The sequence below is a fragment of the Amycolatopsis sp. CFH S0740 genome, assembly GCF_004522315.1.
Classification (GTDB): Bacteria; Actinomycetota; Actinomycetes; order Mycobacteriales; family Pseudonocardiaceae; genus Amycolatopsis; species Amycolatopsis nivea.
The window spans coordinates 1-55644 of record NZ_SDLS01000043.1 but is presented as its reverse complement, the minus strand read 5'-3'; the positions used below and the strand labels follow the sequence as shown (position 1 = coordinate 55644).

At 70.4% G+C, this 55644-nt stretch carries 55 protein-coding genes and 4 tRNA genes (1 of these 59 only partly in view); 31 read left to right on the top strand and 28 right to left on the bottom strand.

The annotated features are described in order from the left end of the window. From secF to ruvC, 6 genes are all read right to left on the bottom strand, one after another. Positions 1 to 842, bottom strand: the 5' portion of a protein-coding gene (secF, locus tag EIZ45_RS42195; protein WP_037811296.1) for a protein translocase subunit SecF. 394 nt of this gene lie to the left of the window's left edge; 842 of the gene's 1236 nt are visible here — the first part of the coding sequence; the start codon lies at positions 840 to 842; its stop codon lies off the left edge, out of view. A gap of 1 nt (position 843) precedes the next feature. Beyond that, positions 844 to 2565, bottom strand: a complete 1722-nt coding sequence (gene secD / locus EIZ45_RS42190; RefSeq protein WP_037811294.1) for a protein translocase subunit SecD — start codon at positions 2563 to 2565, stop codon at positions 844 to 846. Between the two features lie 218 nt (positions 2566 to 2783). Beyond that, positions 2784 to 3218 (bottom strand): preprotein translocase subunit YajC, encoded by a 435-nt coding sequence (gene yajC / locus EIZ45_RS42185; RefSeq protein ID WP_167756704.1) that lies wholly within the window; start codon positions 3216 to 3218, stop codon positions 2784 to 2786. 118 nt (positions 3219 to 3336) lie between these two features. After that, positions 3337 to 4425 (bottom strand): Holliday junction branch migration DNA helicase RuvB, encoded by a 1089-nt coding sequence (gene ruvB, locus EIZ45_RS42180; protein ID WP_134661807.1) that lies wholly within the window; start codon positions 4423 to 4425, stop codon positions 3337 to 3339. A 6-nt stretch (positions 4426 to 4431) separates the two neighbouring features. Next, positions 4432 to 5028, bottom strand: coding sequence for a Holliday junction branch migration protein RuvA (ruvA, locus tag EIZ45_RS42175; RefSeq protein WP_037811291.1), 597 nt, complete (start codon positions 5026 to 5028; stop codon positions 4432 to 4434). After that, positions 5025 to 5627: a crossover junction endodeoxyribonuclease RuvC gene (ruvC, locus tag EIZ45_RS42170; protein WP_134661808.1), complete on the bottom strand. Its 603-nt coding sequence runs from the start codon at positions 5625 to 5627 to the stop codon at positions 5025 to 5027. Before ruvC ends, ruvA begins: the two co-directional genes overlap by 4 nt. 133 nt (positions 5628 to 5760) lie before the next feature. Between ruvC and EIZ45_RS42165 the strand changes: the two genes are divergently transcribed. Beyond that, positions 5761 to 6204 (top strand): cupin domain-containing protein, encoded by a 444-nt coding sequence (locus tag EIZ45_RS42165; protein WP_134661809.1) that lies wholly within the window; start codon positions 5761 to 5763, stop codon positions 6202 to 6204. 13 nt (positions 6205 to 6217) lie between these two features. Here the strand turns inward: EIZ45_RS42165 and EIZ45_RS42160 are convergent, their stop codons facing one another. The 3 genes from EIZ45_RS42160 to pdxT all read right to left on the bottom strand — a co-directional run bounded on the left by EIZ45_RS42160 (position 6218) and on the right by pdxT (position 8429). Beyond that, on the bottom strand, positions 6218 to 6739 hold the full coding sequence (locus EIZ45_RS42160) for a DUF4262 domain-containing protein (protein WP_037811286.1): 522 nt from the start codon (positions 6737 to 6739) through the stop codon (positions 6218 to 6220). A 239-nt stretch (positions 6740 to 6978) separates the two neighbouring features. Continuing rightward, a complete protein-coding gene (locus EIZ45_RS42155) occupies positions 6979 to 7734 on the bottom strand; it encodes a YebC/PmpR family DNA-binding transcriptional regulator (RefSeq protein ID WP_037811285.1) in 756 nt (251 codons plus the stop codon). A 59-nt stretch (positions 7735 to 7793) separates the two neighbouring features. Beyond that, a complete protein-coding gene (gene pdxT / locus EIZ45_RS42150) occupies positions 7794 to 8429 on the bottom strand; it encodes a pyridoxal 5'-phosphate synthase glutaminase subunit PdxT (protein ID WP_134661810.1) in 636 nt (211 codons plus the stop codon). A gap of 413 nt (positions 8430 to 8842) precedes the next feature. Between pdxT and pdxS the strand changes: the two genes are divergently transcribed. The 8 genes from pdxS to EIZ45_RS42110 all read left to right on the top strand — a co-directional run bounded on the left by pdxS (position 8843) and on the right by EIZ45_RS42110 (position 17391). Further along, positions 8843 to 9754, top strand: coding sequence for a pyridoxal 5'-phosphate synthase lyase subunit PdxS (gene pdxS, locus EIZ45_RS42145; protein ID WP_037811282.1), 912 nt, complete (start codon positions 8843 to 8845; stop codon positions 9752 to 9754). Positions 9755 to 10113: 359 nt separating this feature from the next. Then, positions 10114 to 10947: an SIS domain-containing protein gene (locus tag EIZ45_RS42140; RefSeq protein ID WP_134661865.1), complete on the top strand. Its 834-nt coding sequence runs from the start codon at positions 10114 to 10116 to the stop codon at positions 10945 to 10947. Then, the gene (locus EIZ45_RS42135) at positions 10947 to 11768 is read left to right on the top strand and encodes an ROK family protein (RefSeq protein WP_134661811.1); all 822 of its coding nucleotides are present in this window, start codon (positions 10947 to 10949) and stop codon (positions 11766 to 11768) included. The genes EIZ45_RS42140 and EIZ45_RS42135 overlap by 1 nt, the downstream gene beginning before the upstream one ends. Further along, positions 11765 to 11950: a hypothetical protein gene (locus EIZ45_RS42130; RefSeq protein ID WP_037811278.1), complete on the top strand. Its 186-nt coding sequence runs from the start codon at positions 11765 to 11767 to the stop codon at positions 11948 to 11950. Before EIZ45_RS42135 ends, EIZ45_RS42130 begins: the two co-directional genes overlap by 4 nt. Continuing rightward, positions 11947 to 12327, top strand: a complete 381-nt coding sequence (locus EIZ45_RS42125; protein ID WP_134661812.1) for a hypothetical protein — start codon at positions 11947 to 11949, stop codon at positions 12325 to 12327. The genes EIZ45_RS42130 and EIZ45_RS42125 overlap by 4 nt, the downstream gene beginning before the upstream one ends. Beyond that, positions 12324 to 13211, top strand: a complete 888-nt coding sequence (locus EIZ45_RS42120) for a 1-phosphofructokinase family hexose kinase (RefSeq protein WP_134661813.1) — start codon at positions 12324 to 12326, stop codon at positions 13209 to 13211. Before EIZ45_RS42125 ends, EIZ45_RS42120 begins: the two co-directional genes overlap by 4 nt. Beyond that, positions 13208 to 14044: a class II fructose-bisphosphate aldolase gene (locus EIZ45_RS42115; protein ID WP_134661814.1), complete on the top strand. Its 837-nt coding sequence runs from the start codon at positions 13208 to 13210 to the stop codon at positions 14042 to 14044. The genes EIZ45_RS42120 and EIZ45_RS42115 overlap by 4 nt, the downstream gene beginning before the upstream one ends. A 209-nt stretch (positions 14045 to 14253) precedes the next feature. Beyond that, complete coding sequence (locus EIZ45_RS42110; RefSeq protein WP_240690539.1) at positions 14254 to 17391, top strand: TIM-barrel domain-containing protein; 3138 nt, start codon at positions 14254 to 14256, stop codon at positions 17389 to 17391. A 69-nt stretch (positions 17392 to 17460) separates the two neighbouring features. On the opposite strand, the gene EIZ45_RS42105 is transcribed toward EIZ45_RS42110, so the two are convergent. Then, the gene (locus EIZ45_RS42105) at positions 17461 to 19203 is read right to left on the bottom strand and encodes an RICIN domain-containing protein (protein ID WP_134661815.1); all 1743 of its coding nucleotides are present in this window, start codon (positions 19201 to 19203) and stop codon (positions 17461 to 17463) included. 252 nt (positions 19204 to 19455) lie between these two features. Between EIZ45_RS42105 and EIZ45_RS42100 the strand changes: the two genes are divergently transcribed. The 8 genes from EIZ45_RS42100 to EIZ45_RS42065 all read left to right on the top strand — a co-directional run bounded on the left by EIZ45_RS42100 (position 19456) and on the right by EIZ45_RS42065 (position 29273). Next, complete coding sequence (locus EIZ45_RS42100; protein WP_134661816.1) at positions 19456 to 20850, top strand: ABC transporter substrate-binding protein; 1395 nt, start codon at positions 19456 to 19458, stop codon at positions 20848 to 20850. After that, positions 20850 to 21797 (top strand): carbohydrate ABC transporter permease, encoded by a 948-nt coding sequence (locus EIZ45_RS42095; protein WP_037811270.1) that lies wholly within the window; start codon positions 20850 to 20852, stop codon positions 21795 to 21797. Before EIZ45_RS42100 ends, EIZ45_RS42095 begins: the two co-directional genes overlap by 1 nt. A 10-nt stretch (positions 21798 to 21807) precedes the next feature. Further along, positions 21808 to 22737, top strand: coding sequence for a carbohydrate ABC transporter permease (locus EIZ45_RS42090; RefSeq protein ID WP_037811268.1), 930 nt, complete (start codon positions 21808 to 21810; stop codon positions 22735 to 22737). Positions 22738 to 22744: 7 nt separating this feature from the next. Then, positions 22745 to 23812, top strand: a complete 1068-nt coding sequence (locus EIZ45_RS42085; protein WP_134661817.1) for an ABC transporter ATP-binding protein — start codon at positions 22745 to 22747, stop codon at positions 23810 to 23812. After that, positions 23809 to 25689, top strand: coding sequence for a DUF5107 domain-containing protein (locus EIZ45_RS42080; RefSeq protein ID WP_134661818.1), 1881 nt, complete (start codon positions 23809 to 23811; stop codon positions 25687 to 25689). Before EIZ45_RS42085 ends, EIZ45_RS42080 begins: the two co-directional genes overlap by 4 nt. Positions 25690 to 25764: 75 nt before the next feature. Continuing rightward, positions 25765 to 26541 (top strand): DeoR/GlpR family DNA-binding transcription regulator, encoded by a 777-nt coding sequence (locus EIZ45_RS42075; RefSeq protein ID WP_043835871.1) that lies wholly within the window; start codon positions 25765 to 25767, stop codon positions 26539 to 26541. Between the two features lie 193 nt (positions 26542 to 26734). After that, positions 26735 to 28702 carry a TIM-barrel domain-containing protein gene (locus EIZ45_RS42070; protein ID WP_240690540.1) on the top strand — a complete coding sequence of 656 codons (1968 nt, stop codon included), beginning with the start codon at positions 26735 to 26737 and terminating at the stop codon, positions 28700 to 28702. Positions 28703 to 28757: 55 nt separating this feature from the next. Further along, the gene (locus EIZ45_RS42065; RefSeq protein WP_134661819.1) at positions 28758 to 29273 is read left to right on the top strand and encodes a hypothetical protein; all 516 of its coding nucleotides are present in this window, start codon (positions 28758 to 28760) and stop codon (positions 29271 to 29273) included. A gap of 4 nt (positions 29274 to 29277) precedes the next feature. Here EIZ45_RS42065 and EIZ45_RS42060 read toward each other — a convergent pair whose 3' ends face one another. Next, positions 29278 to 30168, bottom strand: a complete 891-nt coding sequence (locus EIZ45_RS42060) for an aminoglycoside phosphotransferase family protein (protein ID WP_134661820.1) — start codon at positions 30166 to 30168, stop codon at positions 29278 to 29280. A gap of 163 nt (positions 30169 to 30331) precedes the next feature. On the opposite strand from EIZ45_RS42060, the gene EIZ45_RS42055 reads away from it, so the two are divergent. Beyond that, entirely contained in the window at positions 30332 to 30598 is a 267-nt protein-coding gene (locus tag EIZ45_RS42055; RefSeq protein WP_134661821.1) for a hypothetical protein, read from the top strand. 265 nt (positions 30599 to 30863) lie between these two features. Beyond that, complete coding sequence (locus EIZ45_RS42050; protein WP_037811573.1) at positions 30864 to 31295, top strand: Hsp20/alpha crystallin family protein; 432 nt, start codon at positions 30864 to 30866, stop codon at positions 31293 to 31295. Between the two features lie 173 nt (positions 31296 to 31468). Here EIZ45_RS42050 and EIZ45_RS42045 read toward each other — a convergent pair whose 3' ends face one another. Next, positions 31469 to 31966, bottom strand: coding sequence for a hypothetical protein (locus tag EIZ45_RS42045; protein WP_134661822.1), 498 nt, complete (start codon positions 31964 to 31966; stop codon positions 31469 to 31471). Position 31967: 1 nt separating this feature from the next. Here EIZ45_RS42045 and EIZ45_RS42040 point away from each other — a divergent pair, with 1 nt between their 5' ends. Continuing rightward, a complete protein-coding gene (locus EIZ45_RS42040) occupies positions 31968 to 32162 on the top strand; it encodes a hypothetical protein (protein WP_134661823.1) in 195 nt (64 codons plus the stop codon). A gap of 118 nt (positions 32163 to 32280) precedes the next feature. Next, complete coding sequence (locus EIZ45_RS42035; RefSeq protein WP_134661824.1) at positions 32281 to 33522, top strand: flavin-dependent oxidoreductase; 1242 nt, start codon at positions 32281 to 32283, stop codon at positions 33520 to 33522. A 2-nt stretch (positions 33523 to 33524) separates the two neighbouring features. Here EIZ45_RS42035 and EIZ45_RS42030 read toward each other — a convergent pair whose 3' ends face one another. Both EIZ45_RS42030 and EIZ45_RS42025 read right to left on the bottom strand, forming a co-directional pair. Further along, positions 33525 to 34001, bottom strand: coding sequence for a cupin domain-containing protein (locus EIZ45_RS42030; RefSeq protein WP_037811256.1), 477 nt, complete (start codon positions 33999 to 34001; stop codon positions 33525 to 33527). 389 nt (positions 34002 to 34390) lie between these two features. Continuing rightward, positions 34391 to 34954 (bottom strand): helix-turn-helix domain-containing protein, encoded by a 564-nt coding sequence (locus tag EIZ45_RS42025; protein ID WP_043835882.1) that lies wholly within the window; start codon positions 34952 to 34954, stop codon positions 34391 to 34393. Positions 34955 to 35024: 70 nt separating this feature from the next. On the opposite strand from EIZ45_RS42025, the gene EIZ45_RS42020 reads away from it, so the two are divergent. Beyond that, positions 35025 to 35720 carry an AzlC family ABC transporter permease gene (locus tag EIZ45_RS42020; protein WP_134661825.1) on the top strand — a complete coding sequence of 232 codons (696 nt, stop codon included), beginning with the start codon at positions 35025 to 35027 and terminating at the stop codon, positions 35718 to 35720. Further along, positions 35720 to 36040, top strand: coding sequence for an AzlD domain-containing protein (locus tag EIZ45_RS42015; RefSeq protein WP_134661826.1), 321 nt, complete (start codon positions 35720 to 35722; stop codon positions 36038 to 36040). Before EIZ45_RS42020 ends, EIZ45_RS42015 begins: the two co-directional genes overlap by 1 nt. Positions 36041 to 36174: 134 nt before the next feature. Here EIZ45_RS42015 and EIZ45_RS42010 read toward each other — a convergent pair whose 3' ends face one another. Then, positions 36175 to 37767: a M4 family metallopeptidase gene (locus EIZ45_RS42010; RefSeq protein ID WP_134661827.1), complete on the bottom strand. Its 1593-nt coding sequence runs from the start codon at positions 37765 to 37767 to the stop codon at positions 36175 to 36177. Between the two features lie 444 nt (positions 37768 to 38211). On the opposite strand from EIZ45_RS42010, the gene EIZ45_RS42005 reads away from it, so the two are divergent. Beyond that, on the top strand, positions 38212 to 40323 hold the full coding sequence (locus EIZ45_RS42005; RefSeq protein ID WP_134661828.1) for an elongation factor G-like protein EF-G2: 2112 nt from the start codon (positions 38212 to 38214) through the stop codon (positions 40321 to 40323). Between the two features lie 158 nt (positions 40324 to 40481). Here the strand turns inward: EIZ45_RS42005 and EIZ45_RS42000 are convergent, their stop codons facing one another. From EIZ45_RS42000 to EIZ45_RS41950, 11 genes are all read right to left on the bottom strand, one after another. After that, positions 40482 to 40994: an XdhC family protein gene (locus EIZ45_RS42000; RefSeq protein WP_043835890.1), complete on the bottom strand. Its 513-nt coding sequence runs from the start codon at positions 40992 to 40994 to the stop codon at positions 40482 to 40484. A 15-nt stretch (positions 40995 to 41009) separates the two neighbouring features. Then, on the bottom strand, positions 41010 to 41495 hold the full coding sequence (locus tag EIZ45_RS41995) for a hypothetical protein (RefSeq protein ID WP_043835892.1): 486 nt from the start codon (positions 41493 to 41495) through the stop codon (positions 41010 to 41012). Then, positions 41492 to 42634 (bottom strand): glycosyltransferase family 4 protein, encoded by a 1143-nt coding sequence (locus tag EIZ45_RS41990; protein WP_134661869.1) that lies wholly within the window; start codon positions 42632 to 42634, stop codon positions 41492 to 41494. Before EIZ45_RS41990 ends, EIZ45_RS41995 begins: the two co-directional genes overlap by 4 nt. Positions 42635 to 42651: 17 nt before the next feature. Beyond that, positions 42652 to 43563 (bottom strand): phosphatidylinositol mannoside acyltransferase, encoded by a 912-nt coding sequence (locus tag EIZ45_RS41985; protein WP_043835893.1) that lies wholly within the window; start codon positions 43561 to 43563, stop codon positions 42652 to 42654. Then, complete coding sequence (pgsA, locus tag EIZ45_RS41980) at positions 43560 to 44207, bottom strand: phosphatidylinositol phosphate synthase (RefSeq protein ID WP_037815631.1); 648 nt, start codon at positions 44205 to 44207, stop codon at positions 43560 to 43562. The genes EIZ45_RS41985 and pgsA overlap by 4 nt, the downstream gene beginning before the upstream one ends. 100 nt (positions 44208 to 44307) lie before the next feature. After that, entirely contained in the window at positions 44308 to 44838 is a 531-nt protein-coding gene (locus EIZ45_RS41975; protein ID WP_043835895.1) for a MarR family winged helix-turn-helix transcriptional regulator, read from the bottom strand. A gap of 50 nt (positions 44839 to 44888) precedes the next feature. Then, a complete protein-coding gene (locus tag EIZ45_RS41970; RefSeq protein ID WP_037815627.1) occupies positions 44889 to 45431 on the bottom strand; it encodes an HIT domain-containing protein in 543 nt (180 codons plus the stop codon). Continuing rightward, positions 45428 to 47455 carry a threonine--tRNA ligase gene (gene thrS, locus EIZ45_RS41965; protein ID WP_134661829.1) on the bottom strand — a complete coding sequence of 676 codons (2028 nt, stop codon included), beginning with the start codon at positions 47453 to 47455 and terminating at the stop codon, positions 45428 to 45430. Before thrS ends, EIZ45_RS41970 begins: the two co-directional genes overlap by 4 nt. A gap of 155 nt (positions 47456 to 47610) precedes the next feature. Then, the gene (locus EIZ45_RS41960; protein WP_043835898.1) at positions 47611 to 48222 is read right to left on the bottom strand and encodes a malonic semialdehyde reductase; all 612 of its coding nucleotides are present in this window, start codon (positions 48220 to 48222) and stop codon (positions 47611 to 47613) included. A 155-nt stretch (positions 48223 to 48377) separates the two neighbouring features. Further along, positions 48378 to 50003, bottom strand: a complete 1626-nt coding sequence (locus EIZ45_RS41955) for a sugar transferase (RefSeq protein WP_240690541.1) — start codon at positions 50001 to 50003, stop codon at positions 48378 to 48380. A gap of 646 nt (positions 50004 to 50649) precedes the next feature. After that, the gene (locus tag EIZ45_RS41950; protein WP_255443833.1) at positions 50650 to 51531 is read right to left on the bottom strand and encodes a nitroreductase/quinone reductase family protein; all 882 of its coding nucleotides are present in this window, start codon (positions 51529 to 51531) and stop codon (positions 50650 to 50652) included. A gap of 390 nt (positions 51532 to 51921) precedes the next feature. Between EIZ45_RS41950 and EIZ45_RS41945 the strand changes: the two genes are divergently transcribed. Together EIZ45_RS41945 and EIZ45_RS41940 are read left to right on the top strand one after the other, a co-directional pair. After that, the gene (locus EIZ45_RS41945) at positions 51922 to 52461 is read left to right on the top strand and encodes an RNA polymerase sigma factor (protein ID WP_134661830.1); all 540 of its coding nucleotides are present in this window, start codon (positions 51922 to 51924) and stop codon (positions 52459 to 52461) included. Continuing rightward, positions 52458 to 52721 carry a hypothetical protein gene (locus EIZ45_RS41940; RefSeq protein WP_134661831.1) on the top strand — a complete coding sequence of 88 codons (264 nt, stop codon included), beginning with the start codon at positions 52458 to 52460 and terminating at the stop codon, positions 52719 to 52721. Before EIZ45_RS41945 ends, EIZ45_RS41940 begins: the two co-directional genes overlap by 4 nt. Before the next feature lie 128 nt (positions 52722 to 52849). Here EIZ45_RS41940 and EIZ45_RS41935 read toward each other — a convergent pair. Next, positions 52850 to 52924, bottom strand: a tRNA-Val gene (locus EIZ45_RS41935). Positions 52925 to 53315: 391 nt separating this feature from the next. Here EIZ45_RS41935 and EIZ45_RS41930 point away from each other — a divergent pair. The 5 genes from EIZ45_RS41930 to EIZ45_RS41910 all read left to right on the top strand — a co-directional run bounded on the left by EIZ45_RS41930 (position 53316) and on the right by EIZ45_RS41910 (position 54421). After that, positions 53316 to 53741, top strand: coding sequence for an SsgA family sporulation/cell division regulator (locus EIZ45_RS41930; RefSeq protein ID WP_005159130.1), 426 nt, complete (start codon positions 53316 to 53318; stop codon positions 53739 to 53741). Positions 53742 to 53870: 129 nt separating this feature from the next. Then, positions 53871 to 53943 (top strand) — tRNA-Gly (locus EIZ45_RS41925). 21 nt (positions 53944 to 53964) lie between these two features. Then, positions 53965 to 54035: transfer RNA gene (locus EIZ45_RS41920), tRNA-Cys, on the top strand. A gap of 1 nt (position 54036) precedes the next feature. Continuing rightward, a tRNA-Val gene (locus tag EIZ45_RS41915) sits at positions 54037 to 54111 on the top strand. A gap of 88 nt (positions 54112 to 54199) precedes the next feature. Further along, positions 54200 to 54421 carry a hypothetical protein gene (locus EIZ45_RS41910; protein WP_134670438.1) on the top strand — a complete coding sequence of 74 codons (222 nt, stop codon included), beginning with the start codon at positions 54200 to 54202 and terminating at the stop codon, positions 54419 to 54421. Between the two features lie 73 nt (positions 54422 to 54494). Here EIZ45_RS41910 and fgd read toward each other — a convergent pair whose 3' ends face one another. After that, positions 54495 to 55499: a glucose-6-phosphate dehydrogenase (coenzyme-F420) gene (fgd, locus tag EIZ45_RS41905; protein ID WP_134670440.1), complete on the bottom strand. Its 1005-nt coding sequence runs from the start codon at positions 55497 to 55499 to the stop codon at positions 54495 to 54497. Between the last annotated feature and the right edge of the window lie 145 nt (positions 55500 to 55644).

Below are 55644 nucleotides of genomic sequence, written 5' to 3'. Positions count from 1 at the left end.
GTCTGGTTCAGCGCCAGGTTCGCCGCCTCCGCGTACGTGCGCCGCGACAGGCCGAGCAGGCCGCGGGTGTTCTCCCGGACCTTGTCGAACACCACCACGGTGTCGTACAGCGAGAACCCGAGGATCGTCAGCAGGCCGATCACCGTCGCGGGCGTGACCTCGAAGCCCACCAGCGAGTACACGCCCGCGGTGACCACGATGTCGTGCAGCAGCGAGATGAGCGCCGCGAACGCCATCCTGGTGTCGAAGTAGATCGCCAGGAAGATCACGACGGCGACCAGGAACACGGCGAGCGCGATCAGGGCCTGGCGCGAGATCTCGTCGCCCCACGACGCGCTCACCGCGCTGTCGCTGATCGCCTGCTCGCTCGACTTGCCGTTGCTGCCGATCGGGCCGAGGTCCTCGAAGATCTGCTTCTTGACCTTCGCGACCTGGTCCGCGGTCAGCGTCTCGGAGCGGGTCTGGATGGTCGACGCGTTGCCGGTGCCGACCGTCTGGGTCTCCGCCGGCGCCTCGCCCAGCGCGGTGTTGAACGACTTGATCACCTGGTCCTGGGTGATCTGGCCGTGCGAACCGTGCGCGGGCAGCTGGATCTGCGTGCCGCCCTCGAACTCGATGCCGACGTTGAAGCCGCGGAAGATCATCGAGCCGATGCACACCAGGAGCAGCAGCGCGAAGAACATGTACCAGCGCTTGCGCGAGCCGACGATGTCGACCGCGCCGGTGCCGACGTAGAGCCGGTGGAAGAAGCTTTCCTTCTTGGCGGGCTTGGCCGCCGTGCTGCCCTGGCCGGTCGGGCCGTCGGGGCTGTCCGAGGTGACGCCCGCGGTTTCGTCGCTCACGTCAGGCCTCCTTCACGTTCGCGCGGCGGCCGGGAGCGGGGCGCGTGGACTTGCGCTGCGCGCCGAGCTTCTGGACGGCGCCGAGGCCGAGATTCCGGGGGTTGGACAGGAACTTCGACTTCGAGGTCGACACCATCGCCACGAGCGGATGCGTGACCAGGTAGACGACCACCAGGTCGAGCACCGTCGACATGCCGAGGGTGAACGCGAAGCCCTGCACGTCGCCGACCGCGATGATGTACAGGATCGCGGCGGCGAGGAAGCTGACCGCGTCCGAGGCCAGGATCGTGCGCCGCGCCCTCGCCCAGCCGCGCGGCACCGCGGACCGGAACGTCCGGCCCTCCCGGATCTCGTCTTTCAGGCGTTCGAAGTAGATGACGAACGAGTCCGCCGTGATGCCGATCGCGATGATCAGGCCGGCGACGCCCGCGAGGTCGAGCGTGTACCCGATCCACCGCCCGAGCAGCACCAGCACCGCGTAGACGAGCAGGCCGGACAGCACCAGCGACCAGATCGTGAGGATGCCGAGCAGCCGGTAGTAGAACAGGCAGTAGACGAACACGACCGCGAGGCCGATGGCGCCGGCGATCAGGCCCGCCTGCAGCGAGGCGTAGCCCAGCGTCGCGGACACCGTGGTGGCGTCGGACGAGTCGAACGACAGCGGCAGCGAACCGTACTTGAGGATGTCCGCCAGGTTCTTCGCGTCGGTCTGGGTGAACTTGCCGGTGATCTGCGTGTTGCCGCCGAGGATGGCGTTCTGCACGGTCGGCGCGGACACCACGTCCGTGTCGAGCACGAACGCCGCCTGCTTGCCGATGTTGGCCGACGTGAAGTCGCCCCAGGTCTTGCCGCCCGCGCTCTTGAAGCTCAGGTCGACGATCCACTGGCCGCGCTGCTGGTCGTAGCCGGAGTTGGCGTTGGCGATCTCGGTGCCGGGGATGATCTCCGGGCCGAGCACGTACTTGGTGGCGTCCTTGTCCCCGCAGGTGACCAGCGGCTGGTTCGGCAGGTCGTTGCCCTCCAGCGGGTCCGCGGCGTTCGGCGCGCAGGTGAGCGCGGCGAGCGCCTTCTGCTGCGCGGCCTGCGCGGCGGCGGCCTCCTGCTGGTTCTTCGGGTCCTTCGGCATCAGGGCGGGAGCCTGGCGCACGGCGCGGGCCTGCTCGATCGGGTTCTTGCCCGCGTCCTGGCCGCCTGCTCCCGAGGCCGGGGCCGACGGCGTCGTGCTCGGCGGCTGCTGCGCCGGGGCGCCTTCCGCTCCCCCGCCGCCGGCGGGCTTGCTCGGCGCGGTCGCCGGGGCGCTCGGGGCGCCGGAGGCGGGAGCCGAGGGCGGCGCGGCCGGGGTGTTCGGGACCGAGGTGATCACCTCGCGGATCCCGAGCTTGGCGGTCCGGCCCAGGTTCTTCGCCTCGTCGCCCTGCTCGCCCGGCACGGTGATCACGATGTTGTTGCCGTCGAGCACCACCTCGGTGCCGCCGACGCCGATCCCGTTGACGCGGGTCTCGATGATCTGGCGCGCCTGGTTCAGCGAGTCGCGGGTGGGCTGGCCGCCGTCGGGCGTGCGCGCGGTGAGCGTGACCCGGGTGCCGCCCTGGAGGTCGATGCCGAGTTTCGGCGTCGCTTTGCCGCTGCCGGTGAAGAACACCAAGGCGTACAGCACGACCACGATCAGGGCGAAGAAGGCGAGATAGCGTCCCGGGCGGAGATGCCCGGCCGATGGTGCCACTGTGCTTCGGTCTCCTCGAACTGGCACGGACTGGATGGACCCCAAGTGGTTCGGGTGCGCGAGCCGGAAGGGGGTCCCCCGGACGCGGCTGGGCGTGAACTATGACGGCGGACACGCACGCAGCACCGAGACAGTACTCGGTGCTGCGTGAGCCCGGCGTTCGCCCGTACCGACTTTCGTAGGCTGTGGGCGGATCACTGCCCGGTGAAGCCCGGGGGCTACTTCTTCCCGTGCTCGAGCGGGGGCGCCACCTGCGCACCGGAGGTCTGCTTCTCCTCGGCGGAGATCGACTCCTGGGCCGGGGCCTCCGAAGACGACGCGGCAGGCGCGGCCGACTCGATGCCCGCGGTCTCGGTCTCGGCCGAGTCCTCGTTCTCCTCGGTCTCGACGACCGGCTCGACCTTCTCGCGCACCGCGAGCCGCAGCCAGGTGGTGACGACGCCCGGCGCGATCTCGATGTCGATCGTGGTTTCGCTGCTCGTGTCGGCGACCGTGCCGTACAGGCCCGACGTGGTCATCACGCGGTCGCCCGGGGCGATGCTGTTCTGCATCTCCTGCTGAGCCGCCTGCTGCTTCTTCTGCTTGCGGGTGCCCATGACGAGCGGCACGGCCACCACGAGCAGCAGCAGCAACGGCAGCAGTAACTGGTTCATGACTCTCCTCGACGGACGCCTTTCTCGGCTGCCCGCGTCCGGTTTCGACGGATGTGCTGTGTTCGAGTGTGCCAGGTACCGGCGGAAACGCCACCACCCGGGCCGCTGTCCGCCCTTGTCAGGCCTGGTCGAACAGCGTCGGACCGCCCGCCTCGGGACGTCCCGCTTCCGGCGGCGGCACGAGCCCGAGGTGGTGCCACGCGGCCGCGGTCGCGACCCGGCCGCGCGGAGTGCGGGCGAGCATACCGGCCCGGACCAGGTAAGGCTCGCACACCTCCTCGACGGTGCCGGCCTCCTCGCCGACGGCGACCGCGAGCGTCGAAATGCCCACCGGCCCCCCGCCGAACGAGCGGGTCAGCGCGCCGAGCACGGCCCGGTCCAGCCGGTCCAGGCCCAGCTCGTCGACGTCGTAGACCTTCAGCGCGGCCTGCGCGACCTCGAGGGTCACCTTGCCGTCGGCGCGCACCTCGGCGTAGTCGCGGACCCGGCGCAGCAGCCGGTTGGCGATCCGGGGCGTGCCTCGCGAACGGCCGGCGATCTCGGCGCAGCCGTCGCTGTCGATCTCGATGCCGAGGATCTTCGCGGCGCGGCGGACGACCAGTTCCAGCTCGGCCGCGGAGTAGAACTCCATCTGGCCGGTGAAGCCGAACCGGTCGCGCAGCGGCCCGGTCAGCGATCCGGACCGGGTGGTGGCCCCGACCAGCGTGAACGGCGCGATCTCCAGCGGGATGCTGGTCGCCCCGGGTCCCTTGCCGACGACGACGTCGACCCGGAAGTCCTCCATCGCGAGGTACAGCATCTCCTCGGCGGGCCGGGCGATGCGGTGGATCTCGTCGATGAACAGGACGTCGCCGGGCGCGAGGTTGGACAGCATCGCGGCCAGGTCGCCCGCGCGTTCCAGGGCGGGCCCGGAGGTGATCCGGATGGCCGCGCCCAGTTCGGCGGCGACGATCATCGCCATGCTCGTCTTGCCGAGGCCGGGCGGACCGGACAGCAGCACGTGGTCGGGCGGGACGTCGCGCCGCCGGGCGCTCTCCAGCACCAGTTCCAGCTGCTCGCGGACGCGTTCCTGGCCGACGAACTCGTCCAGTTTGCGCGGCCGGAGCGAGGTTTCCAGGTCGCGTTCGCCGGTCTGGGCGAGCGCGGACAGGGTTTCGTCGTCCGCCTCGTACCCGCCGGTGTCGAACTCGGTGATTTCGCGGTTCATCGGCGGCTACCGCTTGCGGCCCAGCGCGGCCAGCGCCGCGCGCAGCACCGACGACGTGGTGTGCCCGTCGCCCTCGGACAGCACCTTGTCCACCGCCTGCTCGGCTTGTTTGGCCGGGAACCCGAGCCCGGCCAGTGCCTCGACCACCTCGCCGCGCAGCGCGCCGGGCGCGGTCACCACCGGGGCGTCGGCGGCGCCGCCGAGCGCGGTGACCTTGTCCCGCAGTTCGAGGCTGAGCCGTTCGGCCCCCTTGCGGCCGATGCCGGGGACCTGGGTGAGCACGGTGATGTTGCCTTCGACGAGCGCCGCGCGCAGCTTGTCCGGCTCCAGCACGGCCAGCGTCGCCAGCGCGAGCCGCGGCCCGATCCCGGACACCGTCTGGAGCAGGCCGAACAGCTCGCGCGCGTCCTCCTCGGCGAACCCGAAGAGGGTCAGCGAGTCCTCGCGCACGACCAGCGCGGTGTGCAGCCGCGTCTGCTCGCCGCGGCGCAGCGTGGCCAGCGTCGCCGGGGTGGCCTGCACGGCGAGGCCGACGCCGCCGACCTCGACCACCACGTGGTCGAGCCCGACGGACAGCACTTCGCCGCGTACCGAGGAGATCATCGTCGTGCTCCTGTTTCGTTCCGCTTCGTGGTGGTTCCGGCCGCCTTGGCCGCGGCCGCGAGCCGGGCCTTGTGCGCGCGGACCAGCTCGGCCGCGCGGGTCTCGGCCTCGGCGAGCCGGACCCGCATCGGCTCGCGCCAGAGGTGACAGATGGCGAGCGCGAGCGCGTCGGCCGCGTCCGCGGGCTGCGGTTTGACCTCGAGCCCGAGCAGCCGCATCACCATGGTGGTGACCTGTGCTTTGTCCGCGCGGCCGGACCCGGTGACGGCCGCCTTGACCTCGCTCGGCGTGTGGAAGACGACCGGCAGCCCGCGCCGCGCCGCCGACAGCGCCACGACCCCGCCCGCCTGCGCGGTGCCCATCGCGGTGCGGACGTTGTGCTGCGCGAACACCCGCTCGACGGCGACCGCTTCGGGCCGGTACTTGTCGAGCCAGCGCTCCACCTCGTCGGCCACGCCGAGCAGCCGCTGCGCGAGATCCTGGTCGGCGGGCGTGCGCACGACCCCGACCGCGACCGGGCGCACCGAACGGCCCTTGCCGCCGTCGACCACGCCGAGGCCGCACCTGGTCAGACCGGGGTCGACCCCGAGCACCCGCACCGTTTCTCCTTCGCCCGCGCGAACATTAGTTCGAGATGCAGGCTAACGGTCGCCGAGCGCGGCCCGGCGGACGGACACGCGAAAACGGCGGCCGAGGTGGACGCCGGATCCGCTCCGCGAGCACGATGGGGACATGCCGGGACCGGAGGACTACGTCAAGCACCTGGGGCTGGAACCGTTGCCGGTGGAGGGCGGCCGGTTCGCGGAGAGCTGGCGCGCCCCCGAAGGTTCGGCGATCTACTACCTGCTCACCGCGCCCGAGATCTCCGCGCCGCACCGGCTCGACCGGGTCGAGGTGTTCGTGCACCACGCCGGTTCGCCCGCGCGGATGCTCCTGCTCCATCCCGACGGCGAGGTGACGCGCCCGGTGCTGGGCAGCGACGTGGCCGCCGGGGAGCGCCCGCAGGTGGTGGTGCCCGCGGGGACGTGGCAGGCCACGGTGTCGCTGGGCGCGTGGAGCCTGCTGGGCACCGTGGTGGTGCCGCCTTACACCGACGACTGCGTGGAGTTCGCGGATCCGGCGACGCTGGCCGAGCGCTTTCCGGACGCCGCCGACGACCTAGCCGCGCTGGGCTAGCCGGGAGCCGCGGTCAGGGGCCGTCGACGCCGGGCGTCCAGCTCTCCGGGTCGCCGCTCTCGGTGAGCACCGGCTGCCATTCGGCGAAGCCCTCGGGCGCGTCGGCGTGCCACGGGAAGTGCCCGTCCGGCGTCGCGACGATCATCTGCAGCGCCGGGAAGTCGCCGTCCGGGTAGACGAGGAACGCGGACCCGAAGTACTCCGGGTAGTGGCCTTTCGCGACGCGCTCGAAGATCACCGGCGCGCCCTCGAAGAAATCGTCGTAGCGTTTGCCGACCTCGAAGATCTCGCCGTTGGCGGAGCGGTCGACGTACGCGTCGAGCAGCACCGGGGCCATGTGGTCGGGCAGTCCGATCACGACGGCTTCGGGCACGTTGTGCAACGCCCACGCGCACGCGGTGAAGCAGTAGCCGGCCCCTTGGTCGTCGGCGGGCACGGCGATGACCGCGTTGCCCCGTTCCCTTGCCTGGGTCTCGATCCAGGCGATGAGGCTCTGCTCTTGCTCGGTGAGGGCGGAGGTCGTCACGGCGGACATTCTGCCCCACCCGCGCGCCCGAGCCCAGTCCCCGCGCCGGTCATTTTCCGCCTGCGCCAAGGATTTTCGCGGTTTCCGTTGCGCGGCAAGGGAAACCTTGCACGAAAACGGCCGCGCCCCCGGAGTGCCGGGAGCGCGGCCGTGTCGCGTGCGATTGGATCAGTCCACCTCGGCCATGACCTCGTCGGACACGTGGAATCCGGCACAGTGCGTAGACGTTGCCCGTCCCACCGCCGAGATCAGTCCACCTCGGCCATGACCTCGTCGGACACGTCGAAGTTGGCATAGACGTTCTGCACGTCGTCGCAGTCCTCGAGCGCGTCGATCAGCTTGAAGACCTTCTTCGCGCCGTCGACGTCGAGCGGCACGCTCACCGACGGCAGGAAGGTCAGCTCGGCCGATTCGTACTCGAACCCGGCTTCCTGCAGCGCCTTGCGGACCGGGACGAGGTCGGTGCCCTCGGAGACGATCTCGAAGCTCTCGTCGAGGTCGTTGACCTCCTCGGCGCCCGCGTCGAGGACCGCCATGAGGACGTCGTCCTCGGTCGCGTCCGCCTTGGGCATGATCACGACGCCCTTGCGGTTGAACATGTAGGCGACCGAACCCGGGTCGGCGAGCGAGCCGTTGTTGCGCGTGAGCGCGGTACGGACCTCCATCGCGGCGCGGTTCTTGTTGTCGGTGAGGCACTCGATCAGCACCGCCACGCCGTTCGGGCCGTAGCCCTCGTACGTGATGTTCTGCCAGTCGGCGCCGCCCGCCTCCTCGCCGGCGCCGCGCTTGCGCGCGCGCTCGATGTTGTCCTGCGGGACGGAGTTCTTCTTCGCCTTCTGGATGGCGTCGTACAGCGTGGGGTTGCCGTCCGGGTCCCCTCCCCCGGTCCCGGTGCGGGCGGCGACCTCGATGTTCTTGATCAGCCGCGCGAAGAGCTTGCCCCGCTTGGCGTCGAGGTTCGCCTTCTTGTGCTTCGTCGTGGCCCACTTGGAGTGGCCGCTCATCTTTCCTCCATCTGTTCCCGCGGCCGCGTGCCTCCCGGCGCGGCCGCCGCAATCCTTGCTCAGGCTTTCCGCACGAGCTCGACGAACAGCCGGTGCACGCGCTCGTCCCGGGTGATCTCCGGGTGGAACGCCGTGGCCACCACCGCCCCCTGCCGGACGGCGACGATCCTATCCGCCCTCGGCCCGTCCGGCGGGTCCTCCGGGTCCGGCACGGTGGCCAGCACCTCGACCCCGGCTCCCGCCTTCTCGACCCACGGGGCCCGGATGAACACCGCGTGCAGCGGCCCGCCGGGCAGCCCGGCGAACGGGAGGTCGGCCTCGAAGGAGTCGACCTGCCTGCCGAACGCGTTGCGGCGCACGACGACGTCGAGCCCGCCGAGCTGCTGCTGGTCCGGGCGCCCGTCGAGCACCTGGCGGGCCAGCAGGATCATCCCGGCGCACGAGCCGAACGCGGGCAGGCCGCCGGCGATCCGCTCGCGCAGCGGTTCGAGCAGCTCGAAGGTCTCGAGCAGCCGCGACATCGTGGTGGACTCCCCGCCCGGCAGCACCAGGCCGTCCACTCGGGACAGCTCGGACGGGCGGCGCACCGGAACCGCGCGCGCCCCCGCGCTCTCCAGCATCGCGACGTGCTCGCGCACGGCGCCTTGCAGGGCGAGCACGCCGACCGCCGGCCGTGCTCCCGTAGCTGTCGCCACCCGACCTCCCGTGAGACGTTCGCATCAGCTTAGGGGGGCCGCCCGGAACGCAACCGGGCAGGTCAGGCGGGCAGCACCGGGGCCGCCGCCCACTCGCGGAGCGCTCCGGCGGCCGGTCCCGGGCCGACGTGAAGTGGACTGCTGAAATCTGTCGCCAGTGGCCACCTCGAAGGTGGTCTCCCCTGACATCGAGGCAGCCCTTCTCCTGCGGGCCGGCCTCGTCTCCCATGGTAGGCCGTTCCGGAAGCCCCAGGTCAACGCTTCCCGGCGGAAAAGTGACCGAGCCCAAGTGGATCTTTCGGCGCGGAAAGTGGCCTTCCGAGATAGCCGCGCAATGGCCTGCCTCAGCGGTCCACCGTCGTCTTACGCTGGAGGAGAAGACCCATTCAGCTCCCCCGAGAAAGGCCCGCAAGGTGTCGCAGCAGCAGAACGCCGAACCCCAGACCGTCACCGGCACCGCGAAGGTCAAGCGCGGCATGGCGGAGATGCTCAAGGGCGGCGTGATCATGGACGTCGTGACCGCCGACCAGGCCAAGATCGCCGAGGACGCGGGCGCGGTCGCCGTCATGGCGCTGGAGCGCGTCCCCGCGGACATCCGCGCCCAGGGCGGCGTCGCCCGGATGAGCGACCCGGACCTCATCGACGGCATCATCGAAGCGGTGTCGATCCCGGTCATGGCGAAGGCGCGGATCGGGCACTTCGTCGAGGCGCAGGTGCTGCAGTCGCTCGGCGTCGACTACATCGACGAGTCCGAGGTGCTCACCCCCGCCGACTACGCGAACCACATCGACAAGTGGGCGTTCACCGTGCCCTTCGTCTGCGGCGCGACCAACCTCGGCGAAGCGCTCCGCCGCATCACCGAGGGCGCGGCGATGATCCGCTCGAAGGGCGAGGCCGGCACCGGCGACGTCTCGAACGCGACCACGCACATGCGCAAGATCCGCGGCGAGATCCGCCGCCTGCAGTCCCTGCCCGAGGACGAGCTGTTCGTCGCGGCCAAGGAACTGCAGGCGCCGTACGAGCTGGTCCGCGAGGTGGCTGAGGCGGGCAAGCTCCCGGTCGTGCTGTTCACCGCGGGCGGCATCGCCACCCCGGCCGACGCCGCGATGATGATGCAGCTCGGCGCGGAGGGCGTGTTCGTGGGTTCGGGCATCTTCAAGTCCGGCAACCCGGCGCAGCGCGCGGAAGCGATCGTGAAGGCCACGACGTTCCACGACGACCCGGACGTGCTGGCGAAGGTTTCGCGCGGGCTCGGCGAAGCCATGGTCGGCATTAACGTCGAGGACGTGCCGGAGCCGCACCGCCTCGCCGAGCGCGGCTGGTGACGTAGCCGCTCCACCTGAACTGACTGCGCGAGCGGTGAGGGACACCCGTCCTTCACCGCTCGCGCTTTTTACGTTCTGCACCTGTTATGGCCGAACCAGGCAGCGCTCGTAGCCGCGTTGCCGCTCCGCGACGTTCGGACGCTCACAACAGCCCATCCGTGATGATTGAAGATGATGCAAATCGCTCACTTCAAGCAGAAACGATCGTCTACACTGAGGGCCGCGCTCAGTTCACGGACCGAAGGGCCTTCATGTCAGAGCCGTCCTCCCCCGAGTCGTTCTCGACCGAGTCCTCCGAGTCCGATGCGCTTTCCGCGCCGGGTTCCTTTGTTGCCGCCGAACTGGCCTCCCAGCCGCAGATGTGGCGCGCCGCCGCGGACTGCGCCGGGCCGGCCGCCGGAGTGCTGCCGCGGCCTGGCGAGCGGGTGGCCGTCGTCGGGTGCGGCACCAGCTGGTTCGTCGCGATGAGCTACGCCGCCATGCGAGAGCAGCGGGGCCTCGGCGTCACCGACGCGTTCGCCGGGTCCGAGTACCCGGCCGGCCGCGAATACGACCGGGTGGTCGCGATCTCCCGGTCCGGCACCACCACCGAAATCATCGAACTGCTGTCCGCGCTGGCCGGTCAGCGCACCACGCTGATCACCGCGGTGGGCGACGGGCCCGCGGCCTCGGTCGCGGCGGAAGTGGTCGAGCTGCCGTTCGCCGACGAACGTTCGGTGGTGCAGACCCGCTTCGCCACGAGCACGCTCGCGCTGCTGCGCGCTGGCCTCGGCGACGACATCGACGAGCTGGCGCGGCAGGCTGAACGCGCGCTGCTGGAACCGGTCGACGATCTGCTCGACGCCGAACAGGTCACCTTCATCGGGCGCGGCGCCGCGGTCGGCATCAGTTGCGAGGCCGCGCTGAAGACCCGGGAAGCGGCGCAGTTCTGGGCCGAGGCCTATCCCGCGATGGACTACCGGCACGGCCCGATCGCCATCGCGCAGTCCGGCAGGCTCGTGTGGTCGTTCGGCGAAACCCCGGACGGGCTGGCCGACGAGATCGCCCGCACCGGGGCCCGGTTCGTGCACCACGATCTCGACCCGCTCGCCGGGCTGGTCGTGGCGCAACGGTTCGCGGTGGCGCTCGCGCGGCGGCGCGGGCTCGATCCCGATCGGCCGCGGTCGCTGACCCGTTCGGTCATCCTCGCCTGATGGCCGTCCTCGGCGTCGACGTCGGCGGCACGACCGTGAAGATGCGCGTGACCGACGGCCGCTCCGTGTCCGCAGAATGGCGCGAACCGACCCCGTTCGGCGACCCCGCGGCGCTCGCCGACCTGGTGGCCCGGGCCGCCGCGCGCTACCCGGTCGAGGCGGTGGGCCTGGTGGTCCCGGGGATCGTGGACGAGCGCGCCGGACGGTGCGTGAAGGCGGTCAACCTCGGCTGGGACGACGTTCCGGTCCACGACTTCGTCTCCGCTCGCCTCGACGTCCCGCTCGCGTTCGGGCAGGACGTCCGCGCGGGCGCGCTCGCCGAAGCCCGCACCGGAGCGGCGGCTGGCGACTCAGGCCCGGTGCTGTTCGCCCCGGTCGGCACCGGCTTCGCGACCGCGCTGGTGGTGCGCGGCGAGGTGCTCGACGCGGGCCCGTGGGCAGGCGAAGTCGGGCAGATCCGGCTGCCCGACGGCCGCCGCGTCGAGGAAGTCGCGTCGGCGTCAGGACTCGCACGCCGAGCCGGAGCCCCGGACGCGGCCGCTGTCGCCGCACGGGTTCGCGACGGAGACCCGGCGGCGGTCGAGGCGTGGGACGAGTGCGTCCGCGCGCTCGCGGAGCCGATCGCCTGGGCGACCGCCGTGGCCGGCTGCACCACCGTGGTCGTCGGCGGCGGCCTCGCCGAGGCGGGTGCCCTGCTGCTCGACCCGCTCGCCCGCGAGGTCGCGCATCGGCTCGGGGCGCTGCGTGCGCCTGCGATTGTCCAGGCGCAGCACGGGGATCGGGCTGCTGTGGTGGGCGCGACGTTGTTGGCGTTGCGATGATCGCCGTCGCCACGCCCAACGCTGCGGCCCGCCGCACCACCGGCAGCGGCCTCGCCGAAGCGGGCACCATCCTGCTCGACCCACTCACCCGCGAGATTGCGCATCGTCTCGGAGCCCGCGACTGTCCAAGCGCACCACGGCGATCGGGCGTGGTGGGCGCGACGCTGCTGGCGCTGCCATGATCGCCGTCGCCACACCCAACTCTGCGGCCCGCCGCACCACCGGCGGCGGACTCGCCGAAGAGGGCACCATCCTGCTCGACCCCCTCGCCCGCGAGATCGCGCATCGACTCGGGGCCCGCAATTGTCGAAGCGCACCAAGGGGATCGGGCCGCTATGGTGGGCGCGACGCTGTTGACGCTGCGATGATCGTCATCGCAACACCTAACTCTGCGGCCCGCTGTACCACTGCGGTCGCCGAGGCGGGCGCTCTGCTGCTCGACCCACTCGCCCGAGAAGTCGCGCATCGACTCGGGTCGCTGCGCGCGCCTGCGATTGCCCAAGCGCACCACGGGGATCGGGCCGCTGTGGTGGGTGCGACGTTGTTGGCACTGCCATGATCATCGTCGCCACGCCCAACCCCGCGGTCGACATCACCTACCGGGTCGGCGCCCACATCCTCGGCGGCACGAACCGGGTGCTCGACGTGCAGCGGCGCGCTGGCGGCAAAGGCGTGAATGTCGCCCATGTCCTTGCGGCACTGGACATTCCCGTGCACGCAGTGCTCCCGCTCGACGGCGACGCGGGACGCTGGCTCGGCTCGGCGCTGGCGGTTCCGTTCGACGCGATTGCGTGCGAAGCCGAGACCCGGTCGACGGTCACGGTCATCGGCGACGGACATCCCACGGTGTACGCCGAGCCGGGGCCTCAACTGTCCGCCGCCGAATGGGAACGGTTCGCGGCGTTACTCGCCACCCGGCTGCGGGACGCGGAGCTGCTCGTGATTTCCGGTTCCCTGCCCCGGAACGCCGCGCCGGAACTGGTCGGCGACTGGGTTCGGCTGGCCCGGGAAGCCGGGGTCCGGGCACTGGTCGATTCGTCCGGGCCCGCGTTGCTGGCCGCCGCGCGGGCCGGGGCCGATGTTAAGCCGAATCGAGAGGAACTCCTGTCCGCCACCGGTGCCGTCGATGAAGCCTCGGGTGCCGCGGAGTTGTCCAGGCTCGGGGCCGGGCTGGTTGTGGTGTCGCGCGGCGAGGACGGTATCGCCGCCTACACCAGGGCCAGGGTCGTCTCGGTTCCTGTCGTGCCCGGTGTGCGCGGCAATCCCACCGGCGCCGGGGACGCGGCGACTGCCGGACTGGCTGCGGCGCTCGTGCGCGGGCTGCCGTTGCACGAGGCGCTGCGCCATGCCGCCGCGGCCGGTGCGGCCGCGGTGTTGCGTCCGGTCGCCGGAGAGATCGACTTGTCCGCGTACCGCCGATTCCTGAACGGAGCGTCCGCATGATCACCCGTCCCGCCTTCGCCCGGTTACTCGCCTCGGCCCAGGACCGGGGCGGCGCGGTCGGCGCGTTCAACGTGATCCTGCTGGAGCACGCCGAGGCGATCGTCTCCGGAGCCGAACAGGCGCGGTTGCCGGTGATCCTGCAGATCAGCGAGAACTGCGTGACCTATCACGGCGGGCTGGCACCGATCACCGCGGCGTCGCTGGAGATCGCGCGCCGGGCGTCGGTGGAGGTGCTCGTGCATCTCGACCACATCGAGGACACCGGACTGGTCCGCGAAGGCATCGAACTGGGCGTGCACAGCGTGATGTACGACGGTTCGCGACTGTCCTATGCGGACAATGTGCGCAGCACCCGCGAGGTGGCGGACCTCTGCCACGCGGCGGGAGTCGCGGTGGAAGCCGAACTGGGCGAGGTCGGCGGCAAGGACGGCGTGCACGCGCCGGGTGCCCGCACCGATCCGGACGAGGCGGCGGAGTTCGTCGCCGCAACCGGGGTCGATGCGCTGGCCGTGGCGGTCGGCACGTCGCACGCGATGCTGTCGCGCACCGCCGCGGTCGACCGCGGGCTGGTGACGCGGCTGCGGGACGCCGTCCCGGTTCCCTTGGTGCTGCACGGATCCTCCGGGCTTTCCGACGACGAACTGCGCGGCGCGGTGGCTGCCGGGATGGCGAAAATCAACATCTCGACGCACCTCAACGGGCTGTTCACCGGCGCGGTCCGGCAGTTCCTGGACGAACAGCCCGAGGCAGTCGACCCGCGCAAGTACGTACGGCTCGGCCGTTCCGCGGTGGCGGCGGAGACGGCGCGGCTGCTCCGGTTGCTGGCCGGGTAAGGAAACCGGGAGGTTCGGGCCAGGCTGACGCGGTGCCGGAGAGCGGCACCGCGCGGATCTGCCTGCCGCCCACCGGATCCGGCTCGACGGGCACCCCGAACCTCGATACCGACGGAAGTCTGCTCCACCGCTTCGGCCGGTGACTTTCGCTGCCTGAGTGCGCTATACAGAAGCGCCATGTGCATTTTAATGCGCAAGAGAGGTATGCAATGAGCAGATTTAAGCAATCGCTGCGATGTCTGGCCTCAGCGCTGGTTCTGCTGGCCGTCGCGACCCCCGCCTCCGCCCACGCCGCCACCGCCCCCGCCGGGCAGCTCGGCGACCTGACCGGCGTCTCCGCCGACGGCCCGGTGACCACCCTGACCGCGGGCGCCGCGGCCGTCCGGGTCAGCTTCCCCTCGGCGGCCGCCGTCCGGGTCTGGCTCGCGCCGGACGGGACCTTCACCGATCCGGCGGGCAGCAAGATCGTGCTGCCGAACGGCAAGGCACCCGTGCCGCCGAAGCGCACCGACCGCGGCGCCTACTGGGCCATCGGCACCGGCAAGGCCACGCTCCGCGCCTACAAGCACCCGTTGAAGTTCGCTCTCTACGACGGCGCGGACCGCAAGCAGCTCTGGGCCGAGTCCGCGCCGCTGTCCTGGACCGGGGACACCACCACGCAGACGCTCGCCCGCGGCGCCGCCGAACAGTACGTCGGCGGCGGGGAGCAGAACGGCCGGTTCAGCCACCGCGACCAGACCATCAAGATTTTCGCCGACGACAACTGGAACGACGGCGGCGCGCCCAACTCCCAGCCGTTCTACGCCTCGACGGCCGGGTACGGCGTGCTGCGCAACACCTTCTCCCCGGGCAGCTACTCGTTCGCCGATCCGGTCCGCACGACCCACGACGAGCGCCGCTTCGACGCCACCTACGTCGTCGGCGACGGGCTCAAGGACGTCATCTCCGGCTACACCGACCTGGTCGGCAAACCGTTCCTCCCGCCCATTTACGGCCTGGAGACCGGCGATTCCGACTGCTACCTGCACAACGCGAACCGCGGCGAGCGGCACACCCTCGACGCGGTGAAGGTGGCCGAGGGCTATCCCGAACAGGGCATGCCCAACGGCTGGATGCTGGTCAACGACGGCTACGGCTGCGGATACGAAAACCTCCAGCAGACCGGCGAAGGCCTGCGGGACAACAAGATGCAGCTCGGTCTGTGGACCGAGAACGGCGTGCCCAACCAGGCCGAGGAGGTCAAGGCCGGAGTCCGCGTGCGCAAACTGGACGTCGCCTGGGTCGGCCCCGGGTACCAGTTCGCCCTCGACGCCTGCGACACCGCGCACAAGGGCATCGAGGACAACAGCGACGCGCGCGGGTTCGTCTGGCAGCCGGTGAGCTGGGCGGGCGCGCAACGATGCGGCGTGCTCTGGAGCGGAGACCAGTCCGGCTCCTACGACTACATCAAGTGGCAGATCCCCACTTACGCCGGTTCGACCCTGTCCGGCATCGCCTACAACACCGGCGACATCGACGGCATCTTCGGCGGCAGCCCGCAGACCTACGTCCGCGACCTGCAGTGGAAGTCCTTCCTTCCGGTCGCGATGACCATGGACGGCTGGGCCAAGTCGGACAAGCAGCCCTGGCGCCAGGGCGAGCCGTTCACCTCGATCAACCGCAAGTACCTGCTGCTCAAGGAACGGCTGCTGCCCTACACCTACAGCTACTCGGTGCAGGCGCACCAGACCGGCGTCGGCCAGGTCCGGCCGCTGGCCCTGGAGTATCCCGACGACCCGAACGCCTGGACCGACAAGGCGAAGTACGAATTCCTCTCCGGCACGGACTTCCTGGTCGCCCCAGTCTACGACAGTTCGTCCGTGCGCAACGGCATCTACCTGCCCAAGGGCACCTGGACGGACTACTGGAGCGGCAAGACCTACACCGGTCCGACCACTGTGGACGGTTACGACGCGCCGCTGGACAAGCTGCCGCTGTTCGTCCGCGGCGGCGCTGTCGTGCCGATGTGGGCGGAGGGCACGACGTCCTGGCAGACCCGCGACAAGAGCCGGCTGGACGTCGACGTGTACCCGCAGGGCAAGAGCAGCTTCACCCTCACCGAGGACGACGGCGTCACGCGCGGCTACCAGCGCGGCGAGCAGGCCCGGCAGACGTTCACGGTGGACGCGCCGGAATCCGGCCCGGGCACGGTGACCGTCGGGATCGGCGCGAGCGCCGGGTCCTATCCCGGCAAACCGGCGGCGCGGAACTACCAGCTGTCCGTCCACACGGGAACGAAACCGGCGGCGGTACTGGGCGGCCACGGCATGCTGCGGCAGTACGCCAGCAAGGCGGAGCTGGACCAAGCCCCGTCCGGCTGGTGGTACGACCCGTCCGCGCGCGGCGTCGTCCGGGTGAAGACCGGCTCGATCGATTCCGGTGCCGCTCAGGACATCCGGTTGCTCGGGGCAAGCGCGGTCGGCGGGTTCTTCCCCGCCGACGACAACGCCTCGGTGCGGCTTTCCGCTCCCGCGACGGCCGCGCCGGGCCAGGCTGTGTCGACCACTGTCAGCTTCACCAACAGCACCCCGCTGCCGGTGCGTGACGTCGCATTGTCGGTGCAGGCCAATGGTTTCCACGCCGAGGCATCGCAGGCTCCGGCGCTCGTGTGGCCGGGTCAGACGGTGCAGGTGCCGGTGCGGCTCACGCCGGACGCGGGTCTGCGTCCGGCGGACTACGAGCTGACCGCCACCGCGAAGTACCAGGCCCGGCTGGGCACGCACGAAGCGGCCGGGTCAGCGATGGTCACGGTGCCGTACGCGACAGTGGCGGCGGCGTACGGGAACGTCGGGGTCACTGACGCGGCACACGCCGCGAACGGCGACCTCGACGGCAGCGGCAGCAGCTTCCGCGCGGAGGGCCTCGCCGAAGCGGGCTTGAAACCGGGAGCGCAGTTCACCGCGGACGGCGCTCAGGCGACCTGGCCCGACGCCGGGACCGGGAAGCCGGACAACGTCGTCGCGGGCGGCCAGACCGTCGCCGTGCAGGGCAGCGGCGCCAAGCTGGTCCTGACCGGCACCGGGACCGGGTCCGCGGCGAAGGGCCAGGTCGTCGTCCGGTACGCCGACGGCAGCACGAGCCAGGCCGAACTCGGCTTCCCGAACTGGTGCTGCGCCGACCCGGCCCAGTACGGCGCGACCACGGTCGCCTCGGTGCAGGGCAAGAACACGAAGTCCGGTCCGGCCTATCCGACGGTGGCCTACCGGGTGTTCGCGAACTCCGTCCCGCTCGACCCTGGCAAACGGGCCGTCGCGGTCACCCTGCCGTCGAACTCGGCGCTGCACGTTTTCACTGTCGCGATCGCCTGACCGTCCGTGAAGGGCTCCTTGCGGGAATTGGATTCCTTCAAGGAGCCCTTCACGGACAGGCGGACGAGGTCAGCGGCGCGGCGTCAGCTGCACGATTTGCTCGCCCGCGGTCCGGCCGTCGCCGACCAGGCTGCCGGTGCGGTCGGTCCAAGCGCGCACCGGCGTGGTCTCGCTCCGCCGTCCCGGCTCGGCCGAAAGCGCCAGCACCAGGCCGCTGGAGCGGTTGACCAGCCTGGTCCCGCCGTTCGCCGGGACCAGGAACCATTGCTGAGCAACGCCGGAACCGGCGCTCAGGGTCGGCGCGGTCCCCCAGGCACGGCCCGGAACTCCCAGCGCCAGACCGCTCGCGGCGTTGGTGATGCGGTAAGAACCGTCGCCGACCGGGGTGAACCGCCAGTTCGCTCCATCGCCGGCCAGCCACGAGGGCACGGACGTGGTGCCAGTGCGGCCGGACTGGGCGAGCACGCGGCCGGAGCCGATCCGGTAGACGCGGTTCGGGTCGACCGGGGAGGCGGCCGGTGCGGCGGACGTGATGGTCACGTCCGCGTAGACGCCGTCGCGGCCGTCCGTGCACGAGATCGAGCAGTACGACCGGAAGGTCTTGCCCACGATCGTCCCGGTGGTCTTGCTCCCCGAGTCGACGAACCAGCGGTACCACGACTGGTCCCGGTACGAACCGGTGTCGCCGATCAGCCGCCATTTCGGGTTCGCCAGGTCCTCGGTCGCGTAGAACCGCTGCGGGCCGACTGAATCGACCGCTTCCGGCTCGCCGATGTACAGCCCGAGGTGCGCGTCGTAGGCGATGTTCATGACGAACAGGTCGGATTTCCGCGGCAGCGTTCCGGCGGCCACCTGCTGGGCGGCGGTGCCGGTGTTCGCCGGGTTGTAGTCCTTCTCCGGCGGCGTGTAGCCGAGAGGGTCGACGTTCGTGGGCACGAGGTTGCTTTCCTTGCCGCCGACGCCGGGCTGCGCCCATCGGCCGTCGTACCACTTCTGCCACGTTCCGGTGGCCATCTTCCCGGACATCGGCGCGCGGGCCACGTGCGCGAGACCGCTGAACCCGCCGCCGCCCTGACCGGCCTTCGTCACGACGCGGGAACCGTAATAGACGTAGAAGTAGCCGGACTTCGGATCGGCGAACAGCCGCGGATCGCCGTCGCCGTAGTCGAACGTCTGGTTCGGGAACGCCGCCGTGTCGCCGCGTTTCGTCGAGTACGGCGACGTGATCGCGTGCCCGCCGATCCGCCAGGTGCGGCCCCGGTCGGCCGACACCGCCCAGTCGATCGCGTCGTAGTGGGAGAACGAATAGGCCCCGAAGGGTTCGGGGGTGAACTCGTTGTGCACCAGGCCGTACCAGTCACCGGTATCCGGATCGACCCAGGCGCCGACGAGATCGCAGAAGTTCTTCTGGGTGTAGCTGGACCCGGCGGGCGGGTCGGTCGCCTCGCGTCCGGTCGGGCTCGTGTTGCACCGCCAGGTCGTGTCGTTGTTGCGATCGCGCGGCTCGGCCGGGTTCACCGCGTCGCTCAGGCTCGCGTCGCGCTTGGCCGAGTCGAAGTCCTTGCCGGTGTAGAAGTCCCAGACCCGCGGGCCGTCCTTGCCGTAGAGGGCGGCGGACTGCTGGAAATGGAAGGTCCCGTCCCGGTCGAGGAACGGGGCGGCCGGGGTGTCCGTCGGGTACGGGTACTCGGCGACGGCCCCGACCGACACGGAGTAGCCGGGGTCGGCGTGCGCGGCCAAGGGCACGGTGCAGGTCCCGGCGGTGAGGGCCAGGACCGCACCGGCGGTCAACGAAGTGCGGAAGCGTGGCATGGCTCGGTTCCTCGCAGGCGATCGGCATCAACAACCGACAAGAACGAACAAGTTCACACAGCTTTAGTGATCGATTGTGCACTGTCAACCCGCCATTCGACCTGCTTCGAGCAGGTCGGGCCGTTTCCGCCCGCGGGTCACGATGCCACCGCGAACCTGAGGGAAAATGTTGACAAGTGATTGGTAAGCGCCAAAAATGCGCAGCAACACGCACTGAGTGTGTGGTCTTCGACCTCGATCAGGTGGTGGCTGATGCGGTTTCACAAGCTCGTGGGCTCGACCTTAGCGGCGACGCTGCTGCTCGCCGGGTGCGGCAGCGGCGACGCGGCGGGCGGCGGCGCCGGGGAGAACGCGCTCCCCGGCGCGGCCGAGTTCCTTTCCTCGCCCTGTCCGGAGCCGGCGGCGAAACCGGCCGGCGGCGGGCAGCTCGTGTACTGGTCCATGTGGACCGCGGACGAGCCGCAGGGCAAGGTGCTGCAAAAAGCGCTGAAGTGCTTCCAGGACAAGACCGGCGTGAAGGTCGACGTGCAGTGGCTCGGCCGCAAGGCCTACACCCAGAACCTGGTCCCGGCGCTCAACACCGGCACCGTGCCCGACCTGTTCGACCAGGACGTCAGCAAGGTCGGCGCGGCGATCATGACCCCGGGCGGCACGCAGAGCCTCGACGACGTGTACGGCATGAAGATCGGCGAAGGCGACAAGACGGTCAAGGACGTCCTCTCCCCCACCTCGTACGACTTCCCGCAGAACAAGGACCGCGAGGGACACAGCTTCCTCGTGCCGTACGAGATCCAGTCCAGCGCCTGGTGGTACGACAAGGCGACGGCGGGCTCCGTCGCCGCCCCGAAGACCGTCGACGAGCTGATCGGCCTGTTCGACAAGGCGAAGGCGGACGGCAAGGCGGCGGTCAGCCAGGACGGCGACATCCCGTTCTACAACATGTACTACTTCACCCAGCTGGCCGAACGCTACGTCGGCGCGGGCGGGCTGGCGAAGGCGGCGCAGGACCCGACCGGCCGCGCGTGGACCGACGTGCCCGGGTTCCGCGAGGCGGCCGCGCAGACCGCGCGGATCTCGAAGTACTTCATCGACGGCTGGGACGCGGCCAAGTTCCCGCAGATCCAGCAGCGCTGGGCGGACGGCGACGCGCGATTCCTGTACGTCGGCACCTGGGCGCCCAGCGAAACCCGCGAATACCTGGACAAACAGGGCGCGGGCACGAAGATCGACTACGGCTCGTTCCAGTTCCCGATGCCGCCCGGCGCCACGCACGACACCGTCGAGCAGATGTCGATCGGCTTCGCTGTGCCCAAGAAGGCCAAGAACGCCGACGCGGCCAAGGCGTTCATCGCCTACTTCCTCAACAAGGGCAACCTCGCCGGCATCCCCGCGGTGGCCGACAACCTGGTGCCCCGGCCCGACCTCGCGGTGCCGGACGACCTGAAGCCGGTCAAGACCGTGATGGACGACCAGAAGAAGGAGCACGTGCTGCAGTACGACGGCATCGACGCGATCGCCGGCGGCAAATGGCAGACCGACGTGTTCGACCCCGCCGACACCGCGCTGCTCAAGGGACAGCTGACCCCGGAGGCGTTCGTGGCGCAGCTCGCGCAGAAGTCCGCCGCCTTCTGGAAGAACCAGCACTGATGGCGACTGTCACGGAGGCGGCCCGGGCCGGGCGGCGGCCCGCGCTCGGGCCGCACCTGAGCCGCAAGCGCAAGCTGTTCTGGCCGTTCGCCGCCCCCGCGCTGGCGCTCTACCTCGCGTTCCTGGTGCTGCCGACGATCGCGACCGTGGTGCTCAGCTTCACCAGCTGGTCCGGCGCGGGCGACACGCCGCGGCCGCAGGGCGTCGGGAACTACGTGCGGATGTGGCAGAGCGACGCGTTCCGCTACGCCTTCGGCAACACGCTGATCTACGTCTTCCTCGGCGGCATCGGCACTTTCCTGCTCGCGTTCCTGTTCACCATGGTGCTGCGGGACATGCGCGGCGGGAAGATCGTGCGGGCGATCCTGTTCTTCCCGAACATCGTCGCCCCGGTCGCGCTCGGCATGTTCCTCGGCTTCGTGTTCAAGTACCAGCCGGGCAAACAGGGGCTCGCCAACTACGTGCTGGAGCACCTCGGCGCGGACGCGGCGAAGTTCCTCGCGCCGGAGAACGTGACCGGCGTCGTGACCGCGTCGCTGATCTGGGCCAGTTCCGGCTTCTACATCACCATCCTGATGGCCGCGGTGGACCAGATCCCGCCGTACCTCTACGAGGACGCGGACCTCGGCGGGGCCTCGCCCTGGCAGAAGTTCCGCTCCATCACGCTCCCGCTCACCTGGGACGTGGTGGGCGTGGCCGGGGTGCTGTGGACGATCAACGCGCTCAAGATCTTCGAACTCGTCTTCGTGCTCGCCGGGCCGGGCACCTACGCGCCGCCGAACCGGGCGTGGACGCTCGGCATCTACGTGTTCGACCGGACCTTCGGCTCGAACGGCACGCCGGACTTCGGCGCGGCCTGCGCCTGCGCGGTCGCGATGATCGCGCTCGTCTCGATCCTCGTCGTCCTCCTGCGCCGGTTGATGCGCCGTGACGCCATCCAGTTCTGAAGGAGACCCTGTGACCGTCACGGAAGCGCCGCCGCGCGGCTCCGCCCCGGGCAAGCCCCGGCGCACCCCGCCGCGCCGTCCCCGCCCGGCTCCCGGCAGCCGCAGGCTCAGCCCGCTGCGGCTGCTCGGCTCCGTGCTCGTGTGGCTGTTCACCGCGGGCAACCTGCTGGTGCTGTACTGGCTGATCACCGCGTCGTTCAAGACCCCGGTGGAGATCTTCACCAAGCCGTTCGCCCTGCCGTACCAATGGTTCCACGTCGGCAAGCCGTTCCGGAATTTCGTCTACGCCTGGAACAACGCCGGATTCGGCGACGCCGTACTGTCCACAGTGGTCCTCGTCGGACTGGCGACGATCGCCACGGTCGCGGTCTCCGCGCCGTGCGCATACGCGCTCACCCGGCTCGGGGTGCGCGGTTCGGGCGTGCTGACCAACGGCGTCGCGATCGGCATGGGGGTGCCGTTCCAGACCGTGATCATCCCGCTTTTCGTCGCGTTCAGCGAGATCCACCTGGACAACCAATACGGGCTGTTCGTGCTCTACGTCGCCCTGTCGATCCCGTTCACGGTGTTCCTGCTGACCGGGTTCTTCCGGTCGCTGCCCGACGAAATCGAAGAGGCGGCGGTGCTCGACGGCGCCTCGCCGGTGCGGGTGTTCGTGTCGGTGGTGCTGCCGCTGGCCCGCGGCGGCGTGGTCACCGCGCTGACGCTCAACGCGATCGGGCTGTGGAACGAAACCCTGCTGGCGATCGTGTTCCTCAAGGACCAGGCCCACTTCACGCTCTCGCGCGCGCTGTTCACCTTCTACGGCGCGGCGAGCTACCAGTCCGAGTACGGCGGGCTGATCGCCGGGGTGGCGATCGTCGTGCTCCCGATGCTGCTGCTCTACGTCGTGCTCGCCCGCCGGATCATCACCGGCCTGACCCTCGGCGCCGGAAAGTAGGACTTCGATGGCCACCGTGAGCTTCACCGACACCACCCGCTACTACGCCGGGGTCGAACGCCCCGCAGTGGACGGGCTCGACCTCGAGGTCGCCGACGGCGAATTCCTCGTGCTGGTCGGCCCGTCCGGCTGCGGCAAATCGACCACCCTGCGGATGCTCGCCGGGCTGGAGGGCGTGGACGAGGGCTCGATCCGCATCGGCGACAAGGACGTCACCGAACTCCCGCCGAAGGAACGGGACATCGCGATGGTGTTCCAGAACTACGCGCTCTACCCGCACATGACCGTCGCGGAGAACATCGGTTTCCACCTCAAGCTCGCGCGCATGCCGAAGGACGAACGGGACCGCCGCGTCCGCGAAGCCGCGACCACCCTGGACCTGACCGAATACCTCGACCGCCGCCCGGCAAAGCTGTCCGGCGGGCAACGGCAGCGGGTGGCGATGGGCCGGGCGATCGTGCGGGAGCCGAGCGTGTTCCTGATGGACGAGCCGCTGTCCAATCTGGACGCCAAGCTGCGGGTGCAGACCCGCACGCAGATCGCCTCGCTGCAACGGCGGCTCGGCACCACCACGCTGTACGTCACGCACGACCAGATCGAGGCGATGACCATGGGCGACCGGGTGGCCGTGCTGCGCGACGGCGTGCTGCAGCAATGCGATTCCCCGGTCGGGCTGTTCGAGCGGCCGCGCAACGTGTTCGTCGCGGGCTTCATCGGCTCCCCCGCGATGAACCTCATCGAGACCACAGTGGACGGTTCCGGCGCGGCGGCGGGCGACGGCACGCTCCCGCTCACCCCCGCCCAGCGGTCCGCGCTGACCGGGCCGGGGATCGTCGTCGGCGTGCGCCCGGAAGGCTGGGACATCGGCGGCGCCGGATACCGCGCGGTCGTCGAAGTGGTCGAGGAACTCGGCAGCGACCAGTACCTCTACTGCCGGACCGGGGACCGGGTGCTGACCGTCCGTACTCCGGGCATGGCACCGTGGAAGCGCGGCGAGGAAATCTCACTGGCCCCGCGGACCGGCGCGGCGCACTTGTTCGACGCCGCCACCGGCGAACGGCTGCCGGACGCATGAGCACGATCAGCCGCACCGAACTCGTGCTCCCGGCGGCCGAACTCGGCCCGGAGAACCCGCTGCCGCCGCTGCTGCGGACCGAACCCGCGGCTTCGGTGTCCAACGTGGACGAACTGCCCGCGGACCTGGCGGCGAACCTTTCCTACGGCAGGCTGGACACGGTGCTGCCGTGCCGGATGCAGGACGGGTACGGCCGCGACCGGACGGAACAGCGGCTGCCCGCGCTCGTGCTGGAGAACGAGCGGCTGCGCGCCACCGTCCTGCCCGGGCTCGGCGGGCGGCTGCATTCGCTGCTGGACAAGGAAACCGGCCGGGACCTGGTGTACCGCAACCCGGTGTTCCAGCCGGCGAACCTGGCGCTGCGCGACGCGTGGTTCGCCGGCGGCGTCGAGTGGAACCTCGGCAGCACCGGGCACACCACGCTGACCTGCGCGCCGATGTTCGCCGCCGAAGCACCCGGCCCCGACGGCGAACCGGTGCTGCGGCTCTGGGAGTGGGAACGCACCCGCGACCTGCCGTATCAGCTGGATTTCTGGCTTCCCGACGGGTCGCGGCAGCTGTTCGTGGGCGTGCGGATCCGCAACCCGCACGCCCACGACGTGCCGGTGTACTGGTGGTCCAACACCGCGGTGACGCAGACGGCCGGGACCCGCGTGCTGGCCCCGGCCGCGCGAGCCTGGCACTACGGCTACTCCGGGCGGCTGGAACTCGTCGACGTCGCGGACGAACTCACCTATCCCGCCCGGGCACAGACGGCGGCCGACTACTTCTTCGAGGTCGACGGTCCGCCGTGGATCGCCGCCGTCGACGCAGCCGGATACGGGCTCGGGCAGGCGTCCACGGCGCGGCTGCGCGGGCGGAAACTGTTCGTGTGGGGCGAATCCGCGGGCGGGCGGCGGTGGCAGGAATGGCTCGCCCCGGGCATGGAGGGCTACCTCGAAATCCAGGCCGGGCTGGCGCGGACGCAGCTCGAACACCTGCGGCTGCCCGCGGGCGCCGCGTGGGACTGGCTCGAAAGCTACGGCCCGGTCGCGGCCGACCCGGAGATCGCGCACGGACCGGACTGGCCCGCCGCGCTCGCCTCGGTCGCCGCCGAACTGCCCGCCACGGAGGAATTGGACCGGCGCTGGCGAGAATGGCGCGCGGTCGCGGATGCCGCGCCCGGAGAAATCCTGGCGACCGGATCCGGCTGGGGCGCGCTGGAAACCCGCCGGATGCTGACGGAACTGCCCGGCACGCCGTATCCCGAGGACAGTCTCGGCGCGGCCCAGCAACCGTGGCTGGATTTGCTCGACGGCGTGGCGCCCCGGTCCGACCCCGCCGCCGAACCGCCGGACACCCTGGTCAACCGCCACTGGGCAGAACTGCTGGAGGCGGTGCCCGACGAGGGCTGGCTCACCTGGTACCACCGGGGAATCGCGCGCTGGGCGGCAGGCGACCGCGACGGCGCGAAGGCCGCGTGGCACCGGTCGCTTGAGGCAGAGCCGAACGGCTGGGCGTGGCGCAACCTCGCCGTCGCCCAGGAAGATCCGGCGCGCGCCGCGGAGTACTACCGGCAGGCACTGGACCTGCTGCCGAAACTGGCTCCGCTCGCCGTGGAAGCCGTCGCCGCGCAGCTCGCCGCCGGAGATCCCGGCGCCGCACGGGAAATGCTCGAACCGTGGCCGGCCGAGGGCCGGTTCGCGTTGCTGCGGGCGCGAACCTCGCTCGCGCTCGGCGATCTCGAAGGGGCGCGCGAGGTCTACGAGCGCGGCTTCACCGTGCCCGGGATCCGCGAGGGAGAGACGTCGCTGAGCGATGTGTGGCACGCGATCTCCCCTGGCCCGCTGCCCGCCGAATACGACTTCCGGATGAAAACCGGTGGTGGGGCCGGATGAGCGCGACCGGCCAGATGGGTGAACAATGGCGCGGCGGCGGGCGCGCAGGGAATGGGTCGAAGGGAGCACAAGCCGATGGCTCGGCATGAACGGTTGAGCACACTGTTGGACCTCTTGGCGAAGCGGGAGAAACTCGACGTCGAAGAGGTGGCCGCGGAGCTGAACGTCTCCGCCGCCACGATCCGCCGCGACCTGGACCACCTCGCCGAACAGCAGCTGCTCACCCGCACCCACGGTGGAGCCGTCGCGAACGACCTCGCCTACGACCTGCCGTTGCGGTACAAAACCGCCCGCCACGCCCCGGAAAAACAGCGGATCAGCGCCGCGGCCGCGGCACTGGTGTCCAACGGCATGGTGGTCGGCCTCAACGGCGGCACCACGACCGCGGGCGTCGCCCGGGCACTGGCCATGCGCGCGGACCTCGCCGACGCCCCCGGCCTCACCATCGTGACCAACGCGCTCAACATCGCCCACGAGCTCGCGGTGCGGCCGAACATGAAGATCGTCGTCACCGGAGGGGTCGCCCGCCCGCAGTCCTTCGAACTGAGCGGCCCGCTGGCGACCCTGGTGCTCAGCCAGCTCAGCCTGGACCTGCTGTTCCTCGGCGTGGACGCGCTGCACCCGGCCGCGGGCGCGTTCGCCTGCCACGAAGGCGAGGCGGACATCAACCGGCTCATGGTCAACAACGCCGCCCGCGTGGTGGCGGTGGCGGACAGCTCGAAACTCGGCCGCCGCGCCTTCGCCCGCATCTGCGACATCACCGACGTCCACGAAGTCGTGACCGACAGCGACGCCGATCCCGACGTCACCGCCGCGCTCAAGGCCGCCGGAATCCCGGTCCAGATCGCCTGAAACCCGGCTCCGGCCCGCCGTCCGCCGCTTCTCCCGCGGACGGCGGCTCTGTCGTGCCCGGGTCCATTCAGGACAGCCCTGTTCCGCGCCGCGTTCCCGCTCACCGGGCCTTGACAAAGCCGCTGCGCGATGTGCTTACTACTGCAAGTTCGAGCGTCACCTTGAGCATATTCACGCAGAATAGGAGGCTCCAGTGCCTCGACGACTCGCGTACGCGGCGGCCGGGCTCATCCTCACCGGCTCCGTCGCGACTCCTGCCGCGGCGCAACCGCTCACCTCGATCTCCGTGCCGCGCGGTCCCGACTCCCCCGGCTACCAGCTGCGCATCGACACCGCCCGCCTCGGCCTGAGTCTTACGCGCGGCGGCGAACAATTGCTGCGCACCACGTCCGACGCTTTCACCTTCGACGGCGGCGTGGCGACGCGCGTGCGGTCGATCTCGCGAGACGGCGCGACCGTCGTCGCTACCGCCGACAGCACGGCGGGCCGTTCGGTGACCCTGCGGATCACCCCGCACCAGGACCGGTTCGATCTGAAGTGGACAGTCGACGGACTCGCCGCCGGGCAGCGCGCGACCCACTTCGACCTCACGACGTCCGGCTACTGGTATGGCGGCGGCGAAACCAGCGAAGGAAAGGCCCAGCCGTATCCGCTTTCCGCCGGAACGGTGGACGAGCCGGAATTCTCCCCCGCCAGCTACATGATGCAGGAACCCTACTTCTTCACCTCGAAATCGGTCGGGCTTTTCGTCCGCACCGCGCAGCCGATGAAGGTCGCGATGGCAGGCGGGCGCGCCGACCTGACCGTGACGAACTCCGCGGAGTACTCGAGCACGGTGTTCGTGGAGTCGAACCGCCGCGCGGTGTACGACGACTACGTCGGCGAGGTCGGCAAGCCGGCCAAGAGCGACGCGACCGACGCCGAGTACGCGAGTCCACTGTGGAATTCCTGGGCGCAGTACTACCGCGACATCGACCAGGACAAAGTGCTTTCGTGGGCACGGGACCTGAAAGCGGCGGGCGTCGCCGGGCACACCGTGCAGCTCGACGACAAATGGGAATCCAACTACGGCAACCTGACCTTCGACCCGAAGACGTTCCCGGACCCGAAGAAACTGGCCGACGGGATCCACGCGATGGGCCAGAAATTCGGCCTGTGGACCACGTTCTGGATCAACCTCGACTCGGCGAACTACGCCTACGCCCGCGACCACGGCTATCTGGTGCGCGCCAAGGGAAATCCGGCCCAGCCGTGCACGGTGACCTGGTGGAACGGCACCGCGGGCATCATCGACCTCGGCAATCCGCAGGCCCGCGAGTGGTACACCGGCAACCTGCGCAAGCTGATGGCCGACTACGGCGTCGACGGCTTCAAGTTCGACACCCGCTTCTTCGACGACCGCTGCGCCGCCACCGGGAACCTGACCCCGCAGGACTACCAGAAGCTCGGCGCGGACATGACCGACGCGTTCGACCAGCAGGGCGCGGGCATCCGCACGCACTGGGGCAACCAGCGCTACGGCTTCGTGATCCGGGCGGTCGACGCGAACACCACGTGGGACGGCCTGCGCACCTCGCTGCGCCGGGCGTCGGCGATCTCGGCCAACGGCTACCCGTTCGTCGAGACCGACATGATCGGCGGCTCGAACAGCATGCCGCCGCCGTCGCGCGAGGTGCTCGTGCGCTGGGCGCAGGCCGCGTCGCTGATGCCGCTGATGTACGCGTCAACGTCCCCGGTGGCCACGGTCGACACCACCACCGGCAAGCCGGTCGCCTACCCGGCCGACACCGCGAAACTGTACGCCGACGCGGTCCGCACCCACGCGAAACTGGCGGGCTACCTGAAAACCCAGGTACAGCAGGCGGTCGCGGACGGCACGCCGATCATGCGGCCGGTGTACTTCGACTTCCCCGCCGACCACCGCTTCGACACCGTCGACGACGAGTGGATGCTCGGCCCCGCCCTGCTGGCGGCCCCGATGATCACCGCGGGCGCCTCCCGCGACATCGCGCTGCCTTCGGGACTGTGGTTCGACCCGCACACCAAGCGAGTCGAAATCGGCGGCCGGACCCTGCACGATTACGCGGCGTCGCTGGACACGACGCCGATGTTCGTCCGGATCGGCGCTCCCGGCTGGACGGAGCTCGCGACGAAGCTGTAAGTCGCCGACCGGGCGTCCTCGCGGCGTCGGATCCTCCGTGGACGATAATCAGCGCATGGCCGTGACCCAGCAGCTCGCCCGCATTTCCGCCGCGCACCTCGCCGCCTGTCGGCAATCGGCGGAAATGCTGGGCGAGCTGTGCTCTTTCACGGCGGTTCCGAAAAGGGACTACTGCGACCTGAACTGGTGGCCAGCCACCCTGAAACCGGCGTGGAAACTGACCGGAGCTGACGACCAGACCCTCGCGCTGCTGCGGCGCGGCTTCGACGGGGACGAAGAAGTCAATCCGGCCTACCGAGACGTTCTCTACTCGATCGACGGACATCCGGTGACCGCGCTGGAGCCCCGGCACGTCGCGGCGGTGGCCGAAGCGTTGCACGGCATCACCCCGGAGGCGGTCCGCGCCGTCGTGCCGTCGGACCCGGAGCAGATCGAGGCCGAACTGGGCTCGATCGCGCTGGACGTGATCGGCGACCTGGCGGAAATTCTGGGCGAGCAGCATGCCATTCTGCGCGATTTCTACGCGGAAGCCGCCCGCCGCGAGCTGGCCGTCGCGCTGTGGTGGGACTGACCCGTCAAAGCCCCCGCAAGACCCGCTCCAGCGCCGCCCGGCCCGCAGGACCCCAGTGCGGTTTCCCGCCGGGCAGGCCCTGGTCCCCGTTCTGTCCCATGAGGATCAGGAAGAGGCCCTTCATCGCGGCCAGCCCGCGGGCACGCCGGATCGCCGCCTCGTCCGCCCGCGCGTAGCTCTCGAAGAACCGCGCGGCCGTGCCCGCGGGCAGCAGCACCCAGGCAGCGGCGAGATCCCACGCCGGATCACCGGCGAACAGGTCGCCGAAATCCACGATGCCCGAGAGGGTTCCTTCTGAGACAACAACATTCGCCGGATGCAGGTCGCCGTGCACCCACACCGGCGGACCCTCCCACGCGCGGGCCGCGACGGCGTCGTCCCAGACTGCCCGGACGTCGTCCGCGAGGCTGTCGAGGGCAACTGCCTCGAGGAATTCCTCGAAGCCGCCCGTGCAATCCCGGGGATGGGCACCGCGATCCGCGGCGATCGGCGCGTCGGCGGGGGCTTCCACGTGGAGCGCCCGGAGGAAATCCGCGAGCGTGTCGGCCGCGTGGACGCCGCGGCTGATTGTGCCGTGGTCGAGCGGTTCGCCGGGGACCCACGTCATCACGGTCCAGTGCTTGGGGAAACGCTCGGACGGTTCGCCGAACCGCACGGGCGCCGGCACCGGGAGCGGCAGACGCGGGGCCAGCGCCGGCAGCCACCGGCGCTCCTTAAGTTGAAGCTCCGGAGTGGGGTCCATGCGCTGCACGCGGACGGCGAGTTCGTCCCCGAGCCGCCACATCTGGTTGCCCCAGCCGCCCGACACCTTGCGGATCGGCAGACCGGCCAGGTCCGGATGCTGGTCCCGGAGCAGGTCGCGGACCAGATCGGCGGTGACCTCGGGGGTGGGCATGGGAAGGGACAGTACCGAGACGGCGGGAGACGCAGCCTGCCCGGCCGTGGTCAAGATTGTCTCCACTTCCTGCTTGACACGATCTGCAGTGCGCGCTATAGAAATGGATATACGCGATAGCTGACCTGGGTGCCGAAACTACGTAGCCGGGGAGTGGTCGACGATGCCGGACACCATCAGCCGCCAGGGCGCGACTGCCCGCGAATTCGTCGAGCTGATCTGCGCCGATCCGGTCTGGTTGCGCGCCGAGTTCGAGTCGATCGTGACCGCTGTCTCGCTCCCGTCGTTGCACCCCAACGACTTTCCCCCGCGCAGCACCGGAAACCCAGCCGAGGAACGGGTTCCGGCGAGCGTGTGGCGGGCTTGGCCGCCAGAGCACCGGGAGCGTTCTCCTCCGGCAAACCGCAGGCACCACACCCGACAGTCGTGAAATCTCTGGGGAGGTGATACCGGAGACGGGGAAGGTCTGCCACGACGCCCGGCCGGAGAGGCTCGCACAGCCCCGGCATCGCGTCTCGTGACGTGGTCCCGCGACCGCCCCGCCGCGGCACAGCACAGCACGGTTGCTTTTCACCCGAACTGGTTCCGGCCCCGCCGCTTGCGTCCGGCGGGGCCGGATCTCCGCGACAGCCCCGACAAGCGAACGCCCGCCCCGGCGGCGGGCACGTGGGAAGGAGAAAGGGAGGCGCATGGTCATGTTGATGCGAACTGACCCGTTCCGGGAGCTCGATCGGCTGACCCAGCAGTTCTTCGGCGGCAACGGCACCGCCACCCGTCCGGCGGTGATGCCGATGGACGCCTACCGGTCCGGCAACGACTACGTCGTGCAGTTCGACCTGCCCGGCGTCGCGCCGGAGTCGATCGACCTGGACGTCGAGCGCAACGTGCTGACCGTCAAGGCCGAACGCAGGCCCGACTACGGCGAGGACGCGGAGGTCCAGGTCTCCGAGCGGCCGCGCGGGGTGTTCTCCCGCCAGCTGTTCCTCGGCGACACCCTCGACACCGACAGCATCAAAGCCGACTACGACGCGGGCGTGCTCACCCTGCGGGTGCCGATCGCCGAACAGGCCAAGCCGCGCAAGATCGCCATCGGCGGCAGCGGCGGAGCCAAGCAGATCCGCGCCTGACCGATATCGGCCCCGCCCGAGGAGGGCGGGGCCACGAACTCTCCGCGGTTTCCCGCCCCGCTGCTCCTGCTCGGGCGAGGACTGTCCAATCGCGACGTCGCCACCGGGGGGCTCTTCGGCTGAATCGCTTCGATCGGCGATTGCCGGAATCTCGTTCAGGAAAGCGGCAATACTCAACGGAGGTCGTACTGGATGTCGATCCCCGAACCCGGCCCTCCGTTGCTGTTGATCGTCAGCCATCCGTGGTCGTACACGTCCGCGAGCTTGTACTCGAACCCGAAGTCGTACTTCTTGTCTCGGCCGAACGTCCCCGGCATCTCCCCCAGTCGCATCGCCCCGTGCGGCGATTTGCTCTCGCCGCTGTCCGGATCCGTGACGTAGACGACCGGGCCCAGCGCCAGGTTCAGGCCGCTGTTCAGTTCGGAGTCGGTGCTGGTCTCCACGTGCACCATCACCGCCATGACCTGTTCGGAGCCGTACTTCGACCGCTGCTTCGCGATCTTGGTGACGGTGAACGACGGATCCGTCGGCGCGCCAGCCGAAGAACGCGAGAAGTGCACGACCTCGCCGACCTTCTTCACCGGATTGCCCCGCGGGCCGGTCGACCCGGCGGACTGTGCCGCCTCGGGCGTGGACGGCGCGGCGGACGACGCCTCCGTAGTAACGGTCACGGTGACCGTTGGCGGTGCGCTCGCCACTGCGGCATCGCCATTCCCGGAGCAGCCAGCGGAAAGCACTGCTGCGGTCGCCACCGCGCAGAGCAGCAACGACGAACTTGTTCGCATCAAGGAACTCCCGGTCGATCAGCATTACGACGCGACCGCACCGAAGGCTTTCTTCTCGATCGCAGCACACAAGTCGCAATGACCCGATCGACCGTTACGAAAGCTGTCCACACCAGACCGAATCCGTCCCACCTCCGGTCGGCGGTAGCGCGCCACCCCGCTCTCCGCCACCCTGGGCAGTCGAGGACGGGAGGCCGCACGTGAAGGTCGTCATCGCCGGCGCGGGCATCGGCGGGCTGACCGCTGCCCTGCGGCTGCACCGCGAAGGCATCGAATGCGCGGTGTACGAACAGAGCACCCGCGTCGCCGAGCTCGGGGTCGGGATCAATGCCTTGCCGCACGCGGTCAAGGAGCTCGCCGCGCTCGGGCTGCTCGGTCAGCTGGACGAGATCGGGATCCGCACCCGCGAGCTGTTCTACACCCATCGGCTCGGGCAGGTGATCCTGCGCAAGCCGTGCGGGCTCGACGCCGGGTTCACGCTCCCCCAGTACTGCCTGCACCGCGGCAGGCTGCGGAACATGCTGCTGCAAGCGGTCCAGACCCGGCTGGGCCCGGAAGCGGTGCGGACCGGGCATCGGCTGACTGGGTTCGAGCAGGACGCGCAGGGCGTGCGGGTGCGTTTCGCTGAGCGGGAAAGCGGCCAAGAGGTGACCGTGGCCGGGGACGTCCTGGTGGCGGCCGACGGGATTCACTCGGCCGCGCGGTCACTGCTCTTCCCTGAGGAAGGGCCGCCGCGCTGGAACGGGGTCTTGATGTGGCGCGGCGCCACCGACTGGCCCGCGTTCGGCGGCGGCGATTCGATGATCGTCTCCGGCGGCACCGCGGCCAAGCTGGTGATCTACCCGATCGGACCGGGCCGGAGCGCGGGCACCCGGCTCACCAACTGGGCGGTCTGCGTTCAGACCGGGCGGCCCGGCGACCCTCCCCCGGACCGGCAGGACTGGGCCAAACCCGGCGACCGCGCGGAGCTGGCCCGGCACGTCGGGAAGTTTCGGTGCCCGGAGGTCGACCACGCCGCGCTGGCCGAGGCCACCGAGGAGATCTTCGAGTTCCCGATGTGCGACCGGGACCCGCTGCCCGCCTGGTCGCACGGACGCGTGACGCTGCTCGGCGACGCCGCCCATCCGATGTACCCGATGGGCTCCAACGGCGCCGGCCAGGCGATTCTCGACGCGTCCAGCCTCGCCGCGCAGCTGACGCGGCACGCCGATCCCGCCGAGGCGCTGCGCGCGTACGAAGCCGACCGGCTGGCCGCCACCGGCGAGATCGTGCTGCGCAACCGCCGGGGCGGCCCGGAAAACGTCATCGACGAGGTCGAGCGGCGCGCGCCGGACGGCTTCGACCGTCTCGAAGACGTCATCGACGCGGCGACGCTCGACGCGATCGTCAGCGGCTACGCGCAGGTTTCCGGGGCGTCCCAGCAGCAGGTGAACCGCACCTGAGGTCAGGCGCCCTCCACCGAACCGGGCGGCAGGAAGTCGACGTCGTGCAGCGCCGACACCCGGACCACCTCGGCCGGGTCGGTCAGGTTGTGCAGCTTGTCGAACAGCGTCGCCAGCTTCCCGGCCGGGCTCACCCAGAACAGTCCCCGGGTCATGCCCTCGCTGCGGTTGTAATAAGCGTGCGGGAGCCCCTTCGGCATCCGCACGGTGTCGCCGGGCCCGGCGGTCTCCCACTGGCCGTCGAGGTAGAGCGTGAAGACGCCCTCCAGGATGTAGATGTGCTCGTCCTGCGTCGGATGGACGTGCGGCGGCACTCCGGTGCCGGGCGGATCGAGGGTCTCGAACGCGAAGCTCGATTCGCTGGCCGCCTTCATCGAGTAGGTGTGGCCGAGCACGTTCCACACCTTGTTCCGCATGCCCTCGCGGGCGGGCGTGATCCCCTTGGGCAGGGGACCTAGCACGATTTCCTCGCCGGTCATCACACCTCCTGGCCGATGGTTTCGTCCGACAGGGACTCTGCGCTATCCGGACGCCGGTGTACAGGTGCCATTCACGAGAACGCGAGAACGCCGTCCGCGAGAACCGGCGTCCCGTCCGTCCTGCGCACCTCGAAGGCGACGGCATCGGGAAGCGTCCGACCCGCGTGGACCGACAGCGTCGTCCCGGGAAAACCGGGTTGGTGAAGCGGCATTCGACCCCAGTGGGCTCGCCCGGGTAAACGCGGATCCGCGCGCATTCGCTGTAGACGACCGCGTTGGTCGCGCGGCCCTTCGCGCGGGTGCCCGCCGCGGTACGTGAGGGGAACCCTGGGGGAATCTGATTCCGTCAGGGTTCCCCTCACGGCTTTGAAACTTAGCTGCGCGGGCGCTCAGTTGTACTCGGAGATCTCCACCCCGAACGTCCCCGGTTCCAGCGCCTCGAAGATGTGCGGCACGTCCCCCGGATAGCAGATGTAGTCCCCTGGCAGCAGTTCCACCGGGTCGTCCATGATGCCGATCCGCGCGCGGCCGGCGCACAGGACGGTGTGCTCGACCACGCCGCTCATGTGCGGGTCCGACCGCCGCGGGACGCCGGGCTCGGCGCTGACCAGGTAGATGTCCCGGCGTGCCGCGGACGGGCACGCCGACAGCAGCGTGCACGCGTAGTCGGCGTGTTCGGCGAACACCGTCGGGCCCTTGCCCGCGCGGATCACCTTCACCTCCTGCCGCTCCGGTTCGACCAGCCGGGAGAACGGCACGTCCAGCGCGACGCCGAGGGCCCACAGCGTCTCCACGCTCGGGTTGCCCGCGCCCGATTCCAGCTGGGACAACGTGGATTTCGCCAGGCCGGCCCGGCGCGCGACCTCGGTCAGCGAGAGGCCGGCGCGGGCCCGCTCGCGGCGCAGGGACGCCGCGATGATGTCCAGCGGCGCGCCCGTGCTCTCGTTCGGCATGTGTGTTCGCTCCATCAGTCTTCTCGTTCGTCTTGACGAACAGGCCCCGACGTGTTCAGCATAGGACACTATGCGTTCGATTTGGCGAACACTCGACCGCGGCCTCGCCCGCGACATCGGTCTCGTGTGCCTGGCCGACACCCTCGTAGGCGTGTCCTACGGCGCCATCGCGGTGGGCTCCGGCTTCCCGCTGTGGGCGCCGATGATGCTCTCCCTGCTGGTCTTCGCCGGCGCGTCGCAGTTCATGTTCGTCGGCATCGTCGCCTCGGGCGGCAATCCGCTCGCCGCGGTCGCCGCCGGGCTGCTGGTGAACGCGCGGCACGTGCCGTTCGGCTTCGCGGTCGGCGACGCGCTCGGGCGCGGGCTGCTCGGACGACTGGCCGGAAGCCACCTGATGATCGACGAATCGGTGGCGTTCGCGCTGGCCCAGCGCGACGCGGCCCGGCGGCGGGCGGCGTACTGGGCGTGCGGCGCCGGGCTCTTCGTGTGCTGGAACCTCGGGGTCGTCGTGGGCGCGTTCGCCGGGTCCGCGATCAGCGACACCGACGCGTTCGGCCTGGACGCCGCCTTCCCGGCGGTGCTGCTGGCGCTCGTGCTGCCGTCGCTGAAGGACCGGGCGTCGCGGCTGCCGGTGCTGATCGGCGTGGTGGTCGCGCTCGCGGCCACTCCCCTGCTCCCGGCGGGCCTGCCGGTGCTGCTGGCGCTGGTCGGAGTGGTCGCGGGCGCCGCCGCGAAGGAGCCGAAGTCCCTGGAAGGAGCGCACTGATGGACGGCGCGGAACTGATCATCGCGACGCTCGTGCTGGCGGCCGGGACGTTCGCGTTCCGGCTCGCCGGGCCGCTGCTGCGCACGAAAGTGCGGTTGTCCCCGAGGGCCGAACGGCTGATGACCCTGTCGGCGGTGGTACTGCTCGCCGCGCTGGTCGCGACCAGCGCGCTGACCGAGGGGCCCGAATTCGCCGGAATCGCCCGGCCCGCCGGAGTGCTGGTGGGCGGGGTGCTCGCGTGGCGGAAGGCCCCGTTCGTGGTGGTCGTGATCGCGGCGGCGGCGACGGCTGCGTTGCTCCGGCTCGTCGGGGTGCCGTAACCGTTCCCGGAACAATTGCGGAGCGAATTCCCGGCGGAATTTTCCGCGCTCGATCTCCGGCGGGAAAATACCGATCAGGAGCGGGAGACGAATGCTCGCCTCCCGCTCCTGATCGGCGGGAAATCAGTTTCGGTTCATCGAGCGGAAACGGCTCGCGAACCGGTCGTGCCGGCCGCGCCGCACGTCGGTTCGTCCGGCTGGGCGGACACGCTCACCGCGTCCCAGGCCGCCTTCACCGAGTTGAACTCGGTGCAGCCGTTGGGGAACAGGTTCTTCGCCGCGGTCAGCGTCCAGGTGCGGTAGCTCTGGTAGGAGCTGCCGCTGGTCTTGAGCAGCATCGCGTTGTAGAAGATCTGCACCGCGGTCTTCACGCCGAGCCCGGTGACCGTGGAGTTGTTGCAGGTCGGGCTCGTCGGCTGGCCGTTGGTCGGGTTCGACCCCTCGGCGAGGAGGTAGAACCAGTGGTTGCCGGGGCCGGCCGCGGCGTGCACCTCGGTGCCGGGAATCGAGCTGTCGTAGCAGTTCGCGTGGCCGAGCTGGGACGGGTCGTACATGTTGCGGATCGGCCCGCTGCCGACGAGGTTCACCTGGTTGCCGACGAGGAAGTCCGGGACCGCGTACGGCGCGGGCTCGTTCGCGAACCACTCCGACGAGGCGCCGAAGACGTCCGCGACGAATTCCTGGGTGCCGCTGCCGGACATGCTGCCCGGGGTGTGGTCGTCGATGCCGTGGCCGAACTCGTGCCCGATCACGTCGAGCGAGCCGATCCACTGGCCCGCGGTGTTGTTCCCGACCTGGACCTGGGTGCCGTCGTAGTAGGCGTTCTGCTCGTTGAGGCCGACGCGGATCGGCCAGGCGCCGCCGTTGCCGTCGAAGCTGTTGCGGCCCAGCCATTGCGACAGCATCTTGTTCTCCTGCTGGATACCGTACAGCGCGTCGGCGCAGCCGGTTTCCCGGTCGGTCTCGTCGCCGTTGCCCCAGCTGTCCGTCGACTTCGTGAAGGTCTGCTGGGTGTCCGCGTCCTGGCAGCTGAGGTTCGCGATGTTCGGGTCGGTCATCGAGTATCCGCCCGCACCGTCCGAAGACGTGTCGAGGTGCAGCGGCTCCGGGCCGTTCCAGACGCCCTGCGCGTCGCCGTACGCCACGTGTTCCTGCGTGTGCAGGACCTTTCCGGTCATCGCGTCGACGACGACGTCCAGCTTGCTCGGCCCTTCCGCGTTCCGCCCGGTCACCCGGGTCGTCCAGGCGAGTTTCGGGCTGCCCAAGGCATAAGTGGCGAGGGTCGCGGGCTGCACGCTGTCCACTGTGGGCACTTGGGTGCGGGCGATCGCCTCGGCCTGCTTGGCGGTCAGCTTCGGCGACGTGCTCGGCAGGTCGATCGCGGCGGTCTGCGCGACCGAGGTGGCGAGCACGTTTCCGGTCGAGTTCGTGGCCACGACGAAGTCGCCGCCGATCACCGGGAGCCCCTTGTACGAGCGGTCGTACGGCACGTATTTCAGGCCGTTGACCGACGAGATCACCTTGTGCTGCTGGAAAACGTCGTCCTTGCCGGCGTGCAGCGCGGCGGGCCGGGAGGCGACCAGCGCCTGCGCGGCGGTGGCCGCCATGGCTTCGGCGGCCTGCGGACTCTGCGGTTCGAGCGGTTGCGCGTGTGCTGCGGTGGCCGTGGTGACGGCCCCGGCCAGCACCCCGGCTGCGAGCAGCACGAGCGGTCGGCGCGATTTCATCGGCGGTGTTCTCCTCCGGACAGGCCGGATCAGGCCCGGGGGTGGGGGCCGGATTCGGAAGTGGAATGGGATCGAACCCCGCCAAGAGTCGGGTTTTTTCCCACTCCGGACAACCGACGAAGGTCGTTAATTTATCAACTTCGGCGCATGGGTCCCGATTTCCGGCGCCCGCTTTCCGGAAATTCCGCGTTCCGCCCAAGAATCGCCACTCGCCCACCTCGGCAGCAGTCCGGCGTTCCGGATGAATCCGGCGGCAATGAGCCGGTGAATCCTTTGTAGACAGTGGGATTTCCGCTGTCCACAGTGGACTCGACCGGTCCGGCGCGCCCGCATCCCGCGGTGAGCGAACGGCTGGTCCCGGGCCGTTCGCCTTGCTTCCCGGCGGGTCGCGGGTGTGTGATCGGAGACACAGTTCTTCCATCCGCCGTCGCTGAGGAGGCCGTCATGGCCGACAAGCAGAACAGGAGTGCCGACCCCGGGGCCGCCGTCGCTGTGGACGACCCCGCCAAGGTGCGCAACGTCGTCCTCGTCGGGCCTTCCGGTTCCGGGAAGACCACGCTCACCGAGGCACTGCTCGCCGCGTCCGGCACGGTGCCGCGCGCCGGTTCGGTCGTCGAGGGCACCACGGTGTGCGACCACGACCCCGCCGCGGTGCGCCAGCAGCGCTCGGTCGGGCTTTCCGTCGCCCCGGTGCTGCACGCCGGGCGCAAAATCAACCTCATCGACACCCCGGGGTACGCCGATTTCGTGGGCGAGCTGCGCGCCGGGCTGCGCGCCGCGGACGCCGCGCTGTTCGTCGTCTGCGCCGCCGAGGGCGTGGACGCCGCCACCGTCGCGGTGTGGGAGGAATGCGCGTCGGTGGGGATGCCGCGCGCCGTCGTCGTGTCCCGGCTCGACCACCACCGCGCCGACCCGCTCGCCGAGATCGCCGCCTGCCAAGCCGCCTTCGGCGCGGGCGTGCTGCCGCTGTACCTTCCGGCGCCGGACGGCCTGGTCGGGCTCGTCACCCAGCGCCGCTACGACTATTCCGCCGGCTACCCGCCGCGCGTGGGCGAGCCGGACCCGGCCGTGGCCGAGGAGTTCGCCGAAGCCCGCAACGAGCTGATCGAGGGCATCATCGCCGAGAGCGAGGACGAGACCCTCATGGACCGCTACCTCGGCGGCGAGGAGATCGCCGAGGACGTGCTGATCGCCGACCTCGAGACGGCCGTCGCGCGCGGTTCGTTCCACCCGGTCATCCCGGTGTGCGCGACCAGCGGGGTCGGGCTCGCCGAGGTGCTCGACGGCATCGTGCGCGCCTTCCCCTCGCCGCTGGAGCACACCCCGCCCGGCGTGACCAGCCCCGACGGCGCCGAACACGCCGCGCTGTCCGCCGATCCGGACGGTCCGCTCGCCGCCGAGGTCGTGCGCACCGCGGTCGACTCGTACGTGGGACGGGTTTCGCTCGTCCGGGTGTTTTCCGGGACGCTGCGGCCGGAGCACCCGGTGCACGTCTCCGGCCACGGCCTCGCCGAACGCGGCCACGAAGACCACGACGCCGACGAACGCGTCGCCCACCTCTACTCGCCGCTCGGCGCGAACCTGCGCGAGGTGCCGTTCTGCGTCGCGGGCGACCTGTGCGCGCTCACCAAAGTGGGGTCCGCCGAAACCGGCGACACGGTGTCGTCGCCGGACGATCCGCTGCTGATCAAACCGTGGCGGATGCCCGAACCGCTGCTGCCGGTCGCCGTCGTCGCGAAGTCCCGCAGCGACGAGGACACGTTGTCCCGCAACCTGTCCCGGCTCGTCGCGGGCGATCCGACCCTGCGCCTGGAACGCAACGCGGAAACCGGGCAGCTCGTGCTGTGGTGCATGGGAGAGGCGCACGCTGAGGTCGTCCTGTCGCGACTGCGCGCGGGCGGCGCGGACGTCGGCACCGAGCCGGTGCGGATCAGCCTGCGCGCCACGTTCGCGAAACCGGCGCGAGGCCACGGGCGGCACGTGAAGCAGTCCGGCGGGCACGGGCAGTTCGCGGTGTGCGACATCGAGGTCGAGCCGCTGCCGCGCGGCGGCGGGTTCGAGTTCGTGGACAAGGTGGTCGGCGGCGCGGTGCCGCACCAGTTCATCCCGAGCGTCGAGAAGGGCGTGCGCGCACAGCTGCAACGCGGCGTCCAGGACGGCTATCCGGTGGTGGACGTGCGCGTGACGCTGACCGACGGGAAGGCGCACAGCGTCGACTCGTCGGACGCGGCGTTCCAGACCGCGGGCGCGCTCGCCCTGCGGGAAGCGGCGGCGGCCAGCCGGATCTCGCTGCTGGAACCGCTGGACACGGTCGAGGTGAGCCTGCCGGACGAACACCTGGGCACGGTGCTGGGCGACCTGTCGTCCCGCCGCGGCCGGGTGCTGGGCACGGAATCCGGCGAGGGCGGGCACACCGTCGTGCACGCCGAGGTGCCCGCGGCGGAACTGCTGCGGTACGCGGTGGATCTGCGCTCGCTGACCTCGGGAACGGCGACGTTCACTCGGCGGCACGCCCGCTTCGAGCCGATGCCGCAGGGAGCGGTAACCACCTCGTGAGTGGCTATCACGGTTAGAACCGGGATTGCCACTCACGACGCCTGCCCAGGCAACGCGACCGCAGCAAGCTTCAGGCCGGTCTCCTGCCGACTCCCGCTGCGCCCTGGCCCGCCTCGTGAGTGGCTATGCCGGTTCTAACCGGCATAGCCACTCACGAGTCAGAACTCGAACCCGCCCGGCCGCCCGTTGCGGTCCGCCACCAACCCGGCCAGTGTCGCGATCGCGATTTCCGCCGGGGTGCGCGAGCCGATGTTCAGCCCGACCGGCCGGTGCACCCGCGCGATGTCCGGCTCCGCCACGCCCAGCGCGCGCAGGGCTTCCACGTGCGGTCCCGGATGCCGCGGGTTGCCCAGCACGCCCACCCACCGCGTCGGCGTCGCCAGCGCGGCTTGCAGGACCGTTCCGAGTTCCGGGCGGTGATGGTCGGTCACGACGACGTCCGCGTCCGCTCCCGGAGACGGCGCGGTGGTGCGGACTTCGACGCCTTCGGTGGCATCGCTGGCCCGCGCCTCGTCCGGCTCGAACAGCACGGCGTGGTAGCCCAGATCGGCCGCGTAGCGCAGCAGGTACCGGGCCACCGGCGAGGCGAACACGGCGACCAGGGTCCGTTCGGCGGGCGGTTCTTCGACCTCGCCGTGTGCGACGGCGCAGGCATCGGGTTCGGTCGTCATGCGCCTCAGTCTGCCTCAGAGGTCCGGCTCGGCGAATTCGAAGTACTCCGGCAGCGGCGCGGTCCCGGCGAGCTTGAAGTACCGCACCTTCCGGCGCCGCCGCAGCGCCAGCGTGTCCCGCACGGCGTCGTTGTGCACGCGGCGGGCGATGACGACCCGGTGTTCGGCGTCGGTCAGTTCCTCGGCGAGCACGACTGGCAGCCGGGACCGGTCGATCGGGGCCAGGACCAGCGTCAGTTCGTTCTCCGCGGCCTCGCGGTCCGGCCGCGCGGCAGCCTCAGCGCGAGCGGCCGCGGCGTGCAGTTCGGCACCGTCGTGCAGCACGGCGGCGACGGCTCGGGCTACCACGGCTCGGCGGGCGAGAGCGGCTTCCAGAGCGGCCCAGCCCGCGTCGGTCCGGACGTGCAGGCGGTCGAGCCGGTTCGCGGTCGCGACCAGGAACAGCCCGCCGAGCACCACGATCGCGGCCGCCGCCACGAGCAGCCACACCAGCACCGTCACGCGAGCTCCCGCTCCCCCGCCGCGACCAGCCGGGGATCCGCCGCGATGGCCGTCTCGTACACCCGCAGCACCTGCGTGACCACGACCCCCCAGTCGTACGCGGTCACCCGCTCGCCCGCCGCGGCGGCGAGCGACGCGCGGTGTGCTGGGTCGCCCAGGAGTTCGCGCAGGCCGTCGGCCAGGGAGGCCGGGTCGCCGGTCGTGGTGAGCATTCCGGCGCGGCCGTCGTCGAGGACGCGGCGGAACGAGTCGAGGCCGCTCGCCAGCACCGCGGTGCCCGCCGCCATCGCCTCGGTGAGGATCATCCCGAAGCTTTCGCCGCCGGTGTTGGGCGCGCAGTAGACGTCGACGCTGCGCAGGGCACGCGCCTTCGTCTCGTCGTCGACCTGGCCCAGCAGTTCGATGTGCGGCCACAGCTGCGGCCCGGCCATCCGCCGCAGCTGGTCCGGCTCGCCGCGGCCGACCACGAGCAGCCGGAGGTCCTCGAACTCCGGGAGCAACCGCCGCGCGGCCTCCAGCAGCACGTCCATGCCCTTGCGCGGTTCGGTGAACCGGCCGACGAACCCGATCGTCCCGCCCGCGCGCGGGTAGCCGTCCAGCGGCAGCGCGCGGGAAAAGAAGTCGACGTCCACGCCGTTCGGGATCTCCACCGCGTCGCCGCCCGCATGCTCCACCTGCACCCGCCGGGCCAGCACCGACACCGCGATCCGCGCGGTGATCTTCTCCAGCAGCGGACGCAGCACCGGCTGGAACGCCGCCAGCGTCCGCGAGCGCGTCGTCGCGGTGTGGAAGGTGGCCACGATCGGCCCGTCCGCGACCTTCAGCGCCAGCAGCGACAGGCTCGGCGCGGCCGGTTCGTGCAGGTGCAGCACGTCGAAGCCGTTGTCCCGGATCCACCGCCGCACCCGGGCGTAGGAAACCGGCCCGAACTGCAGCCGCGCGACCGAGCCGTTGTACGGGATCCCCAGTGCTTTGCCCGCCGGGTGCACGAAATCCGGCAGCTGCGCGTCCTCGTCCGCCGGAGCCAGCACCGACACCCGGTGCCCGCGTTCGAGCAGGGCCTTCGCCAGGTCGATCACGTGCCCCTGGACCCCGCCCGGAACGTCGAACGAGTACGGGCACACGATCCCGATCTTCAACCCGCGCGCCATCCGGGTCAGCTCGCTTCTTCCAGCGGCTTGGGCTCCTTTGCCGCCGCGTCGGCGGGCCAGAACGGCTGCAGCATGTGCCAGTCGGCCGGATGCGCGGCGATGTCGCCGGCGAACACGTCGGCCAGCGCCTGCGTCGCGGCGGGCACCTCGGCCCGCGCGGTGACGCGGATGCGCGGGTGGATCCGGATCTCCCAGCCGTCCTCGGTGAACCAGCAGCCGGTCGGCAGCAGCGCGGCGCCGGTGGTGGCGGCGAGCCGCGCCGGGCCGGGCGGCAGGTGGGTCTGCTCGCCGAAAAACCGCACCGGGATCCCGGACGACGTCAGGTCCCGGTCCCCCAGCAGGACCACCACCTTGTTCTCGCGCAGCCGCCGCAGCAGCAGCCGCATCGCCGCGCTGTCGCCGGTCAGCGGCACGATCTCGAAGCCGAGCGACTCCCGGAACGACACGAACCGGCGGTACAGCGATTCGGGCTTGAGCCGTTCCGCGACCGTGGTGAAGGTGCCCGCGTAGCTCGCGAGCCAGACTCCGGCGATGTCCCAGTTCCCGCTGTGCGGCAGCGTCATCACCGCGCCGTTGCCCTCGGCGAGCGCGGCGTCGATGTTCTCCGCGCCGGTCACCGTCACCTGCTTCGCGACCGCCGCGTGGTCCATCGCCGGAAGCCGGAACGTCTCGAACCAGTACCGCGCATACGACCGCATCGCGCGCCGCACCAGCTCGTCCAGCTCCGCTTCGCCTGCCTGCGGCACGACGCGCGCGAGGTTGGCGCGCAGCTGCCGCACTCCCCCGCCGCCGCGCCGCGCGGCCATGTCGGCGCCGAAGGCGAAGGTCGCCGACCCGAACGACTTCGGCACCCGCCGGACGAACCGCCAGCCCGTCGCGTAGCCGAACTCGCTGAGCCGCTGGGACAGTGTGCTCACGGTTGCGCCCCGCCTGCCGATGAGTCGGCCTGTTTCGCCGCGGCCGCCCGCGCCGCGCTCGCCACCGCCGCGGCCCGCTGCAGCAGCGTGACCACCGACAGCACGGCGAGCAGCCACAGCGTGATCTCGACGGTGTAGGGCACGCCCAAGCCGTGCAGCCCGGTGCCGACGAGGGCGATGATGAGCCGCTCCGCGCGTTCCACCAGCCCGCCGTCGGCTTCGAGGCCGGACGCTTCGGCGCGCGCCTTCACGTAGGAAATGACCTGGGCCAGCACGAGGCAGATCAGCGCGGCGGCCGCGGCCCGGTTGTTGTGGTCCTGGACGAAGCACCACCACGCGATCGCGGCGAACAGCGCGCCGTCGACCAGCCGGTCGCACGTCGCGTCGAGCACCGCGCCGAAGGGCGTGCCGTACCCGCGGGCGCGGGCCATCGCGCCGTCGAGCAGGTCGAGCATGGCGAAGCCCCAAACGGTGAACGTGCCCCACAGCAGCATCCCCTGCGGGAAGAACGCCAGCGCGCACGCGACGGCGCCCGCGGTGCCGAGCACGGTCATCGCGTTCGGGGTCAGTCCGGCGCGGACCAGGGCGGCGCCGATCGGGTCCGTCACACGGGAGACCGAGGCACGGGCGAAAATGTTGAGCATCTTCCTCGTCTGTGCACCTGATTCGGGAGCGGGTGGGCGACGAAAGCCTATCGACCCCGCTGTCCGAACCGGACCCGCCCGCCCGCGACCCGCCGGAACGTCAGCCGGATTTCGGCAGTTCGGCGAGCGGCGCGGCCGATTCCGCCGCCTCCTCGGCCTCCCGGACGGCCTGGCACTTGGGCCGCAGCCCGGCCAGGATCGCCTCGGAAATCTCGCCGAGCTGGCGCACCTGCTCGGCGCTCAGCTGGTCGAACAGCGTCTCCCGGACCGCCTCGACGTGCCCGGGCGCGGCTTCCTCCAGCGCGGCGAACCCGGAGTCGGTGAGCACCGCCCACGACCCGCGCTTGTCCGTGGGGCACGACTCGCGCTGGACCCAGCCCTTCGCCTCCAGCCGCGCCACCGCGTGCGACAGCCTGCTGCGCGACGAACCGCGCACCGACGCGAGTTCGCTCATCCGCAGCCGCCGTCCGTCCGCTTCGGACAGCGCGACGAGCACCTCGTAGTACGTGTGCGGCATGCCCGACTCGTGCTGCAGCTGTCCCTCGAGGTGTGCGTGCAGCAGCGAACTGGCCTGGGCGTAGGCGCGCCAGACCCGCTGCTCGTCGTCGGTCAGCCAGCGTGGTTCGGACATATCGTCATCATACGCTGGTTGAGCACTCAATTACCGCCGCGCGACGGGCCTCACCACGCGCCCGCGAGCAGGTCGCGGGTTTCGCCGAGCAGCTGCGGCAGCACCTTCGTGTGCCCGATCACCGGCATGAAGTTCGCGTCGCCGCCCCAGCGCGGCACCAGGTGCTGGTGCAGGTGCGCGGCGATGCCCGCCCCGGCGATCACGCCCTGGTTCATCCCGATGTTGAACCCGTGCGCCGCCGAGACCGCCCGGATGACGCCCATCGCGTGCTGGGTGAACTCGGCCAGCTCGCGCGTCTCCTCGGGCGTCAGGTCCGGGTAGTCCGCGACGTGCCGGTACGGGACCACCATCAGGTGCCCCGGGTTGTACGGGTACAGGTTCAGCACCGCGAACACGGTTTCGCCGCGGGCGACGATCAGCGCGCGCTTGTCGTCGCCGAGACCGGGCAGGCGGCAGAACGGGCAGCCGTCGGACTCCTCGCCCTCGGGCTTGTCCTGGCCGCGGATGTAGGCCATCCGGTGCGGGGTCCACAGCCGCTGCAGCGCGTCCGGGACCCCGACCCCGTCCTGTTCGACGAGTTCCGGCTCGGTCACTTCAGGATCTTCTCCACGGCCTCGGCCGACGGCGACGCGTTCTCCCGGCGCTCGACCCACTCGGCGATCGCGTCGACCGCCTGGTCCACCGGGATCCCGTTGATCTGGCCGCCGTCGCGGAACCGGAACGACACCGCGCCCGCCTCCGCGTCCTTCGCGCCGGCCAGCAGCAGGAACGGCACCTTCTGCGTGGTGTGCGTGCGGATCTTCTTCTGCATCCGGTCGTCGCTCGCGTCGACCTCGACCCGGATCCCCTTGGCGCGCAACGCCTTCTCCACGCCGCGCAGGTACTCGACCTGGTCGGCGGTGATCGGGATGGCGACCGTCTGCACCGGCGACAGCCACGCCGGGAACGCGCCCGCGTAGTGCTCGGTCAGCACGCCGAAGAACCGCTCGATCGAGCCGAACAGCGCGCGGTGGATCATGATCGGCCGCTGGCGGCTGCCGTCGGACGCGGTGTACTCGAGGCCGAACCGCTTGTTCTGGTTGAAGTCGAGCTGGATGGTCGACATCTGCCAGGTGCGGCCGATGGCGTCCTTCGCCTGCACCGAGATCTTCGGGCCGTAGAAGGCCGCGCCGCCCGGGTCCGGCACCAGTTCGAGGCCGGAGTCGACGGCGGCCTGGCGCAGCGTCTCGGTGGCCTCCTCCCACTCCCAGTCCTCGCCGATGAACTTGTCCGAGTCGCCCCGGGTGGACAGTTCGAGGTAGAAGTCGGACAGGCCGTAGTCGGCCAGCAGGTCCAGCACGAACTTGAGCAGCGACCGCAGTTCGGACGGCATCTGCTCCTTGGTGCAGTAGATGTGCGAATCGTCCATCGTCAGGCCGCGCACGCGGGTGAGGCCGTGCACGACGCCGGACTTCTCGTAGCGGTAGACGGTGCCGAATTCGAACAGCCGCAGCGGCAGTTCGCGGTAGGACCGCCCGCGCGAGCGGAAGATCAGGTTGTGCATCGGGCAGTTCATGGCCTTGAGGTAGTAGTCCTCTTCCTCGAACTGCACCGGCGGGAACATGGTGTCCGCGTAGTACGGGAGGTGCCCGGAGGTGTGGAACAGGTCGCCCTTGGAGATGTGCGGCGTGTTCACGAACTCGTAGCCGGCTTCCTCGTGCCGGCGGCGCGAGTAGTTCTCCAGCTCGCGGCGGATGATGCCGCCCTTGGGGTGGAACACCGGCAGCCCGGAGCCGATCTCCTCGGGGAAGGAGAACAGGTCCAGCTCCGCGCCGAGCTTGCGGTGGTCGCGGCGCTCGGCCTCGGCGATGCGCTCGAGGTGGGCGTCCTGCGCCTCGGCCGATTCCCACGCGGTGCCGTAGATCCGTTGCAGCTGCGGGTTTTTCTCGTTGCCGCGCCAGTACGCCGCGGCCACGCGGGTGAGCTTGAAGGCCGGGATGAACTTGGTGGTGGGCACGTGCGGGCCGCGGCAGAGGTCGCTCCACACGCGTTCCTTGGTGCGCGGGTCGAGGTTGTCGTAGATGGTCAGCTCTCCGCCGCCGACCTCCATCACCTCGGTGGTGTCCACATCGGACTTGATGTCCACCAGTTCGAGCTTGAAAGGCTCGTTCGCCAGTTCTTCCTTGGCCTCGTCAGTCGAGGCGAAGACGCGGCGCGAGAACTGCTGCGCGCCCTTGACGATCTGCTTCATCCGCTTCTCGAGCTTCTGCAGATCCTCGGGCGTGAACGGCTTTTCGACGGCGAAGTCGTAGTAGAAGCCGTCGCGCACCGGCGGGCCGATGCCGAGCTTGGCGTCCGGGAATTCCTGCTGCACGGCCTGGGCGAGCACGTGCGCGGCGGAGTGCCGGATCACGCTGCGGCCGTCCTCGGTGTTCGCCGCGACGGCCTCGACCTGGGCTTCGGCTTCCGGCACCCACGCCAGGTCGCGCAGTTTCCCGTCGGCGTCGCGGACGACGACGATCGTGTCCGGGCCCTTGGTGGGCAGCCCGGCTTCGCGCACCGCGGCGCCCGCCGTAGTGCCCGCCGGCACCACCACGCGCGGGGCGGGTACGGCGGCAGCTGACGACGGTTGGGACACGATCGGACTCCTTTGGGAGATGTGACTGAAACGGCTTCCGCTGATGCTAGCCGTCGGCGGGTTCGCCGATTCGACCGCCGTCAGCCAACACTGCCCCCGGACGCCGAAAGGCCGCCCCGGGCGTGCGGGGCGGCCTCTCGGCGGCGCGGGAAGGGTCAGAGGGTCTCGACGACCTGGTCGAAGTCGAGCCGCGGCAGGCGGTCGAACCACGGGTTCTCGCCCGGCTTGCCGATGTTCACCGCGACGAGCGAACGCCAGTTGTTGCCGGAGAAGAACTCCTTGTCGACGCCCGCGGCGTCGAAGCCGGTCATCGGGCCCGCGGCCAGTCCGGCGGCGCGCACGCCGATGATGAAGTAGCCGACCTGCAGCAGCGAGTTCAGCTTGGAGAACTCGACGCGGCCCGCCTCGTCGGCGAAGTTGTCCTTCACGCCGGGGTTGTGCGGGAAGGTCTGCGGGATGTTCTCGTGGAAGTCGACGTCCGCGGCCAGGATCACGGTCAGCGGCGCGGCCTCGGTCTTGGCGCGGTTGCCCTCGGCCATGTGCGGCAGCAGGCGCTGCTTGGCCTCGTCGCTGCGGATCACCAGCGCGCGCAGCGGCTGGGTGTTCATCGAGGTCGGGGCCCACTTGACGAGGTCGTAGATCGCGCGGACCTGCTCGTCGGTCACCGGCTCCGAGCTGAAGCTGTTGGCCGTGCGCGCCTCGCGGAACAGCAGGTCCTGCACCTCGGCGGGCACCTGCAGCTGCTGGGACTCTGCGAAAGTAGTCATCGGTTCGGCGTTCCTTCCGTGCTGTCGCCTACGCACGGCACCAACCTGGTTGAACGCTTGACTATTTCTCCGACGGCCCGGTTGTGACTCAGCGCACTGCGCGGCCGCCGGCCCGTTGCGGGACCGGCGGCCGCGAGCGGAACGATCTTCGCAGGTCAGTAGGCGCCCTGCCCGGCGAGGACCGCGCGGAAGGTCTTCCAGAGGATCACCAGGTCCAGCGCCAGCGACCAGTCCTCGACGTAGCGCAGGTCGAGCCGGATGCTCTCGTCCCAGGAAAGATCGCTGCGCCCGCTCACCTGCCACAGCCCGGTCAGCCCCGGCTTCACCAGCAGCCTGCGGCGCGCGGCCGGAGCGTACGTCGCCGTCTCCTCCGGCAGCGGCGGCCGGGGCCCGACCAGCGACATCCGCCCGGCGACGACGTTGAACAGCTGCGGCAGTTCGTCGAGCGAGTACCGGCGCAGCATCCCGCCGACCTTCGTGACGCGGGGATCCTTCTTCATCTTGAAGAGCGGCCCCGCGCCTTCGTTCGCGTTCTCCAGGTCGCGCCGGATGAGGTGCGCGTTCACGACCATGGTGCGGAATTTGAGCATGGTGAACGCTTCGCCGTCCTTGCCGATGCGCCGCTGCCGGTAGACCACCGGACCGCGGTCGCCCGCCTTCACCGCTACCGCGATCGCCAGCAGCACCGGGGAGAACAGCGCCAGCAGCAAGGTCGCGCCGCAGCGGTCGACGACCTCTTTGACCAACCGCCGTCCGCCGGTGAACGCGGGCGCGGTCACCCGAAGCAGCGGCATGCCCAGGACTCCGCTGACGTTCAGCCGCGGGCCGGCCACCTCCATCAGGACCGGCGCGACGACCATTTCCGCCGAGGTGCCTTCGAGATCCCAGGCGAGCCGCTGCAGCCGCTCGGGATTCCAGTACTGGTCGGCCGTGATGGCGACGACCCGGTACCCGCCGCGGCGCACGTGCCGGGACAGCTCCTCCAACCGCCCGACGACCGGAACCCCGTCGATCTCCCCGTGCCCGGTGGACGTGCAGACCGCCTCGACCCGCCATCCGACGTGCGCCTCGGTCCGCGTCCGCTTGATCAGGTCCGCGACCGTTTTCGCGCTGCCCGCCGCCATCACCGGCAGCAGGCACAGCCCGCGCCGCCGTCTCCGGTGCAGGATCTGGCGGAGCACGTACCGCTGGGGAAACAGCACTAAGGCGACAGCGGGGACTACGAAAAACACCCAGGGCTGCACTTCGAGCGCGCCGAACAGCAGTCCGCCGAACGCGACCAGGACCGCCGCGGTGATCAGCGCCCGGCCGAGCGTGCGGTACTCCTCGGGGCCCTCCCCCAGCACCCGGGCGCTCCAGGCCCGGCTGGCCGGAAGGGCGCAGAGGATCGCGAACGCGGTGCCGAACGCGTGCATGTCGTGCGGCGCCAGCCGGTCGATGACGAAGGCGCTGATCGCGATCACCACGCACGCCGCGACGAGATCCGAAGCGATGACCGTCCGGCGGTAGCGTTTCTCCCACTCCGCGGCGTGCGTTTTCGGCGGATCGCCCTCTTCCTGCGGGGACGCCGGGACGGGATCGAGCCGGTCTTCCGCGGCGGGGTCGAGCCGGTGCTTGGCGAAGGGCTCCAGCCGGTGCTTGGCGGTGGAGTCGAGCCGGTCGTCCGCGGCACGGCCGGGCGGCGGGACCGCCATGTCGACCGGCGGCGCGGGAACCGCCCTGAGGTCGACCCGCGGCAGCCCGACGCTGTCCGCCGGCCATGACCGCACCGGTTCTTCCATCAGTCCTCCCGCGCTGCGCAAGCTCCCCGGACCTGATCGCCGCCGGCACGCTGAGTCAGGGCCGATGATCACAATCGGTGATCACGAGACGGTCCGGCTCCACGTCGCCGAAGGTGTGACACTCGCCAAGGTATCGGGTGGTCAGCGAGCGGTGTTACAGAGATTTTCCAGCCACGGCCTGCGAGTCTTTCCCGTCAGGAAGCACCGGGAAGATAACGGGGATGTCACGATGGGTCACGCTCACCCGGCAACGGGAATTACCCGCTGTAGTCAAGTTTCCCACTACCTACACCGAACGGCCCAGCGAGCCCGCAGCCGAATCAGCTCCCCCGCGCGGGTCATCGCCCGGGCTCGCGCCCGCCCCAACCGCCGTTCGGGCACAAGCTCTCCGCCGACCCGCCGATTTCCCTTGCCCGCAGCGCAATCCGCTCCGGAATGCGGAGGGCCGCCCGGTTTGCGGCCATTCGGCTGGTCTGAACCATCCGGGGAGGCCCTCCGCCTGCCGGGCCGGGGCCTCCTCCGCACATTTTTCCCGGACTGCCGCCGTGTTCTCACCGCGATCAAGTCCACACTGGACACCCGGCCGAGTCCTGGCCCACTCCCTCCGAATCGGAGAGCGCCCCTCCCGGAACGAAACTGCCTCGGCTCAGGCAGTCGGCGGAGCGGCAGCCGTGGCGTTGAGCGCAGTCACCACCGCTCGCTCCTCGAACTCGAAGTGCGCCCCCAGCTCACCAGCGAGCCGCTCCAGTTCCGCACGCAGCCGCACCGGGTCGGATTCGCCGGGGACGAAGCTCTCGACCAGTTCCCGGATCGAGTCCTGCAGACGCGCCACCACCTGATGCTGCTCGGCGAGCTGCGCGATCACCGGCGCGAGCGCGGGGAACTGCTCGGCCAGCGAAGGGAACACCACGGAGTCCTCGCCGACGTGATGCCTGCGCAGCGCGGTGCAGAAGCTGAGGCAGTGGGTCCGCATCTCCTGCGCAAGGTCCGGCTCCGGCCGGACGATCGCTGTCGCGCGGCCGTTGACCAGTTCGTCCGCCTGCTCGCGCAGCGCCCGCAACTCCGCGCGAAACCATTGGTGCACTTCGACGAGCCAATCGCCCATTCCTGTGACCCGCTCGTCGATCCGATGCAAAACAACCACCGGAATTTCCCGGGTCGTCTTCGCCTGGTAATCACCGTAACCCGGAGCCTCCGCGATTACCTGCGCGAAAAGCTTCTTGTACGCGGCGCCCTGCGGAATGGCCGCCATCGCCTGGTAGGCCTCGCCGCCCACTTCGACGGTCACCATCGGGTTCCGGCGGATGTTGTGGTACCAGCCGGGATGGCGGTCCGCGCCGTTCGCCGAGGCTACGACCACTCCGTTTCCCTCGATCTCCAGGTAGCCGAGGAGCACCTCGCGGGGCAGGCCGGTCCGCGCGCCGGTCGTCGTCAGCACCGCCAGCGACCAGCCGTCGAACATGCCGCCCAGTGCGCCGCGGTTCGCCCGGAAATCGGCGATCAGCCGGCGGTGAAAATCGTTGCTCACACAATTCCTTTCGGGTTTTCGGAAAGGAGGAGTCGAGCACAGGAAAAGGGCACGCGAAAAGACCCCGCAGGCACAGGCATGGCGCAGCGATCCGGTCGACGGATCCGCGGAACTGCGAGAGACGGAGAGCCCGATCTCTGTGCTGGCTGGTTAGCCGCTACCTCCATGCGTAGGCCCATACGGGGCGCACGGCTAAATTAGCACAGCTTCCGAACCTCGTGCGGCGAAGGCCGAATCCTTTCGCCGGGCCGGTCGCTCTTATGGGCGTGCGGCCACGAGGCCGGCACGACGAAGGAGGCTCGATGACCCTGATCATTGTCGCGGCGGCAGTCGTGGTGGTTCTGGTGTGCAGTTGCGTGGTTTTCCTGCGAGCGCGCGGAAGGTCGAAGCGTGGCTGAGCCCTGGCCGGCAGAGCAGCTCGTGGCGGCGGCGCAGCGCGGCGACGAAGCGTCGATCGCCGTGCTGGTGTCCGGCGCGTACCCGCACGTGCGGCGGTTCGCGTTCTCGTTGTGCGCGAGCAGCCAGGACGCCGAGGACGCGGCGCAGGAGGCGATGATCGTCCTGTTCCGCAAGATCGGAACGCTGCGGGCGACGGCCGCGCTCGCGTCGTGGATGTTCCGCATCGTGCGCAACGAATGCCTGCGGCGGGCGCGGGCTTTGGTGCAGCGCGACGAGCCGGTCCCGGAAGCAGCCGGCCCGTCCGCCGAGGAAGACGTGCTGAGCAGGCTCGAGGTCGAACGTCTGTCCGCCGCCGTCGCCGCGCTGCCCGCCGATCAGCGCGGCGTGCTGATCATGCGCGACATCCAGGGCCTGCCGGGAAAGACCGTCGCCAAGTCGCTGGGCCTGAGCACGGCGGCGATGAAGTCGCGCTTGCACCGTGCCCGCGCCGCCGTGCACGCCCGCCTGGATCTCCCGGAGGAAGACCGATGAGCACCCGACCGTCGTTCGCCAGCAAGTCCCTGCCCGTCCATCTCGCCCGCGGGGCGACCGGATTCGGCCTGATCGCCGCGTCGATCGCGCTGGCCCCGGTCGTCGGATGGGCGAGCGTGCTGCTCCTGCCCGCGGGCGTGCTGGCCCTGCGCGGATGTCCGACGTGCTGGGCGATCGGGCTGGCGCAGACCCTCTCGCGGGGCCGCCTGGAACGGACGTGCGCCGACGGGCAGTGCCGGATCTCGACGAGAGGTTCCTGAACTGGCTGGCCCTCACCGTCTTCTCGCGTGCACGCCATAAGCGACGTGCCGGTCCGGACGGGAGAGGCCAGCCCTGGAGACGCCGATGGCCTGCCGGCGAAGATCGTCGGCAGGCCATCGGATGCTGCTGGTGGGCGATACTGGGATCGAACCAGTGACCTCTTCGGTGTGAACGAAGCGCTCTCCCGCTGAGCTAATCGCCCGCTCGCGGTGCGGATTCAGCCTACCCCACGACTTTCGGGGGCCTGCAAACGGGTGGTTTGATCCGACTACAGCGCGTCTGCCAGCGAATACCGTCCGAACAATCCCGAGCTAACCAAGGCCTTGCCCGGGCGGGGGCGCGTGCGGGCGTCCGCGACATCCGTGCGACGGTGCTATCGCACAGCGGCCGAACCGCGCAAGATGTACTGGTGGCTCCCCACCGGGCGCCCGCTGAAGGCTGCGCGGCACGGACGGCGACGGACCGGACGGACCTCGGGGCAGACGGTCTCGAACGGGTGATCTCGAGCGCACTCGCGACGGATCCCGGCTCCTGGTGCGTCTCACCGTTGTCCTCGGTCGTCCGGGCCGGGAAGGGAGACGAAGGGTAGGACGATGCGCAACGATCACGTGACGCTCCGCTCGACGGCGGTCTTCGACCTGCTGGCGCCGCGGACCCCGGCGGTTCCGGTGAAGGTGGAGCTGCGCTACGACACCCGCGACCCCTATGCCGTCGTCGCCGCCTTCCGCACCGGGCGGGCCGGCTGGGTCGAATGGGTCTACGCGCGCGACCTGCTCGCCGACGGCCTCCTCGCCGACGCGGGCGACGGGGACGTCCGGATCCGGCCCTCGGTGGAGGACCCGGAGTCGGTCCTGATCGAGCTGAACTCGCCGTCCGGGCACGCCATGTTCGAGGCGTCCGCGCAGGAGCTGGCCGATTTCCTCGACCGCACGTACGACGTCGTGCTGCCGGGCAACGAGCACCTGTGGGTCGACGTCGACGACGCGCTCACCCACCTGATCCCGAACGATCTGGCCTGATCACCGGCCCGCGAGCGGGCCAACAACCCCCCGGTGCCAGGACGGTTGCCGGGGTCCGATATGGTTTCTTCACACCACGGCGACGGGGTGCGGACCGGAATACCGGTGCCGCCTCGGACCCAGGGTAGTGCGGACGTAGCGCAGCTGGTAGCGCATCACCTTGCCAAGGTGAGGGTCGCGGGTTCGAATCCCGTCGTCCGCTCGGAGGGCTCAAGCCCCATGCGGTGGAGTGGCCGAGAGGCGAGGCAACGGCCTGCAAAGCCGTGTACACGGGTTCGAATCCCGTCTCCACCTCGCGCGATTAGCTCAGCGGGAGAGCGCTTCCCTGACACGGAAGAGGTCACTGGTTCAATCCCAGTATCGCGCACCAGCGTTATCCGGAAGCCCTGCCTTCTCCTCGGAGAGGCAGGGCTTTTCCGTGTCCCCCGTGCTTCACGCCGGGAACAAGGTCGCTTCCGGTGCCGCCGTGCCCGCCCACGTCGTCGGCACCGCCGGGCACGAGCCCGAACCCGGCTCCCCCGGCGGCCCATCCGCCCGCCTCGGACGCGACGGACACGGATTCGCTGGCCTCGACCGGGATTCCGCTCCTGCCGATGCTGCTGATCCTCGGCGTGGCGCTCGTCGCCGGAGGCACGGCCTTCCTGGTGGCGGCCCGCAGAAGGCGGTTCAGGCGGCAGTGACCGCGGCCGAGGTCCGCACGCCTGGTGCGGACCTCGGCCCGGCCTTTTCCCTAGAGAAGAAGGGGAACCGCGGTCAGGACAGCGCGCGCAGCCGGGGCAGCACGTCCTCGGCGAACTGCGACAGGTAACGCTCCTGGTCGTGCCCGGGGCCGTGGAACACCAGGTGGTTCAGGCCCGCGTCGAGGTACGGCTTGATCTGCGCGACCGCCTCGTCCGGATCCGACGCCACGATCCACCGCTTCGCGACCTGCTCGATCGGCAACTCGTCGGCCAGCCGCTCCATCTCCTCCGCCGACGACACCGAGTGCTTCTGCTCCGCACTCAACGACAACGGCGCCCAGAACCGGGTGTTCGCCAGTGCCTTCTCCGGATCCCGGTCGTAGGACATCTTGATCTCGATCATCCGGTCCACGCCCGACGCGTCGCGCTCGCCCGCGGCCGCGCCCTCGGCCATCGCGGGCATCAGCTTCTCGGTGTACAGCTCCATGCCCTTGCCCGACGTGCAGATCATCCCGTCGCCCGCGCGACCCGCGTACTTCGCCACCACCGGACCCCCCGCCGCGATGTACACCGGCACCGGACGCTCCGGCCGGTCGTAGATCTTCGCGTTCACCAGCCGGTAGTAGTCGCCCTCGAAATCGACGCTGTCCTTGCTCCACAGCTCGCGCATCAGCCGCACCGACTCGCGCAGCCGCGCGAACCGCTCCTTGAACTCCGGCCACTCCCGGCCCGACACCGCGATCTCGTTCAACGCCTCACCGGTGCCCGCACCGAGGATCACGCGGTCGTTCGACAGCAGCGCCATCGTCGCGAACGCCTGCGCGATCACCGCCGGGTTGTACCGGAACGTCGGCGTCAGCACACTCGTCCCGATCAACACCCGGCTCGTCCGCTCCGCCACCGCCGGCATCCACGCCAACGCCCACGGCGCGTGCCCGCCCTCGTGCCGCCACGGCAGGAAATGATCCGACACCCACACCGAATCCAGCCCCAGCTCCTCGGCCCGCACCGCGAACTCCACCAGCTCACGAGGCCCGAACTGCTCCGCCGACGCCTTGTACCCGACCTTCAGCTCCACAATCGCCCTTCCCCGTCCGCACGCACCACGCAGGATTCCGTGGCACCGTCAACCGTACCCGGACGGGTCTTGCGGAGGCGGGTGTGCTGTCGGTCACTAACGGGGCTAGTACTCCAGCTGTAGTTCGTGATCGGGTGCTGGTTGT

Bases quoted from the DNA above. Each gene is read 5' to 3' on its own strand.
- EIZ45_RS42055 (WP_134661821.1), top strand. From the start codon at position 30,332: ATGCCGGACACCATCAGCCGCCAGGGCGCGACTGCCCGCGAATTCGTC.
- EIZ45_RS42030 (WP_037811256.1), bottom strand. From the start codon at position 34,001: ATGACCGGCGAGGAAATCGTGCTAGGTCCCCTGCCCAAGGGGATCACG.
- EIZ45_RS42130 (WP_037811278.1), top strand. From the start codon at position 11,765: ATGATCGCCGTCGCCACGCCCAACGCTGCGGCCCGCCGCACCACCGGC.
- EIZ45_RS42010 (WP_134661827.1), bottom strand. From the start codon at position 37,767: ATGAAATCGCGCCGACCGCTCGTGCTGCTCGCAGCCGGGGTGCTGGCC.
- ruvB (WP_134661807.1), bottom strand. From the start codon at position 4,425: ATGAACCGCGAAATCACCGAGTTCGACACCGGCGGGTACGAGGCGGAC.
- EIZ45_RS42065 (WP_134661819.1), top strand. From the start codon at position 28,758: ATGGCCGTGACCCAGCAGCTCGCCCGCATTTCCGCCGCGCACCTCGCC.
- EIZ45_RS42140 (WP_134661865.1), top strand. From the start codon at position 10,114: ATGTGGCGCGCCGCCGCGGACTGCGCCGGGCCGGCCGCCGGAGTGCTG.
- ruvA (WP_037811291.1), bottom strand. From the start codon at position 5,028: ATGATCTCCTCGGTACGCGGCGAAGTGCTGTCCGTCGGGCTCGACCAC.
- EIZ45_RS42075 (WP_043835871.1), top strand. From the start codon at position 25,765: ATGGCTCGGCATGAACGGTTGAGCACACTGTTGGACCTCTTGGCGAAG.
- EIZ45_RS42115 (WP_134661814.1), top strand. From the start codon at position 13,208: ATGATCACCCGTCCCGCCTTCGCCCGGTTACTCGCCTCGGCCCAGGAC.
- EIZ45_RS41940 (WP_134661831.1), top strand. From the start codon at position 52,458: ATGAGCACCCGACCGTCGTTCGCCAGCAAGTCCCTGCCCGTCCATCTC.
- EIZ45_RS41955 (WP_240690541.1), bottom strand. From the start codon at position 50,003: ATGGAAGAACCGGTGCGGTCATGGCCGGCGGACAGCGTCGGGCTGCCG.
- EIZ45_RS42050 (WP_037811573.1), top strand. From the start codon at position 30,864: ATGTTGATGCGAACTGACCCGTTCCGGGAGCTCGATCGGCTGACCCAG.
- EIZ45_RS42015 (WP_134661826.1), top strand. From the start codon at position 35,720: ATGGACGGCGCGGAACTGATCATCGCGACGCTCGTGCTGGCGGCCGGG.
- EIZ45_RS42080 (WP_134661818.1), top strand. From the start codon at position 23,809: ATGAGCACGATCAGCCGCACCGAACTCGTGCTCCCGGCGGCCGAACTC.
- EIZ45_RS42085 (WP_134661817.1), top strand. From the start codon at position 22,745: ATGGCCACCGTGAGCTTCACCGACACCACCCGCTACTACGCCGGGGTC.
- EIZ45_RS42120 (WP_134661813.1), top strand. From the start codon at position 12,324: ATGATCATCGTCGCCACGCCCAACCCCGCGGTCGACATCACCTACCGG.
- EIZ45_RS42005 (WP_134661828.1), top strand. From the start codon at position 38,212: ATGGCCGACAAGCAGAACAGGAGTGCCGACCCCGGGGCCGCCGTCGCT.
- EIZ45_RS42155 (WP_037811285.1), bottom strand. From the start codon at position 7,734: ATGAGCGGCCACTCCAAGTGGGCCACGACGAAGCACAAGAAGGCGAAC.
- EIZ45_RS42025 (WP_043835882.1), bottom strand. From the start codon at position 34,954: ATGCCGAACGAGAGCACGGGCGCGCCGCTGGACATCATCGCGGCGTCC.
- EIZ45_RS41975 (WP_043835895.1), bottom strand. From the start codon at position 44,838: ATGTCCGAACCACGCTGGCTGACCGACGACGAGCAGCGGGTCTGGCGC.
- EIZ45_RS41930 (WP_005159130.1), top strand. From the start codon at position 53,316: ATGCGCAACGATCACGTGACGCTCCGCTCGACGGCGGTCTTCGACCTG.
- EIZ45_RS42135 (WP_134661811.1), top strand. From the start codon at position 10,947: ATGGCCGTCCTCGGCGTCGACGTCGGCGGCACGACCGTGAAGATGCGC.
- EIZ45_RS42060 (WP_134661820.1), bottom strand. From the start codon at position 30,168: ATGCCCACCCCCGAGGTCACCGCCGATCTGGTCCGCGACCTGCTCCGG.
- EIZ45_RS42160 (WP_037811286.1), bottom strand. From the start codon at position 6,739: ATGTCCGCCGTGACGACCTCCGCCCTCACCGAGCAAGAGCAGAGCCTC.
- EIZ45_RS42100 (WP_134661816.1), top strand. From the start codon at position 19,456: ATGCGGTTTCACAAGCTCGTGGGCTCGACCTTAGCGGCGACGCTGCTG.
- EIZ45_RS41960 (WP_043835898.1), bottom strand. From the start codon at position 48,222: ATGACTACTTTCGCAGAGTCCCAGCAGCTGCAGGTGCCCGCCGAGGTG.
- EIZ45_RS42125 (WP_134661812.1), top strand. From the start codon at position 11,947: ATGATCGCCGTCGCCACACCCAACTCTGCGGCCCGCCGCACCACCGGC.
- EIZ45_RS42105 (WP_134661815.1), bottom strand. From the start codon at position 19,203: ATGCCACGCTTCCGCACTTCGTTGACCGCCGGTGCGGTCCTGGCCCTC.
- pgsA (WP_037815631.1), bottom strand. From the start codon at position 44,207: ATGCTCAACATTTTCGCCCGTGCCTCGGTCTCCCGTGTGACGGACCCG.
- EIZ45_RS42165 (WP_134661809.1), top strand. From the start codon at position 5,761: ATGCCGGGACCGGAGGACTACGTCAAGCACCTGGGGCTGGAACCGTTG.
- EIZ45_RS42095 (WP_037811270.1), top strand. From the start codon at position 20,850: ATGGCGACTGTCACGGAGGCGGCCCGGGCCGGGCGGCGGCCCGCGCTC.
- EIZ45_RS42000 (WP_043835890.1), bottom strand. From the start codon at position 40,994: ATGACGACCGAACCCGATGCCTGCGCCGTCGCACACGGCGAGGTCGAA.
- EIZ45_RS42020 (WP_134661825.1), top strand. From the start codon at position 35,025: ATGCGTTCGATTTGGCGAACACTCGACCGCGGCCTCGCCCGCGACATC.
- EIZ45_RS42110 (WP_240690539.1), top strand. From the start codon at position 14,254: ATGAGCAGATTTAAGCAATCGCTGCGATGTCTGGCCTCAGCGCTGGTT.
- yajC (WP_167756704.1), bottom strand. From the start codon at position 3,218: ATGAACCAGTTACTGCTGCCGTTGCTGCTGCTGCTCGTGGTGGCCGTG.